At 61.0% G+C, this 57,671-nt stretch carries 54 protein-coding genes (2 of these 54 cut by a window edge); 17 read left to right on the top strand and 37 right to left on the bottom strand.

All coding sequences use genetic code 11. The annotated features are described in order from the left end of the window. The 16 genes from ACSSVY_RS16730 to ACSSVY_RS16805 all read right to left on the bottom strand — a co-directional run. A protein-coding gene (locus tag ACSSVY_RS16730) for a glycine cleavage T C-terminal barrel domain-containing protein (protein WP_454270708.1) crosses the window boundary here: on the bottom strand, positions 1–66 show its beginning. 1,077 nt of this gene lie to the left of the window's left edge; only the first 66 of its 1,143 coding nucleotides appear in the window; the start codon lies at positions 64–66; its stop codon lies off the left edge, out of view. A 161-nt stretch (positions 67–227) separates the two neighbouring features. Beyond that, positions 228–719 (bottom strand): Lrp/AsnC family transcriptional regulator, encoded by a 492-nt coding sequence (locus tag ACSSVY_RS16735; protein WP_454270709.1) that lies wholly within the window; start codon positions 717–719, stop codon positions 228–230. 151 nt (positions 720–870) lie between these two features. After that, the gene (locus ACSSVY_RS16740; protein ID WP_454270710.1) at positions 871–1,755 is read right to left on the bottom strand and encodes a polysaccharide deacetylase family protein; all 885 of its coding nucleotides are present in this window, start codon (positions 1,753–1,755) and stop codon (positions 871–873) included. 2 nt (positions 1,756–1,757) lie between these two features. Next, positions 1,758–2,183 (bottom strand): nuclear transport factor 2 family protein, encoded by a 426-nt coding sequence (locus tag ACSSVY_RS16745; RefSeq protein ID WP_297778042.1) that lies wholly within the window; start codon positions 2,181–2,183, stop codon positions 1,758–1,760. Between the two features lie 7 nt (positions 2,184–2,190). Beyond that, positions 2,191–3,669 carry an amidohydrolase family protein gene (locus tag ACSSVY_RS16750; protein WP_454270711.1) on the bottom strand — a complete coding sequence of 493 codons (1,479 nt, stop codon included), beginning with the start codon at positions 3,667–3,669 and terminating at the stop codon, positions 2,191–2,193. Between the two features lie 62 nt (positions 3,670–3,731). Next, entirely contained in the window at positions 3,732–4,760 is a 1,029-nt protein-coding gene (locus ACSSVY_RS16755; protein WP_454270712.1) for an ABC transporter substrate-binding protein, read from the bottom strand. 41 nt (positions 4,761–4,801) lie between these two features. After that, on the bottom strand, positions 4,802–5,575 hold the full coding sequence (locus ACSSVY_RS16760) for an ABC transporter permease (RefSeq protein ID WP_454270713.1): 774 nt from the start codon (positions 5,573–5,575) through the stop codon (positions 4,802–4,804). 27 nt (positions 5,576–5,602) lie between these two features. After that, positions 5,603–6,472, bottom strand: coding sequence for an ABC transporter ATP-binding protein (locus ACSSVY_RS16765; RefSeq protein ID WP_454270714.1), 870 nt, complete (start codon positions 6,470–6,472; stop codon positions 5,603–5,605). Positions 6,473–6,660: 188 nt separating this feature from the next. Further along, positions 6,661–7,410 (bottom strand): TetR/AcrR family transcriptional regulator, encoded by a 750-nt coding sequence (locus ACSSVY_RS16770; protein WP_454270715.1) that lies wholly within the window; start codon positions 7,408–7,410, stop codon positions 6,661–6,663. A gap of 104 nt (positions 7,411–7,514) precedes the next feature. Then, the gene (locus ACSSVY_RS16775; RefSeq protein ID WP_454270716.1) at positions 7,515–8,561 is read right to left on the bottom strand and encodes a tartrate dehydrogenase; all 1,047 of its coding nucleotides are present in this window, start codon (positions 8,559–8,561) and stop codon (positions 7,515–7,517) included. A gap of 18 nt (positions 8,562–8,579) precedes the next feature. Continuing rightward, entirely contained in the window at positions 8,580–9,299 is a 720-nt protein-coding gene (locus ACSSVY_RS16780; protein WP_454270717.1) for an aldehyde dehydrogenase family protein, read from the bottom strand. Positions 9,300–9,638: 339 nt separating this feature from the next. After that, positions 9,639–10,991 (bottom strand): FAD-dependent oxidoreductase, encoded by a 1,353-nt coding sequence (locus ACSSVY_RS16785; RefSeq protein WP_454270718.1) that lies wholly within the window; start codon positions 10,989–10,991, stop codon positions 9,639–9,641. Then, the gene (locus ACSSVY_RS16790; protein WP_454270719.1) at positions 10,988–11,308 is read right to left on the bottom strand and encodes a (2Fe-2S)-binding protein; all 321 of its coding nucleotides are present in this window, start codon (positions 11,306–11,308) and stop codon (positions 10,988–10,990) included. Before ACSSVY_RS16790 ends, ACSSVY_RS16785 begins: the two co-directional genes overlap by 4 nt. Then, the gene (locus ACSSVY_RS16795; RefSeq protein WP_454270720.1) at positions 11,305–13,293 is read right to left on the bottom strand and encodes a hydantoinase B/oxoprolinase family protein; all 1,989 of its coding nucleotides are present in this window, start codon (positions 13,291–13,293) and stop codon (positions 11,305–11,307) included. Before ACSSVY_RS16795 ends, ACSSVY_RS16790 begins: the two co-directional genes overlap by 4 nt. Next, positions 13,286–15,361: a hydantoinase/oxoprolinase family protein gene (locus ACSSVY_RS16800; RefSeq protein ID WP_454270721.1), complete on the bottom strand. Its 2,076-nt coding sequence runs from the start codon at positions 15,359–15,361 to the stop codon at positions 13,286–13,288. Before ACSSVY_RS16800 ends, ACSSVY_RS16795 begins: the two co-directional genes overlap by 8 nt. Before the next feature lie 100 nt (positions 15,362–15,461). Then, positions 15,462–16,346: a LysR family transcriptional regulator gene (locus ACSSVY_RS16805; protein ID WP_454270722.1), complete on the bottom strand. Its 885-nt coding sequence runs from the start codon at positions 16,344–16,346 to the stop codon at positions 15,462–15,464. A 109-nt stretch (positions 16,347–16,455) separates the two neighbouring features. On the opposite strand from ACSSVY_RS16805, the gene ACSSVY_RS16810 reads away from it, so the two are divergent. Beyond that, positions 16,456–17,562: an NAD(P)/FAD-dependent oxidoreductase gene (locus ACSSVY_RS16810; protein ID WP_454270723.1), complete on the top strand. Its 1,107-nt coding sequence runs from the start codon at positions 16,456–16,458 to the stop codon at positions 17,560–17,562. A gap of 2 nt (positions 17,563–17,564) precedes the next feature. Here ACSSVY_RS16810 and ACSSVY_RS16815 read toward each other — a convergent pair whose 3' ends face one another. After that, complete coding sequence (locus ACSSVY_RS16815; RefSeq protein WP_454270724.1) at positions 17,565–18,890, bottom strand: NAD(P)/FAD-dependent oxidoreductase; 1,326 nt, start codon at positions 18,888–18,890, stop codon at positions 17,565–17,567. A gap of 160 nt (positions 18,891–19,050) precedes the next feature. On the opposite strand from ACSSVY_RS16815, the gene ACSSVY_RS16820 reads away from it, so the two are divergent. Continuing rightward, the gene (locus ACSSVY_RS16820) at positions 19,051–19,545 is read left to right on the top strand and encodes an Lrp/AsnC family transcriptional regulator (protein ID WP_454270725.1); all 495 of its coding nucleotides are present in this window, start codon (positions 19,051–19,053) and stop codon (positions 19,543–19,545) included. Between the two features lie 9 nt (positions 19,546–19,554). On the opposite strand, the gene ACSSVY_RS16825 is transcribed toward ACSSVY_RS16820, so the two are convergent. The 9 genes from ACSSVY_RS16825 to ACSSVY_RS16865 form a co-directional block, all read right to left on the bottom strand. Continuing rightward, positions 19,555–21,222, bottom strand: coding sequence for an ABC transporter ATP-binding protein (locus tag ACSSVY_RS16825; RefSeq protein WP_454270726.1), 1,668 nt, complete (start codon positions 21,220–21,222; stop codon positions 19,555–19,557). Next, positions 21,222–22,082, bottom strand: a complete 861-nt coding sequence (locus ACSSVY_RS16830; protein WP_454270727.1) for an ABC transporter permease — start codon at positions 22,080–22,082, stop codon at positions 21,222–21,224. Before ACSSVY_RS16830 ends, ACSSVY_RS16825 begins: the two co-directional genes overlap by 1 nt. Continuing rightward, positions 22,079–23,023: an ABC transporter permease gene (locus tag ACSSVY_RS16835; RefSeq protein WP_454270728.1), complete on the bottom strand. Its 945-nt coding sequence runs from the start codon at positions 23,021–23,023 to the stop codon at positions 22,079–22,081. Before ACSSVY_RS16835 ends, ACSSVY_RS16830 begins: the two co-directional genes overlap by 4 nt. Before the next feature lie 90 nt (positions 23,024–23,113). Further along, positions 23,114–24,727, bottom strand: a complete 1,614-nt coding sequence (locus tag ACSSVY_RS16840) for an ABC transporter substrate-binding protein (protein WP_454270729.1) — start codon at positions 24,725–24,727, stop codon at positions 23,114–23,116. 68 nt (positions 24,728–24,795) lie between these two features. Beyond that, a complete protein-coding gene (locus ACSSVY_RS16845; protein WP_454270730.1) occupies positions 24,796–25,527 on the bottom strand; it encodes an HAD-IA family hydrolase in 732 nt (243 codons plus the stop codon). Positions 25,528–25,765: 238 nt separating this feature from the next. Beyond that, complete coding sequence (locus ACSSVY_RS16850; RefSeq protein ID WP_454270731.1) at positions 25,766–26,677, bottom strand: 2-hydroxyacid dehydrogenase; 912 nt, start codon at positions 26,675–26,677, stop codon at positions 25,766–25,768. Continuing rightward, on the bottom strand, positions 26,677–28,050 hold the full coding sequence (locus tag ACSSVY_RS16855) for an aminotransferase class III-fold pyridoxal phosphate-dependent enzyme (RefSeq protein WP_454270732.1): 1,374 nt from the start codon (positions 28,048–28,050) through the stop codon (positions 26,677–26,679). The genes ACSSVY_RS16850 and ACSSVY_RS16855 overlap by 1 nt, the downstream gene beginning before the upstream one ends. A 17-nt stretch (positions 28,051–28,067) precedes the next feature. Continuing rightward, positions 28,068–28,913, bottom strand: a complete 846-nt coding sequence (locus tag ACSSVY_RS16860; RefSeq protein WP_454270733.1) for a GNAT family N-acetyltransferase — start codon at positions 28,911–28,913, stop codon at positions 28,068–28,070. A 30-nt stretch (positions 28,914–28,943) separates the two neighbouring features. Continuing rightward, on the bottom strand, positions 28,944–29,180 hold the full coding sequence (locus tag ACSSVY_RS16865) for a hypothetical protein (protein WP_454270734.1): 237 nt from the start codon (positions 29,178–29,180) through the stop codon (positions 28,944–28,946). 220 nt (positions 29,181–29,400) lie between these two features. On the opposite strand from ACSSVY_RS16865, the gene ACSSVY_RS16870 reads away from it, so the two are divergent. Together ACSSVY_RS16870 and ACSSVY_RS16875 are read left to right on the top strand one after the other, a co-directional pair. Further along, positions 29,401–30,066, top strand: a complete 666-nt coding sequence (locus ACSSVY_RS16870; RefSeq protein ID WP_454270735.1) for a haloacid dehalogenase type II — start codon at positions 29,401–29,403, stop codon at positions 30,064–30,066. Between the two features lie 15 nt (positions 30,067–30,081). After that, on the top strand, positions 30,082–31,371 hold the full coding sequence (locus ACSSVY_RS16875) for an NAD(P)/FAD-dependent oxidoreductase (RefSeq protein WP_454270736.1): 1,290 nt from the start codon (positions 30,082–30,084) through the stop codon (positions 31,369–31,371). A gap of 32 nt (positions 31,372–31,403) precedes the next feature. Here ACSSVY_RS16875 and ACSSVY_RS16880 read toward each other — a convergent pair whose 3' ends face one another. The 3 genes from ACSSVY_RS16880 to ACSSVY_RS16890 form a co-directional block, all read right to left on the bottom strand. Then, the gene (locus ACSSVY_RS16880) at positions 31,404–32,372 is read right to left on the bottom strand and encodes a hypothetical protein (RefSeq protein WP_454270737.1); all 969 of its coding nucleotides are present in this window, start codon (positions 32,370–32,372) and stop codon (positions 31,404–31,406) included. Between the two features lie 115 nt (positions 32,373–32,487). Further along, entirely contained in the window at positions 32,488–33,237 is a 750-nt protein-coding gene (locus tag ACSSVY_RS16885) for a LysR substrate-binding domain-containing protein (protein WP_454270738.1), read from the bottom strand. A gap of 50 nt (positions 33,238–33,287) precedes the next feature. Next, positions 33,288–33,482 carry a helix-turn-helix domain-containing protein gene (locus ACSSVY_RS16890; protein WP_454270739.1) on the bottom strand — a complete coding sequence of 65 codons (195 nt, stop codon included), beginning with the start codon at positions 33,480–33,482 and terminating at the stop codon, positions 33,288–33,290. Positions 33,483–33,583: 101 nt separating this feature from the next. On the opposite strand from ACSSVY_RS16890, the gene ACSSVY_RS16895 reads away from it, so the two are divergent. The 9 genes from ACSSVY_RS16895 (at position 33,584) to ACSSVY_RS16935 (ending at position 44,285) form a co-directional block, all read left to right on the top strand. Beyond that, positions 33,584–35,566 (top strand): oxidoreductase, encoded by a 1,983-nt coding sequence (locus ACSSVY_RS16895; protein ID WP_454270740.1) that lies wholly within the window; start codon positions 33,584–33,586, stop codon positions 35,564–35,566. 145 nt (positions 35,567–35,711) lie between these two features. Continuing rightward, positions 35,712–37,361 (top strand): amidohydrolase, encoded by a 1,650-nt coding sequence (locus tag ACSSVY_RS16900; protein WP_454270741.1) that lies wholly within the window; start codon positions 35,712–35,714, stop codon positions 37,359–37,361. A gap of 76 nt (positions 37,362–37,437) precedes the next feature. Further along, positions 37,438–38,544, top strand: a complete 1,107-nt coding sequence (locus tag ACSSVY_RS16905) for an ABC transporter ATP-binding protein (protein ID WP_454270742.1) — start codon at positions 37,438–37,440, stop codon at positions 38,542–38,544. Between the two features lie 2 nt (positions 38,545–38,546). Beyond that, complete coding sequence (locus ACSSVY_RS16910; protein ID WP_454270743.1) at positions 38,547–39,449, top strand: ABC transporter permease; 903 nt, start codon at positions 38,547–38,549, stop codon at positions 39,447–39,449. After that, positions 39,436–40,239 carry an ABC transporter permease gene (locus ACSSVY_RS16915; protein ID WP_454270744.1) on the top strand — a complete coding sequence of 268 codons (804 nt, stop codon included), beginning with the start codon at positions 39,436–39,438 and terminating at the stop codon, positions 40,237–40,239. The genes ACSSVY_RS16910 and ACSSVY_RS16915 overlap by 14 nt, the downstream gene beginning before the upstream one ends. A 29-nt stretch (positions 40,240–40,268) precedes the next feature. After that, entirely contained in the window at positions 40,269–41,297 is a 1,029-nt protein-coding gene (locus ACSSVY_RS16920; protein ID WP_454270745.1) for an ABC transporter substrate-binding protein, read from the top strand. Between the two features lie 178 nt (positions 41,298–41,475). Next, on the top strand, positions 41,476–41,928 hold the full coding sequence (locus ACSSVY_RS16925; RefSeq protein WP_454270746.1) for an acyl-CoA thioesterase: 453 nt from the start codon (positions 41,476–41,478) through the stop codon (positions 41,926–41,928). Positions 41,929–41,973: 45 nt separating this feature from the next. Continuing rightward, positions 41,974–42,783 carry an HpcH/HpaI aldolase/citrate lyase family protein gene (locus tag ACSSVY_RS16930; protein ID WP_454270747.1) on the top strand — a complete coding sequence of 270 codons (810 nt, stop codon included), beginning with the start codon at positions 41,974–41,976 and terminating at the stop codon, positions 42,781–42,783. Further along, positions 42,780–44,285 (top strand): fumarate hydratase, encoded by a 1,506-nt coding sequence (locus tag ACSSVY_RS16935; protein ID WP_454270748.1) that lies wholly within the window; start codon positions 42,780–42,782, stop codon positions 44,283–44,285. Before ACSSVY_RS16930 ends, ACSSVY_RS16935 begins: the two co-directional genes overlap by 4 nt. A gap of 45 nt (positions 44,286–44,330) precedes the next feature. Here the strand turns inward: ACSSVY_RS16935 and ACSSVY_RS16940 are convergent, their stop codons facing one another. The 7 genes from ACSSVY_RS16940 to ACSSVY_RS16970 all read right to left on the bottom strand — a co-directional run bounded on the left by ACSSVY_RS16940 (position 44,331) and on the right by ACSSVY_RS16970 (position 51,333). Next, complete coding sequence (locus tag ACSSVY_RS16940; protein WP_296627447.1) at positions 44,331–45,080, bottom strand: SDR family oxidoreductase; 750 nt, start codon at positions 45,078–45,080, stop codon at positions 44,331–44,333. Positions 45,081–45,122: 42 nt separating this feature from the next. Beyond that, positions 45,123–46,589, bottom strand: a complete 1,467-nt coding sequence (locus ACSSVY_RS16945) for an aldehyde dehydrogenase family protein (protein WP_454270749.1) — start codon at positions 46,587–46,589, stop codon at positions 45,123–45,125. Continuing rightward, complete coding sequence (locus tag ACSSVY_RS16950; RefSeq protein WP_454270750.1) at positions 46,586–47,266, bottom strand: ABC transporter ATP-binding protein; 681 nt, start codon at positions 47,264–47,266, stop codon at positions 46,586–46,588. The genes ACSSVY_RS16945 and ACSSVY_RS16950 overlap by 4 nt, the downstream gene beginning before the upstream one ends. Then, on the bottom strand, positions 47,266–48,015 hold the full coding sequence (locus ACSSVY_RS16955) for an ABC transporter ATP-binding protein (RefSeq protein WP_454270751.1): 750 nt from the start codon (positions 48,013–48,015) through the stop codon (positions 47,266–47,268). Before ACSSVY_RS16955 ends, ACSSVY_RS16950 begins: the two co-directional genes overlap by 1 nt. After that, the gene (locus ACSSVY_RS16960; RefSeq protein ID WP_454270752.1) at positions 48,012–48,980 is read right to left on the bottom strand and encodes a branched-chain amino acid ABC transporter permease; all 969 of its coding nucleotides are present in this window, start codon (positions 48,978–48,980) and stop codon (positions 48,012–48,014) included. The genes ACSSVY_RS16955 and ACSSVY_RS16960 overlap by 4 nt, the downstream gene beginning before the upstream one ends. A 71-nt stretch (positions 48,981–49,051) precedes the next feature. After that, a complete protein-coding gene (locus tag ACSSVY_RS16965) occupies positions 49,052–49,957 on the bottom strand; it encodes a branched-chain amino acid ABC transporter permease (protein ID WP_454270753.1) in 906 nt (301 codons plus the stop codon). Between the two features lie 74 nt (positions 49,958–50,031). Beyond that, complete coding sequence (locus ACSSVY_RS16970; protein ID WP_454270754.1) at positions 50,032–51,333, bottom strand: ABC transporter substrate-binding protein; 1,302 nt, start codon at positions 51,331–51,333, stop codon at positions 50,032–50,034. 467 nt (positions 51,334–51,800) lie between these two features. Here ACSSVY_RS16970 and ACSSVY_RS16975 point away from each other — a divergent pair, with 467 nt between their 5' ends. After that, positions 51,801–52,925, top strand: a complete 1,125-nt coding sequence (locus ACSSVY_RS16975) for a zinc-dependent alcohol dehydrogenase family protein (RefSeq protein ID WP_454270755.1) — start codon at positions 51,801–51,803, stop codon at positions 52,923–52,925. 156 nt (positions 52,926–53,081) lie between these two features. On the opposite strand, the gene ACSSVY_RS16980 is transcribed toward ACSSVY_RS16975, so the two are convergent. Then, positions 53,082–54,224 carry an HPP family protein gene (locus tag ACSSVY_RS16980; protein ID WP_454270756.1) on the bottom strand — a complete coding sequence of 381 codons (1,143 nt, stop codon included), beginning with the start codon at positions 54,222–54,224 and terminating at the stop codon, positions 53,082–53,084. 157 nt (positions 54,225–54,381) lie between these two features. On the opposite strand from ACSSVY_RS16980, the gene ACSSVY_RS16985 reads away from it, so the two are divergent. The 3 genes from ACSSVY_RS16985 to ACSSVY_RS16995 all read left to right on the top strand — a co-directional run. Further along, positions 54,382–55,329: a DMT family transporter gene (locus ACSSVY_RS16985; protein ID WP_454270764.1), complete on the top strand. Its 948-nt coding sequence runs from the start codon at positions 54,382–54,384 to the stop codon at positions 55,327–55,329. A 346-nt stretch (positions 55,330–55,675) separates the two neighbouring features. Next, on the top strand, positions 55,676–57,127 hold the full coding sequence (locus ACSSVY_RS16990; protein ID WP_454270757.1) for a DUF3427 domain-containing protein: 1,452 nt from the start codon (positions 55,676–55,678) through the stop codon (positions 57,125–57,127). A 138-nt stretch (positions 57,128–57,265) separates the two neighbouring features. Further along, on the top strand, positions 57,266–57,671 hold the 5' portion of the coding sequence (locus tag ACSSVY_RS16995) for a hypothetical protein (protein WP_454270758.1). 116 nt of this gene lie beyond the right edge of the window; the window shows 406 of its 522 coding nt (coding positions 1–406); the start codon lies at positions 57,266–57,268; its stop codon lies beyond the right edge, outside the window.

Consider the following 57,671-nt stretch of genomic DNA (forward strand, 5'->3'; position numbering starts at 1 on the left):
GGTGGCGTCGAAATAGGGGGATTTGCGGATCTGAGTGCCGAAGCCGAAGTCGTCTGCTTGTGTCATGGTTTGCGCCCTTGTTTGCCCTCGGCCTTCCGGCTTTGGACTGTCTAATCCTGACGCCCTTCTAGGGGCGAACTTGGGGAGTTTGCGGTCTAAAAACATGCAAGACTCAGACCGATCAGACTATTTTGCGGGCCTCAAACAGACTGCTCAGGCGCAGAGTGTCACTTGCCGGTTCTGGCGGTCAAGTGCGAGAGGTTGGGCTGGCTGGATTTGACCCGGCGCGTGGCGATATAGGTCATATAGCGGTCAATCCCCAACTCAGCCGCCAGCATGGCCTCCATCAAGGTCTGGAAAGCCGTGAGATTGGCGCAAATAACGCGCATCACATAGTCCATGCCACCGCCTGTGGCGATACATTCGGTGATCTCGTCCTGCCCCCTGACAAAGCTCTCGAACCGGTCGAAATCCGATTTGCGATGATGGGTCAAAGAGGCCGTGACCACCACTTCGGTAAAGTCACAGATTTTATCCAGAACGAGATCGGCGTGATAGCCGCGGATGAATCCGGCAGCCTTGAGCCTGTCCAAACGCGCCCAGCAGGGTGTGGGCGAGATATTGGCAATCTCGGCCAGTCTGTTCTTGCTCAGTTGCCCATGCTTCTGAATCGCCGTGAGAATGCGAATATCCGTCGCATCAAGACCGAGCCTCTTCATCCGTCCGAAACTTTCATTGCCTCTCGCCACGACAGCGGGCAGGCCCGGACCTGCCCCGCCCTCAATCTAATGCCGCCCCCCTGTTGGCGTGATCTCTTTTGCGACCTCTTTTACAACACCCGCGTCGGCAGATCGGCGACGGTCGACAGTCTCAGGCAATGAGGTCGGGGATCTCATCACGGCAATAGCTGTGGATTGCACCAGCCTGAGTGAGCCAGATCTGGTCCCGATGGGCGGTGATATGGCGCAGGGCGCGCCGCAGGTGGCGCAGGCGATAGGGCTGACCGACAAGGTAGGGATGCAGGGCTACGCCCATGACAAGGGGCTGGGCGCGGGATTGCTCCAGCATCTCGTCGAAATTGTCGATGATCATATCCGCAAACGCCGCCGCGCCATCCTTGCGCGCGACAATCGACGGGATATCGTTGACCTCTTGCGGATAGGGGATCGAGAGAAGACGGCCGGCGCGGGTCCGCATCCAGATCGGTTGATCATCCATGCACCAATTCAGGGTGTAGCCATAACCCGCCTCTCGCAGCAGGTCGGGGGTGACGAGGCTCTCGGCGATCCACGGAGACAGCCAGCCTTGCGGGGCTTTGCCTTCGGCCTGCGTGATCGTGGCGGTGGCCTCGGCGATCAGGGTCGCCTCTGCGGTGGGGTCCATGACGCTCTGACGTTCGGAATTGGTGCGGCCATGGCCAAGCACCTCGTCGCCCCGCGCGCGAAAGGCGGCCATCAGGTCAGGCGCATAGGCATACATGGCGCTGTTTGCAAGCAGGCTGACGGGCATATCGAGCGCGTCAAAGAGATCGCGCATCCGCCACGCGCCAACCCGGTTGCCATAATCGCGCCATGCGTAATTGAGCACGTCGGGCTGTGGGCCGCCGGGCGCAAGTTCAGCACCCAGCCCCTCACCAAACGCAAAATGCTCAAGGTTGAGCCCGATATAGACCGCAAGGCGGGCGCCGCCCGGCCATGTATACGCGGCGCGCTCCGTGATCGGCACATAGTCGTAGCGGTTGTGATGCGCGACCATGGTCACAGCTCCGCCTCGGCCAGCCCAGCCTTGGCCAAAAGCATCTCGGCGCTGTCATTCCAGACATCGGTGCGGATCAGCTTGCCATCGCGCACGATGAATTTGTCCATGTATCGGTTGGTTTCAAAGGCGGTTCCGTCGTGCCATTCGCCGTAGAGATAGCCGGTGTTGTAGACATGCACATCGCCGGTGTCCGGGTCGAGGGCCGCGTCGGTGCGCAAAAAGCGTTTCTTGACCCACGCGTAGCGTTTGGCATTGAAGGCCGCACTCTGGGCCGGGCCGGAAAACCTGCGCCCGCCGGTAAACACCAGCTCGAACCCCTCGCTGAGATAGGCGGAGGCGGCGACGGGATCGGGGATCATCGACAGGTCAAGGTAGGATTCGACGAGGGCCTTGGCGGCGGTCAGAGGGTCAGGAGTCTGGGTCATGCGGTCCTCACAGGGGATGGGAATGGGGGTATCGGGCGCAGGCGCTGCGGCAGAAACTGCGCACGATCACGGCGGCGGCCTCTGCCATTTGTCTTGCATCGTGATTGGCGGCGTCAAGCCGCGTCGCCGCGCGACCGGCGCGCTCGGCAAGTCCCGCTTCATCAAGGGTCAACACGCGGTTGTCGGCAAAGACCAGAGCGCCCGCAATCATCACTTCGCGCAGGGCAGCCCCGGTTTCGGCAAAGACGATCTGTGACAGGGGATCCCGCAGCGGCACGTAATGGCAATAGCTCCGGTCGAGAAACAGCAGGTCGGCGGCCCAACCGGGCGCGATGCGTCCCACGCGGTCAAGACCCAGAATGCGCGCGCTGCCTTCGGTGGCCATGCGGAACGCCTCCGTTGGACCGATCCAATGCTCGGGTGGGGCCGACAAGGTCCGGCTGAGGGTTGTGGCCAGACGCAGCGCCTCGAACATGTTTTGCGCATCCGATGTGTTGGCGGCATCGGTGCCCACGCCCAGCGTGACGCCCGCAGACCTGAGCGCATGCAGCGGGGCGATACCAGAGCCAAGCCGCAGGTTGCTCAGCGGGTTGTGCACGATCCCAGCCCCATGAGTGGCCAGAAGCGCGGCCTCTTGAGGATCGAGCCAGACGCCATGCGCCCCGCTGAAGCGCGGTGAAATCAGGCCCAACCTGTCCAGATGCGCGGTCAGGCTGGTGCCATAGCGCTGATGGGCCGCGACCTGCTGCATCTGCGTTTCGGCCAGATGGGTCTGGAGGCAGAGATCCGAGACCTGCGCCGTGGCGGCACAGGCCGTCAGGAACGGATCTGAGCAATGCAGGGGGATGGCGGGGCCAAGTCCAGGTTTGACGCGGTCGAGCGGGACGGGCCAGCGGGCAAAGGCCTCTGCGCAAATCGCGAGGGTCTCTTGCCACGGTGGCAGGCTTATGGCGGCCAAGGCGGCGCGTTGCGATGGCGCAAAGGCGTCCAAAAGGCCGGGCAACGCCTGATAGATCGTACGGTCCGAGATCATCGGGGCCACCACGGCCCGCAAACCTGCGGTGTGATAGGCCTCAGCCACGGCGTGGATGCCTGCGACAGAAGGACCGGGCAATTCCACGCTGAGGTCGAAACAGGCGGTGCAGCCCTTGCGGATCATCTCGACCGCCGACAGCTCTGCGCTGAGGCGCAGATCGTCGCTGTGGCGGTTGCCGTTGAGCGCGGCCCCCCCCGCGAGAAAGGTCTCAAGCGTGGCGTCTTCCGGCACGCCGCCCCGGCCCAGCGCCCCGTGGGAATGGGTGTGACCATTGACCAGACCGGGAACGACGATACGCCCGGTGGCGTCAAGGATGGGCAGATCGTCGGGACCATCGCCGTCGATAACCGCAACGATGCGCCCCTCCTCGATCACCAGCGAGACCGGGGCGAACTGCGCGTTCTCGACCAGAACAAGGCCGCCGCGGATCAGCGTCTGAGTGGCGTGCATGGATCAATCCGGGCAGGCGAATGCGCGCCAGGGCGGGGATACCCACCCGGCGCGCGGGGCGATCAGTTCATGATCTCGACAACAAAGGCGCGCTCGTCCACAGGCGGCAGGAAAGAGCGGTCAAAGATCTCGGAGGCTTCCGGCAGGCGCTCGAGCCCATAGCCTTTGGCCACGATCTCGATCGAGCGGGTCAGGCGTTCGTCCACCAGATCCCCCATGCCGATACTGTCGGTTTCAGGGGCGTTCATCAGATTGGTCAGGGCAAAATTCAGCCGCGCGCGCTCGTTGTCCTGATCGACGAGGTTGTCAAAGGCCATCACCGCCTCCATCGCGGCATCCTGATCCTTGGCAATCTCGAGCGTGGCGCGGTTGACGGCGCGCACAAGCCCCGCAACCGCCTCGGGATTATCCGCAAGCAACGCGCGAGAGACCATCAGCCCGTTGGAATAGAGATCCATGCCGTAATCCTCGAACTTGAACCAGTTGTAATCGTTGGCCGGGTCCTGACGGTTGGCAATCAGGTTGAACCAACTGGTGATCGTGAACACAAAGGCCCCGTCGATATCGCCCCGGATCAACATCGGTTCCTGCAGGTTGGGGGCCATGTTTTCCTGAGCTACGCTGGCCAGATCAATGCCGTTCAGCTCTGCAAAGACCGGAAATAGCCGTGTCGTCGGCGTGCCTTGCGCCCCTCCCAGCTTGCGCCCGACGAAATCGGCGGGTGTCTCGATCCCGGATGTCTTGGGGGTCACGATGGCAAAGGGCGGGCGGTTCCAGAGTTGATAGACCATCACAGGCGCCTCACCGGGGCGTTGTGCCGCATTCTGGATGATCGCGTTGATATCGCCAAACCCGGCATCATAAGCACCGCCCATGATCCGGGTCACGGTGGCGGCAGAGCCTTCGCCCTGATCAATCGTCACATTCAGACCCTCCTCGGCGAAATACCCTTTGCTCAGGGCCAGCAGAAAGGGCGCATCCGAACCTTGGGTTTTCCAGCCTAGGGTAAAGCGGATATCAGTGGCCTCGGCCCATGCCGGGGACAGCCCGGTCAACAGCGCGAGGGCAGCAGAAAAGACGGCAATCTTCATTGGTTTGTTCCTTCTTTCGCAGGGTGTATGACAGGCGGTTTTCAGGTGACGGCAATGTCAGTGCCGCGCGTGGCCCAACCGGTGACCCGGCTTTCGAGAAAAGAGAAGAACGCATAGAGAGCGACCCCCATCAGGGCGAGAACGATCAGCCCGGCAAACACAAGCGACACCTGAAAATTCGAGGAGGCGGTCATCATCACGTTGCCGATGCCCCGGTTCGACGCGACGGTCTCGGACAACACCGCGCCCACAAAGGACAGGGTGATCGCGACCTTCAGCGAGGCAAAGAAATAGGGCATCGTGCGGGGCAATCCGACATTCCACAGGATTTCTCTCTTGGAGGCCCCCAGCGTCTTGAGCACGTCTTCCAGATCCGGCTCGGTGGTGGCGAGGCCGGTCGAGATATTGACCACGATGGGAAAGACGCAGATCACCATTGCCGTCAGAATGGCAGGGGTCGTGCCTGACCCGAACCACAGCACGAAAATCGGCACCACCGCGACCTTGGGGATGGACGAAAACCCGACCAAAAGCGGGTAGGCAACCCCGTACGCCACGCGAGACGTGCCAATCATCACCCCGATGGAGACCCCGATGATCACCCCCAGTGTAAATCCGGTCAGGGTCGAATACAGCGTCTGAAGAATATGCGGCCAGAGCACCGGAAACCGGGTCCACAAGGTCACGAGGATTTCGGAGGGTCGGGGCAGGATCAGGTCCGAGACATTCAGGAGGATGCAGAGACCCTCCCACATCACGAAGAACCCCACGATCAGGCTCAGGGACATCATCCGTATTCTGGTCGCTTCAGTCATGGCATGACCTCATTTCCACGCGCGGGTTCATTTGCGGATCTGGGCGATCAACGCCCGCAAACCTTGGGTCATCTCGACGAATTCGGGGCTGTAGATCACACCGATGTCGCGCGGCTGTGGCAAGGTCACCGGCTTGTCCGAGATGACCCTCCCGGGCCGCGCACTCATCACGCAGATGCGGCGGGCCAGAAACCCGGCCTCGCGCAGATCATGCGTCACCAGCAACACGGTTGGTTTGCGATCCAGATAGAGATCCTGAAGGATCTGCCACAATTCTTCGCGGGTGAATTGGTCGAGCGCGCCAAACGGCTCGTCCAGCAAGAGCAGATCGGGATCATGGATCAGCGCACGACACAGGTTCGCGCGTTGCAACATGCCGCCCGACAACTGCCATGGGAAATGCCCGGCAAAATCCTTGAGCCCCACCTGCGCCAAGAGCGCATGGACCCGCTCGCGATAGGCCCCCTTGCGATCCCGCTGAAAGCTGCGCTTGAACGGCTCAACGATCTTGAGCGGCAACATCACGTTTTTTTCGATGGTCAACCACGGCAGCATGGTCGGGTTCTGGAACGCCATGCCGATGCGCAATTCCTTGGCCGCCGCCTCGCGCCCGCCCAATAGCACATTGCCAGAAGACGGCTGGATGAGGCTGCTCGCGAGCCGCAGAATCGTGGATTTGCCACAGCCAGACGGACCGACGAGCGCCAGAAAATCGCCCCGGTCCATCCGCAATGTCGTGGGCGACAGCGCGGTCACGGCCTGCGGCCCACTGCCGAACACCACAGAGGCGTCCTGCAACTCGAGGGCGGGGCGCGCATGGACGGGGCCGCTCGTTGACGCCGGAGCCGTCGTGGAGAGGGGCATCGCCTTGGCGGATATATCTGAGGTCATGTTCATGGCCCCACGACATCGCTCGCGGTGACATCTGAGAAGATGGGTAAGTAAGTATTTTATGAATTAGCCTTGCAACGCCTAAACTTTCAGCACTCCCAAAGGCCCACGCAGCTAAAAATAGCGCAATTCGCACGCCCGCGCTCTGCTGAGTCGACGGATGCCCCGGGCCGGTTCGGGGCAAAATCGCCGCATCAACCCTGCTGCGATTCGCCACCCGTCAGCGCGTTGAGCACGAGCGACACGGCATGTGCCCGTCGCTCCGAACGCCATTCGCGGTTGAGCAAATCGACACCGAAAATCGCGGTCAACGTATGGCCGTTGTTGAGGTGATGCGCGCTGAGCGCGACGATGGTGATATAGATCTGGAGCGCGTCATAGCGATGCCGGAACACGCCCTGCGCCAGCCCCCGCGCAATGATCCGGCTGATCGCGTCAATCAGCGGCTGAGAGCTGATCCGCACCACCTCGGTCTCGACGATGAACCGCCCCTCCAACAGGTTCTCATTGCGGACCAACTTGACGAAGAGGGGATTGCTGTCGAAGAAATCATAGGTGAATTCGACCAAACGGCGCATCGCGGCCAAGGGCTCCAGCCGCGACAGCTCCAATTCCCGCTCCTGCGCCCGGATATCCTCAAAGATATACTCGATCACCGAGACATAGAGTTTTTCCTTGCTGCCAAAGTAGTGATACAGCAGCCGGGGGTTGCATCCCACCGACCGCGTGATCCGGTCCACGCGTGCGCCGTGAAACCCATGATCGGCAAACTCACGCATTGCCGACTCGGTCAGTTGCGCCTTGGTGCGCTCGGGGTCGCGGCTTCGCGGCTGTTTTTTGGACGCAGGACTCGTCATCTGCCCTTCTTCGCTGGCTTCACACAGGGGCAGCGGAGCCTGTCCATCACCGACAGAGGCGGATCCCGCCGCATTTCCATCACCCATCCGGCGTGCTGGCCCTGCATTTGGGTAAACATTCACATAAATCGCCCCCAGCGCCCTCAGAGTGCAAGCCTTTCTTTGATTTTTCTGTCAGGGCCGCGCCGATCTCAGACCACCAATGCGGCCATCACCGCTGTGGTGATCTCTTCCGTCGTGTTCTTGCCAGGACGCGTGCCGATCCCCTGCCCCGTTACAGCCTCGACAGCCGTCAGAACGGCCTGTGCCGCCGCCGCCTCGCCCAGATGCTCCAGCATCATCACCCCGGACCAGATCGCGGCAATCGGATTGGCGATGTTCTTGCCCGCGATATCCGGGGCAGAGCCGTGCACCGGCTCGAACATCGAAGGCGCGCTGCGGTCCGGGTTGATATTGGCCGAGGCCGCAAAGCCAAGCCCGCCCTGAATGGCCGCCCCCAGATCGGTCAGAATATCGCCAAAGAGGTTCGAGGCGACGACCACGTCAAGATCCTGCGGTGCCATCACCATCTTGGCCGCCATTGCGTCAATATGCATATGGCTGACCGTCACATCAGGATAATCAGCGGCCAGTTCGCGCGTCACCTCATCCCAGAACACCATCGAATATTTCTGCGCGTTGGATTTCGTCACCGAGGTCAGGTGCTTGCGCCGCGCCTGAGCCTGCTCGAATCCGAACCGCAGGATGCGCTCCACCCCGGCACGGGTAAAGACCGAGGTTTCGACCGCCACCTCATTCTGCATCCCGTGATGCACCCGTCCCCCGGCCCCGGCATATTCGCCTTCGGTGTTCTCGCGGATACACAGAATATCGAAGCCGTCCGTGCGCAACGGCCCCTCGACCCCCGCCAAGAGGCGGTGCGGTCGGATATTGGCATATTGGTTGAACGCCTTGCGGATGGGCAGCAACAGACCATGCAACGACACGGCATCGGGCACGCTCTGCGGCCAGCCAACCGCCCCCAGATAAATCGCATCGAAGCCGCGCAGATAGGCAATGCCATTCTCGGGCATCATCGCCCCGGTCTCGTGGTAATACGCACAGGACCACGGCAAGGTTTCGGTCTTGAGCTCAAAGCCAAAGCGCGCGCCCGCCGCCACCATGACCCGCATCGCGGCCTCGGTCACGTCAACGCCGATACCGTCACCGGGGATCAGGGCAAGATTATAGGTCGTCATGTCAGCCTCCTTGGCAGGTCACAGGTCGATCAGAACCGATTTCACTCGGCGATTGGCAAGATAGGCCTCGCGCCCCAGATCCTTGCCCAGACCCGAGGCCGTCCAGCCTCCGGTTGGCAGGATATGATCGCGCGAACGGCCATAGCGGTTGATCCAGACCGTCCTGGCCTCCGGTATCTGCCTCACGCGCATGGCCCGCGACAGATCCCGCGTGAACACCCCCGCACCCGGACCGTAAGTCGGGTGACGGGCAAGGTCCATCGTCTCTTCGTCGCTCTCAAAACTCTCGAACATGGCAACCGGACCAGAGATTTCCTCGGTCACAGCCGGATTGCTGCGCGCGACACCCGCAAGCAGCGTCGGCTGGTAAGAACGGCCCTCGTGGTCAAAGTGCTTGCCCCCGCAGAGGATCTCGGCCCCCTGCCCGACAGGCTCCCTCACAATTGCGTCGATCCGCGCCACGCGCCGCTCCGAGATGATCGGACAAGACCCCGGCACCTCGGTATGTGTCACTGCCGGGCAATGCTGCGCGAACCGCCCCATCAGCCGGGCCGCCAACGCGTCGGCGATCTCGCGCGCGCAGGAAACCATCTCGGCATCCGCGCAAGGAACAGCGCCAATCAGCGCTCCGTTCGACGGAGAGAGAACCTCGATCTCGTCTGCGGCCTGCCCATAGGCCCCATCGATGAAATGACCTTTGGAAAGCGACAGTTGACCGGGATCAAAGGCAAAGGACATGCAACACCTCTCTTGCGTGGTCTGGTAAAACTATCCACCGAGGTGCACGCACAAAGCTGCCGAAAGCCCATGCCTTGCAACAGAAAGCACTGCGCAACAGCCAAACAGAGGCAGAAGGTTGCGCCTCAGATGGAAAATGACAGATCGGTCTTCCTCTCCGCATGGATCGCCCAGCGACAGCCCGGTTCAAGGCCAAAGCGCGGAACAAAGGCGCGTAGCGCCGCCGCGCAGCGCCCGTCCGCCCCTCCGCGCGGCTCATCGCTTGGGGCCAGTGTCCCCTCAAGGCCAAAGTCACACCCTTCAAACCGAATTTAGCCATCGGAAACAAGGCCCCGGCCATCAGCCCTCCAAATAGGCACTGACTGGCGCGGGCCTGACCGGCGGCTGGCTGCGCAGGCGTCCAACCTCGGGCACGGGCAGACCGGAATGGCCCGCGATCACCTCTGCCGCCGCCAATTGGCAATAGCGCCCCTGACAGCGCCCCATACCGACCCGGCTCAGGGACTTGGCGCGGTTCGCCTCTGGTCCCGACAAATCGACCGCCGCCCGCAATGCCCCGGCTCTGATCCCTTCGCAACGACACAGTACGGTATCATCCGGCAGGGTTCGCAGCATCTCAGAAGGCCAAGGAAAGGCGCGTTGCAGGGATGTGGCAAACCGCGCCAACCGGCGCAGGCGGCGCAGGTCTGGTGCCGGATCATTCGCCGGGCGTCCCATATCCATCAAACAGGCCGCTGCCGCCACTCTCCCGGCACTCTCTGCCGCATCCGCCCCCAAGAGGCGTGCCCCATCTCCGGCAAGATAGACCGCCTTTGCCGCGCGCCCCATCTCGTCACTTTTCGGAAGCCATTGGGCATAGACCGCATTCCACTCGAACGAGACCCCGGCCAGATCCGCCAGATGGGTCTCGGCCCGCAAATGCCAGCCGAGCGCCACCGCGTCACAAGGGCTCGACCGCGCCACTCCTTTTGCGTTACGCCAGTGCAGGGCAATCGGACCCGTCGCATCCGTCTCGATCCGGTCAAGCTGCACCCCGGCATGATAGCGCCGCCCCAACCCCGCGCGCATCATCGCGCCGCGCAACGTCACCCAAGGCCGCGCAAGGGCCATGCCGAAGCCGCCCCGCACCTGCGCGCTCAAAGGCGCGGTATCCAGCACCGCCTCGACCCGGCCCCCGGCCTTGATCAGTTGTACCGCGACAAGTGTCAGCAGCGGCCCTGATCCCGCCAGCACGATCCGACGTCCCAGCGCCACGCCCTGCGACTTGAGCGCAATTTGCGCCGCCCCAAGGGTATAGACCCCCGCGCCCTGCCAGCCTGGCAGCGGCATGACCCGGTCCATGGCCCCGGTCGCAAGGATCAGACGGTCATATGCAAACGTTTTGGCGCCCGCTGGACCCAAGAGATAGGCCACCCCGTCTTGCAAGGCGATGACCGAGGTTTGACTGTGAAACCTCACGTGATCATCAGCCACCAAACGGTCAAACACCGCATGCACCGCGTCGGCCTTGTCGGCCTCTGCCCCATAGAGTGTTCTGGACGTACGCTCTGACCGCACAAACGTACGTCGATAGATCTGGCCACCGGCGCGCAGACCCTCATCAACCACCACCGGACGCAGCCCCGCCTGCACCAGAGTTTCTGCTGCCCGGACCCCCGCAGGCCCCGCACCAACGATCAAAACCCGGCTCATCGCGACCGCTCCAGATCGGGCCACCCCCCTGGGGCCGTCGACTTCAGGCGCATTCCGTCAATGATTTCAGTGGTGCAGGCCCGCAAACGCGGCCCGCTCTCCTGCCAGATCCAGCAATCCTGACACGCCCCCATGAGGCAAAACCCGGCACGATGCTCTGGCCCGCCGTCCGAAGGCCTGAGAGATCGCCCTGACATCAGGATCGCGGTTATGACCGTATCACCCTGTTTTGCAATCATAATTTCCCCGTCAAAGTGGATCTCTACCGACACCCGCCCCTGTTCGACCAGCCGCAGGAACCGCCCCACACCGCTCATTCCGCCGCCTCTGCGACCTCTAAGGGACGCGGCAAGTCTGGAAACCGCAGGCAGGTCTCGGAAAAGGCTTGCTCAACCCCCGCACGCCCGACCCGCCCCTCTGTCATGCGCCTAAAGATTTCCGTCTTGGTGAAAAACCGCCAATGAATCGGCAGACCCATCAGAATCCCGGTCAGCCGGTCATACGCCTCCGGCGTCCAACGACGCTCGTACCCCTCTCGCTCCGGCCCGAAATGAAACGCGGCGTCCGGGCGCGGCAGTCTCGCGCGCCTCGCGACCGTCGCATCCTCATCCACGCGCGCCCCGTCCATCACTACGCCATACTCATTATATGCAGCGTTAACAGATATATAGCCGCAGGTGACATCCCGCGCCACGCGCCACGGTTCGCGCTCTTGCGGCGCACCGCGCCCGCCGCCTCCGGCTGATCGGATCTGCAACACATCCCCCGGCTGCAGCACCGCCGTATCGACATTGCCCAACCGCCGCTCGTCCGCCGTGCCCGGATTGACCACCATGTCCGACAGGCCCGCCGCGCATCCCCCAAGAATACCCCAAGGGCGAAAGAGCGATCGGTCCCGATTGCGCGCCGTGATCCGTGTATCGGGGGCAAAAACCCGAAACGCCATCTCGGTCGCCAGCCCGCCCCGCCAACGCCCCGCCCCGCCGCTGTCCTTCGCCAGCCCATAGCGCAGAAATTCGACCGGCACTTCGATTTCAGTGATCTCGATGGGCGTATTCTTGAGATAGGCCGCATCCGCCCCAGATCCGTTGGTGCCATCGCGATGCGGCATTCCCCCGCCGCCACCGACCACCGGATTGACTGCCGCAATGACTGTCTTCTGGCTGCGTTCATCACGTGTCATCACGTTGATTATACAGTTATTTCCGGCTGGAGCCGCTGGCATTCGCTCTGGAATGGCTTGGGCAAAGGCGCCAAAAATCACCGACCGTAGTCGCGCACAGGTTAGGGACCGCATACCCACCGCCGCCGGGGCCACGGGGTTGAGAACCGTGCCTTCGGGGGCAATACAGGTAAAGGGCCGCGTGAGCCCAGTGTTGAGCAGGATGCGCGGATTGAGCGTGTAGAGCACATAATAAACCCCCACCAACAGGATCGTATGCCGTGGATCGCCCCCCGAAGGCACGTTGAGCGACGAGCCCAATTGCGGGTCCGATCCGGTAAAATCCAGTATGGCGCTATCGCCCTTGATCCGCAGGCCGAGCTTAAGCCGACAGGGGTTGGCATGATCGCTGTCCTCATCGGCATAATCAGCAAAGATATACTCGCCATCGGGAATCTCCGACAGGATTGCCCGCGCCTGCGCCTCGGCCTGATCCTTGAGAGCCGCCACACCATCGAGAAATCCTTGGCGGCCAAATCGGTCGATCATCGCGTGAACCTTGCGTTCCCCGGTGTTGAGCGCGCCGACCAAGGCCTTGATATCACCAATATTTAACGAAGGTTTGCGAACGTTCGTCTCCATGATCCGCAGGATCATATCGTCAAATTTGCCCTCTCGCACCAGCTTCATCGGCGGGAAACGTATGCCTTCCTGATGGATCTCGGTCAGAGAGCGCGACAGGGACGCAGGCACAGCCCCACCCATATCAGTGTTGTGGATATGACCGCCCGTCCAGGCGACGATTTCACCTCCGGCAAAAACCGGCTTCCACAGATGCGTATCGGGGGCATGGGTTGCAACATGACCGGAATAGGGATCGTTGGTAAAGGCCACATCGCCGGGCCGGTAATCGCCCACCATGTCGATCACCCGACCATAGGTCAGCCCCGGATACCATGTTGCGCCCAGCTCCATTGGTACGGCAAAGGTATCGCCCTGCCGGTCCATCAGCATGACGGTAAAGTCCTGTGTTTCCTTGACAAATGCCGAGTGCGCGGTTCGGTGCAGCGTATGGGCCATATTCTCGGCAGCGGCACGGGCGTGGTTGGCCAGCACCTGCAGGGTCATTCGGTCAAACATCGGCGCGCTCCGTCAGGCTGAGGTGAATATTCAGATGGTCGTCGACTCGGGCCTTGGTCCCGGCGGGGATGACAAAGGTGGTATCCTCCTGCGTCACAATGGCCGGGCCGTCGAATGTGCCCCCTTCCGCGAGCGATGCTCGCTCGAAAAGCGGCACCGCACGCCAACCGTCTTGAAACACCTGAACCTCTCGCGCAGGTGCAACCGGTTGACCAGTGCCCGGCACTGTAGGGAACTCGGGCTTAGGGCCCGCCCCTACCGCCGAGAGGCGCAGATTGACGATCTCGATCCGCGCGCCCGGATCCGCGAAATCATAGATGCGATGGTGCGTGTCGTGAAACGCCTCGACGATGCGCGCAGGTTCTGCCAGCCAGTCTGAATCCAGCATCACCTCAATCTCATAGCTCTGACCCGCATAGCGCATATCCGCCGACAGGATCAGGTCAGCCGCGCCCCGATGCCCCTGCGAGACCAGCCAAGCGCGCCCCTCTTGGCTCAGGTCCTGAAACACCTGTCTGAGCGCTCCAACAGTCTGTTCGTCCAGGTCGGCAAAGATGGTGCGGATGAAATCGCCCCGCAGATCCGCGACCAACCCGCCCAAAGCAGAGACGACACCGGGCCAACGAGGCGCCATGACGCGCGCCAGCCCAAGCTCTTGTGCCAGAAACGCGCCCAGCATCGGGCCACCACCGCCGAAGGGCATCAGAACAAAATCCCGCAGATCGACACCTGCGCGCGAGGACAGCTTTTCCACTTCGACGAACATCTCGGACACGGCGATATCGAGAATGGCCTGAGCGGTGTCCTCGATCTGCCGCCCCAGTTTCAGGGCCAACTCGCCCACAACCGCCCGGGCGCCCTCCACGTCCATCTGCAACTGTCCATAGGCCATGCCGGAATGACCCAACCAGCCACAGACCACCATCGCATCCGTCACAGTGGGGGCGGTGCCGCCGCGCCCGTAACAGGCAGGGCCCGGCAAGGAACCGGCAGATTCAGGCCCCACCCGCAGCACCCCCTGCGCGTCGACCGCGGCAATGGAACCGCCACCGATCCCTATAGAACTGACGGACACCGACGGGATATGCAGCGGAAACTCACCGATCTTCTCGTCAGAGCCGAATTGCACCGCGCCATCGACGATCAGGGCGAAGTCCGCCGATGTGCCGCCGATGTCGAGGGTCAGGACATGCCGTTCTCCGGCCTGCCGCGCCAGCCATGCCGCCCCCATCACCCCTGAGGCGCTGCCGGAGAGCAGCATCGAGACGCAATCGCGGCGACCTTCGCTGGCCGTCATCACGCCGCCATTCGACTTGGTCAACATGGCCCGCGCCGGAACATGTCTTAGCGTCAATCGCTCTTCAAGCGCGCCAAGGTAGCCTGCGACACGCGGATGCACATAGCCGTTAAGGATCGCCGTCGACGTCCGTTCATATTCACGGATGACGGGCCAGACCTCGGCTGAGGTGAAGACAAACAGCTCCGACGCCCATTTCTCGATCTCCGCCTTGATCGCCTGTTCCTGAGCTCCGTCCCGCCAACTGTGCAGCAGAGCGACGATGATCCCCACCGCCCCGACGGCCTGTGCAGCCTCAACCGCACGCCTGATTTCCGTGATATCTGGGGCAAAGGTCTCGGAACCGTCTGAACGCAAACGAGCGCCGATGCCAAAGATTCGGTCGCGCGGGATCAGCGGCTCTGGTCTATGGCAAAAAAGCGAATACATCTCGGGCATCCGCAAACGCGCCAGTTCGATCACATCCTCGAACCCGGCGTTCGTGATCAAAGCGAGCTTTGCTCCTTTGCGCTGAATGATCGTATTGATACCCACTGTGGTGCCATGCACGAACCGGGTGATCGCGGCGGGGTCCAGCCCCTCGCGCTCGGCCAAGAGGTCGAGTCCAGTCAAAAGTTCTGCACCCGGATTATCGGGCGTTGTCAGCACTTTGAGTGATGCGATCCGTCCCGAATGGGTTTCGAGGGCGCAGAAATCCATGAAGGTGCCGCCGATATCGACGCCGATCTTCCAATCTGTCTCGGCCGTCTGCGGGGGGCTCGTGCCATCCATGTCGGTCCTGCCTTTTTGCTAGGGTTATCCTTGGCCTCAATCGGACCAGAAAATCGCACAGCGGTCCAAGACGCATGGCTGACCCACGCATAAGCGCGGCTTATAGTATTTCCCGGCAGACGCTACGGATCTGCGCGCGCAACATATCTTCTGCTCGGGACAGCACCGTTCCGCGCAGGGTCAAGAGCGAGAGCGGCAGACTCGGAGATCCCGCCAGTGGGCGCACCATGATGCCCTCGAACTGCCCCCAAGGTAGCAACGCATCGACAACCGCCACACCAAGTCCCGCCTGCACAAATCCGACCGCCGTGATGGACACGTCTATCTCCAACTCGGGCAGGAAACGCACCTGCGCACGACGCGCGGCCTGATCCAACTCATCATAGGGGCGGGTGGCACCCCTATAAGAAATCACCATTTCCGCCTCGAGATCGGCAAAAGTTATCTGCTCTTTTTCAGCTAGCGGATTGTCCCGACGCATAAGACAGCAAAATCCGGTCGTCCCCATAGGTTCAACGTCAATGTCAGGCGGCAGATGATCGTCGAGTGCCAGCGCGAGCGCAGTATCGCCCGCCCTCAGCATCGCAACCAACGCAGCAATCGGTGCCACGTTAGAGCGCAAGAGGATATCGGGATGGTGTGTCCGAAACCGCGCCATTACCGTGGGCAGGATCGCCATGGCCGGAGGGGCCGAGGCCCCGACCCGCACCAGCCCAGCACGCCCCAGTCGCAAATCCTGCGTCTTGCGGCGCAGACCCTCGAGACCGGCAAAGAGCCGCTCTGCTTCGGGATAAAGCTCGATCGCCTCCGGGGTTGGCCGTAAGCGGCCTTTCTCGCGGTCAAACAGGCGAAACCCAAGTTCATCCTCGCAATGCAGCAAGATCTGGCTCAGCGCCGGTTGCGAGATGTGCAGCATCCGCGCCGCCTCGGTCACGGTTCCCGCCCGCATTACGGCAGTAAAGACTTCAAGCTGACGCGCGCGCATGGCACCTCCATAGGTTGGACTTATGGGCGCATTCCTTTCCCGTCTTTGACCGCGCGGCCTGAATTGGGGTCTTATAATCTCCACGGCGCGGATGGGACAGGAGAGCGGAATGGATGTGATCATTCTGGGTGGCGGCTTGATGGGATGCTCTGCCGCGTATTTCCTTGCGCGTCGCGGTATCCGCGCCCGTCTCATCGAACGCGGCCCAATTGGGGCCGGGGCGACAATCGCCTCGTTTGGCAATATCCGCAGGACAGGGCGCTATCTGCCGCAACTGCCACTTGCGCACAGGTCGCTTGCCCTCTGGCGGGATGCGGATCAGATGCTTGGACGCGATGTGGAGTTTCGTGCAACTGGCCATCTTCGGCTGATCTTTGAAGAGGACGGGCGCACGGAAATGCGCCGCTATGCGAAAGACGCACGATCTTGGGGGCTCGAGATCGAAGAATTGGACGCCAAAGACCTCCATCGGCGTTTTCCGGGCCTCGGGCAGGATGCCATCGGCGCATCGTTCTCGCCCGAGGATGGATCGGCCAACCCGCGCCTTGTCGCCCCTGCCTTTGCAGATGCCGCAGCACGACTTGGCGCAGAGGTCATGCCTCACACCCCCGTCACTTCTGTGCACGCGACCGATGCGGGATTCGCCGTTCAGACCAGCCGGGGCATGTTTGAGAGCGCTATCTTGCTCAATTGTGCCGGGGCATGGGGGGCGGGCATCGCCGCGCAATTCAGAGAGCCGGTGCCCCTTGCGTCCTATGGGCCGCAGATGGGCGTAACCGAACCCCTGCCGCACCGCATCCTGCCGGTGGTCGGCATGTGGTCGGGCGAACATGGCAGCTATCTGCGACAGGTCGAGCGCGGCAACATCGTCTTTGGTGGTGGGGTGCCGCGCATGCCCGTCGCGCTCGACCCCGGTCATGCGTTTGCTAATCCGGGCACTTTGGCGACGCAACTGCGCTCGGTGGTTCGCTTGCTGCCCGCACTCCGCGATGTAGCAATCATACGCCAATGGTCGGGCTGCGAGGGTTATGTCGACGATGGCTTGCCCGTCATTGGGCCCTCGGGCACCCAACCCGGCCTGTTTCATGCCTTTGGCTTTTGCGGTCATGGGTTTCAGCTGGGACCGGGTGTGGGCGATGCTCTGGCAGAACTGATCGCAACGGGGCGGTGCGAGACCCTGCTCGTCCCGTTCCATATCTCGCGTTTTGCCAAATGACTTCAGAATCCCGCCACCTTTCCCCATTGCCCCGCATTAAAGCGCGCCAGCCGATATTGCGCGGTTTCCGTGATGGGCGTGCGCCCAAGCAGCAGATCGGTCACCAGATGCCCAACTCCCGGTCCGATACCGAACCCATGCCCCGAGAGCCCGGCCGCAAGCGTCAGCCCGGCGATACCGATGTCTGCGTCAATCACTGGCACGCCGTCGGGCGTGCTGTCGATATAACCTGCCCATTTTGCCTGCACCGGCACATCCTGCAACGCGGGCAGCAAGGCGCGCGCTCGGCGCAGAGTTTCCCGGATCAGACGCTCCGAAGGGCGCGGATTGAGAATACGCACATCTTCCATTGGGGTTCGACGATCCAGCGCCCATTTGCGCCGCGTCTCAAACCCGGCCTGCCACGCCTGCGGCCCACCGGGCGACAGGGCGCGCCATCGGCTGGCGAACATTGGCAGAAACTGGCGCGCACCAAGGATTGCCCCCGGTGTGGGATCAAGGTTCGCGCGCCCCGATATGGCCAAAGTATGACCGCCATCGCAGCGCCGGGTGACCGATACGGAAGAGGTATGCAATGCCGCTGGCAGTCCCTCTGCACCCGGAGCCACCGACAGGATCGAACTGCGCACCGAAGCCTGAGGAAAACTGACTCCGCATTGATGCAGAAAACTCGCAGCCCATGCACCGCCGCTCAGCACGACATTCCTCGTCCGGATCACACCACGCTCTGTGATAACCGCCGAGACCGCGCCGCCCGATGTCTCGATGCCCCGCGCCGCACAGGATTGGAGCACGGTGCCGCCATGCCGCACGACACCTTTGGCGATCAACGGCGCAGCACGCGAGGGATCGGCGGTGCCATCGGTGGGCGACCACACACCGCCGACCCAAGGCTTACCCGTGGTATGCCCCCGGTCGGTGGCCTCCGCTGCGGTCAACATGCGGGTATCCACGCCTTCGCCCTGTGCAAAACGTCCCCATCTGGCCCAGCCTTCAATCTCTGCGGGATCATCCGAGAGATAGAGAAGGCCGCAGCGGCGAAATCCCAGATCCTCGCCAATATCCTTAGCCATCTCTTCCCAAAGCCGCAGACTGACCGTGGACAGCGGCAATTCGCGCGCGTCGCGATTTTGCTGACGGCACCACCCCCAATTGCGGCTGGATTGTTCCGCCCCAACACGGCCCTTTTCCAGAAGAACGACTCTTTGCCCGGCGCGTGCGAGCCAATAGGCCGCGCTGACACCGACAATACCTGCGCCAATCACAACGCAATCGGCATGATCTGGCAGCGTTGTGCCGGTGCTGATCTGGATCAGGGGGGCGTGCATTGAATCCTCCAGTTGTTTCCCAGAGCCTAAGCCAATGTGCTCAGATGCTTGTGCCGGATCACCAGTGCTTGGCGGCATTTCCTGTCGAATGTAGTTGACTTGATGATCCCGCTGGCTTTCACAGAAAGGAAACGGCCGTGCGACCTAAGAAGGTGACAGTATGACATCTGGCTACAAACTTGACCGGATCGACGTAAAGATCCTCGCCGAGTTGCAGCGCAATGGCCGGATCACGAATGTCGAACTGGCCGATCTGGTGCATTTATCACCGTCACCCTGCCTGATCCGCGTCAAGAAACTGCAGCAGGCGGGATACATCACCGGCTACACCGCCAAGATAGACGTGGCCAAATTGGGTGAGACCCTGACGGTCTTTACAGAGTTCACCCTCAAGAACCATCGCCAGATCGACTTTGCCCGCTTTCAAGAGGCGTTGGAGAAGATTGACAGTTGTGTTGAATGCCACCTCGTGTCGGGTGGCTATGATTATCTCGTGAAATTCGTGACCGCCAGCATCACCGATTATCAAGACATCATCGAAGCGCTGATTGATCGGGACGTGGGTATCGACAAGTATTTCAGCTTTGTCGTGATCAAGACGCCCTTTGTGAAAACCCAGATTCCCCTGACCCGCCTTTTTGCGGACAAGGTCTGAGGGAGCGCGTCACCGTTTGGCGAATTGAGCAACCAGTGCCGGGTCTTGCTCCAGCCCCGCGAGCCATCCGGTATCAAGTCGCGGCACCGACGAGATCAGCAAGCGCGAATAGGCATGGGTCGCCTGTTCGGACATATCGGCCGCGGGAAGCGCCTCGACCACCTCGCCCATCAGCATGACCAGAACATCGTCGCAAATCGCCTCGACCGTCGAAAGATCGTGGCTGATGAACAGATAGCTGAGGCCGAGACCCTGTTGCAATTCCTTGAGCAAATCGAGGATCGCTGCCGCGACCACGGTATCGAGCGCCGAAGTGATTTCGTCGCAGAGGATCAGCTCGGGTTCGGCGGCAAGCGCGCGGGCGAGATTGATCCGCTGCTTTTGCCCGCCTGACAATTCGCCCGGAAGACGATGACGCATGGTCGCGGGCAAATGCACCATGTCAAGCAGTTCGATCACCCGCGCCTCGCGCGCAGCCCCCTTTAGTCCGTGGTAAAAGGTCAGGGGGCGGCCGAGAATATTTCCTATGGAATGGGCCGGGTTGAGGGCTGTGTCGGCCAATTGGAACACGATCTGGGCGCGGCGCAATTCGTCCTTGGAGCGGCCCTTGAGCGCACCACGCATCTCTTGACCATCCAGCAGGATAGTCCCCCGATAGGGCGGCAAAATTCCCGCTATAGCGCGCGCCAAGGTCGATTTGCCGGACCCGGACTCGCCGATAACGCCCATATTGCGCCCGCGCTCCAGACGAAAATTGATGTTCTTGAGGATCTTGAACGTAGGTTCTCCGTTGTGAATGGCGCCATAACCCGCATGCAGATTGGTTACTTCTAGAATGGGCGGTTTAGCGGATACGCCCGTCTCTGCCGCAACGGACGCATGCGGCACAGGATCGAACGCGGCGACAAGTTGCTTGGTGTAGACATGGGTGGGCGACCGCAAAATTTGATCTGTGCGGCCTTCCTCTTGTATCTCGCCACCCCGCAGCACAATCACCCGATCCGCGATTTGCGCCACGACCGCGAGATCATGGCTGACATAAACCCCGGCAATTCCGCCCGCTTGCATAACCGACTTGAAGGCGCGCAAAACCTCGATTTGCGTGGTCACATCGAGCGCTGTTGTCGGCTCATCGAAAATAACAAGACTTGGCCCTCCAATCAGCGCCATCGCCGCCGAGAGGCGCTGTAACTGCCCGCCCGACACCTGATGTGGGTAACGCTCGCCAATTGTCTCGGGCTCTGGCAGTGCGAGGGCGCGAAAGAGTTCAACCGCCTTGGCCTCGGCCGCGCTGCGCGGCATCAGCCTGTGAATGGCGTTGATCTCGGTCACCTGATCCATGATCCGCTTTGACGGGTTGAATGCCGCTGCCGCCGATTGTGGGATATAGGACACTTTGGTGCCCCGCAGCCGCGCGCGTCCTCGCTCGGTCATAGCGGTAACGGTGTCCTCCCCGAGGGTGATCGTGCCGCCGGTGATGGCGCAGCCGCTCCGCGTATGTCCCATCAGCGACAAAGCAATGGTCGTCTTGCCAGAACCGGACTCGCCAATCAGCGCGACGATCTCACCCGGAGCTACATCAAAGCTCACGTCCTTGATGATTTCCACCTTTCGGCCTGAATCCGTGGTGGCTCCGATCCGCAAATCCCGGACTGTTACAAGTGGCGCATCGGTCATCATTCCCTCCTGTCACGTATTTTGTTGGGGAGGTTGTCGATCAGCATGTTGACCGAGATGGTCAGTGAGGCGATGGCAATCGACGGAAAGATCACTGCGGGTGCTCCAAGGCTCAGACCTTCGATATTCTCCCGCACCAATGCGCCCCAATCAGCATAAGGGGGCTGCACCCCAAGACCGAGAAAAGACAGCCCTGATAGCACCAGCACGATAAAGACAAAGCGAAGGCCAAGATCGGCCAACACCGGACCAAGAATGTTGGGAAATATCTCGCGCAGGATAAGATATCCGGTCTGTTCGCCGCGTGCCCGAGCCACGGTGACAAAATCCATCGTGTTGACATTGACCGCCAATGCCCGCGCAAACCGGTAGGAACCGGGCATGTAGATCGCCGCGAGCGTCAGCACCAGAACCGGAATCGACGATCCGACCGCAGCCACGACCACCAGGCCAAACAGGAGCGACGGGATGCCGTTGAACGCATCCAGAAGCCGGGACAGGATCATGTCGAACCAGCCGCCCATGACAGCCGCGATCATCCCCAGAAAGACACCCCCAGTACAGGCAAGCACTACGGCACAGATCGCAATGCCGACGGTATAGCGTGCGCCCATCAGAATCCGCGAGAATATGTCCCGGCCAAGATAATCCGTACCCATCCAGTATTTGCCGCTGACAGGGCCGAAATAGTCCCAATCCACGATTTCACCCGGCGAATAAGGCGCAAGCGAGGGTCCAATCAGAGCGACCAGCGCCCAGAAGAGGATGATCAAGAGGCCAATGCGTCCAACCCAGCTAAAGGTATAGCCGCGGGCATTTCGCTCAGGTTGCGATGCGGCGATCGGGTGTTCTCGCTTCATTGCCGCAACCTCGGATTTGACAGAATGGCGATCATGTCCGCCAAGGTGATCAAGCTCAGGTAGCTGACACAAAAGATCATGGCGCAGGACTGAATAAGGGGCAGATCACGGGTCGAAACCGCATCCACCATTAGTTTCGCCACACCGGGATAGTTGAAAATAGTCTCGACGATGATGACCCCGCCCACCAGATAACTGAGCGACAGCGCCACCGCATTGGCAATCGGGCCAAGCGCATTGGGCAAGGCATGACGCAGCACCATTCGGGATCGTGACGCCCCCTTGAGCAGAGCCATCTCGACATAGGGCGTGTTGATCGTGTCGATGACCGCAGCGCGGGTCATGCGGATCATCTGCGCTGACACGACAAAGGACAAGGTAATCACCGGCATGGCATAGGCCCTGAGCATCGCCGAGAGCGAGTCGACATTGGCACCAAAGCTGAGCGCGGGCAGCCACCCGAGCCAGACAGAAAAGATCAGAACTGCCAGCGTTGCCACCATGAATTCGGGTACAGAAATCACCGAAATCGTCATCACCGACACAACGCGATCAAAGAGCGAACCCCGCCACATCGCCGCCCCAATCCCGAGGCAGAGCGCAATCGGCACGGAAACGGCGGTCGTCACAGCGGCGAGCCGCAGGGAATTCACCAGCCGTCCGCCAACAAGTTCGGCAACCTCGATATTGTTCACGTAAGAGGTGCCCATGTCCCCCCGTGCCAGCCCGATCAGCCAGTCGAGAAACCGGGAAACCGCTGGCTCATCCAGCCCCATCGCAGCGCGCAACCCCGCCACGGCCTCGGGGGTGGCAGCCTGACCCAAGAGGATCTCAGCGACATCTCCTGGCAAAAGTTCAGTCGCAAAGAACACTGCAAACGACACGATGATCAGCGTCAGCACCGCAATGCCAAGCCGCTGAAGGACCAAGACCCATGGCAAGTTTGATAGTCGCAATCCGCACCTCATTGATGGATGTGGTCAGCCACAACTCCGCCCCTTTTGGGGGCGGGGCCAGTCCTGGTCTTGGGGTCAGGCGTCGAGCCAGACATATTCGGCAAAGGCATAGCCCATCATGCCGCCCAGCGGGTTCGCCTTCAATCCGCCCAACTTGGTCGACAGGGCATCGACGTTCGAGATATAGGCTGGGATGATCGTGCCCGCCTCATTGGCGATCATTTCCTGCATCTCCCAGTAGATAGCCGTGCGTTTATCTTCATCCAGCGCACCGCGCGCCTCGACCATCATGTTGTCGAACTTCTCGGACTTATACTGGCTCTCGTTCCAGGGCGCGTCCGAGGAATAGAGCAGCGAGAACAGGATGTCTGGCGTCGGGCGGGGATTGATGTTGCCGAAATGTACCGGTGCCTTGAGCCAGTAGTTCGACCAGTATCCGTCCGACGGCACCCGATCGACCGTCAGGTTCATGCCGATCTCTGCCCCGGCCTGTTGCACAACCGTTGCCATATCGACCGAAGACGAGGCCGCATCCGAGGCGACAATCGGGATTTCCACGCCCAGGAGGCCTGCCTTTTCAAAATGGAACTTGGCCTTCTCCGGGTCAAAATCACGTGGCTTGAGATTCGGGTTATGATAGCGGTTGGCAGAAGAAACCGGCTGGTCATTGCCGATCTGCGCCAGCCCGCGCAGCACGGATTTTTGGATCATTTCCCGGTTGATGAGATGTTTCATCCCCTCGATAAAATCGAGCTTGGCGCCCGGTTCAGTATCCAGGCGAATATTAAGATTGGTGTAGTTGCCGGAGGTGCTGATCGAGGTCTGCACGCCCTCTTGTCCTTCCAGCATTCGCATGGAGCGCGGGTTGACGGCTGCGGCAAGGTGGATGTCCCCCGACAAAAGCGCATTCACACGCGCGTTGTTGTCAGGAATGGCAAAGAACTCAAAACTGTCGAGATAGGCACCCTGCTCCTTGAAGTAATTGGGGTTTTTCACACCGACCGATCGCACGCCCGGCTCAAACACTTCGCTGACAAAGGCACCTGTGCCATTCGCAGTGCTGAAATCGGTGGTGCCATCAGCGACGATCATGAAGTGATGCAGCGACAGGATGGTCGGCAGGTCGGCATTGGGGGCCGAGAGCACGATCTTGACTGTCAGATCATCCAGCTTGGAAATCTCAATCATTTGTTTGGCGATCGAGTTGGCCTTGGAACCTACAGCCTCATCCAGATGACGCTTCATGGAATAGACGACATCATCTGCGCTCAGCGCCTTGCCATCATGGAAGGTGACGCCGGACTTGAGCTTGATCTCCCAGGTCTGCGCATCATCGGTCACGAACTCGTCCGCCAGTTCCATCTGTGCCGCGCCGGCCTCATCGAGAAAGGTCAGGCGGTTGTAATAGGCGCAGCAGCGAACATAATCGGTCGAGAGCGAGGCCTTGGCCGGATCAAGCGTATCGGCGGTTGAAGAGGACCAACCCGCCGCTTTGAGTGTCCCGCCGCTTACCGGGGTGGCGGCAAGAGCCTGAGAGGCGCGCAGCAGCAATGAACTGCCTGCCACCATACCAACGCCCGAGGCCATCAGCATCCGCAAGAGATCGCGGCGCGTTGCACCCCGACGGATCATATGTTCAACCATTGCGTCATCGCGATGGGTCCAGTTGGTTGTACTGTTCTTCGTCATGTTACAGTTCCCTGTTGAAGGTTGATGAACCTGCGCAGTCTTGTGTGCCGCGTCAGGTCCGCTCGGGTTCACACATCAAAGGCTTTGTCTGTCGCCTCGGCCAATTCGATCAATGCGTGAAAATGGTAATCCGGTTCAGTGTATTTCTTGGGCGCGATGGTGCCGCCATAGCCCTCTTGCCCATGGCGCCGCTGAATCCAGACATTGGTCATGCCCAATTTGCGGGAAATGCCGATGTCGTGATGCTGGCTCTGCGCGGTGTGCAGAATGCGATCTTTGCTGCCGCCGGTCTGTTCGACGACGGCAAAGACGTGGTGGAAATAGGCGGGGTCGGGCTTTTCCGTGCCGGTGTCATCGGTGGTGAACCCTTTCCAGAACGGATGGCCCAGCTTGGCCTCGTATTTCTCGAACGCCCAACGCTGTGCATTGGTCATGGCAATCAGTTTGTAATGCCGCCCCAGCCGTTTCAGCGCCTCGACACTGTCCGGAAAGGGCTTTGCCTCGCCGACTGCGTCAATCATCGATTGGCGGTACTCTAACGTATCCGGCAGGCCGAAGATTGCGGCGATGCGGGCATAACACCGCCCCAGATCGTCGGGAAAGAGACCGGCACTCGCCTCGTAGCGCGCATCCCGATAGACCGAGAGAGCCGCTTCGGCGTCCACATCTACGCCCTCAGCTTCAGCAATCATGGTCAGCGCATCTTTGATCGCGGCCTCAAAATCGATCAGCGTGCCAACCACATCAAAGGTCATATAGTCGAACCCGGTCAGCGGTTTCACAGCTGTCTCGATTGCCATGTCAGTACTCCCTTCCTAAATCCTGCCCGTGACGAACCGACCAAACTGCCGCGTAGATCAACGCTCCCGATTATTTGTCTCAAGGCCTCATGCAGATTGTGCATCGCTTTCGACTATGTCTTGTCTTCAGCATCTCCCCAAAATCCCTTGACGAAATGCCGAAACTGGTGGAGGCGGCGGCAGATTCTTCTATTTTATGCCTCTGCGCCGCATAACACGTCGCGCACCGCGTCCCACCTCAATACCCCCGCCGAGGATCGACCAAACCGGGAATTGCAAGGCCATTGCGTGTGGCGCGGATCACAGCCAACGCATGCTCCGCCCCTTCGGCATGATCGGTTTCCGATGCGACATGCGGCGTCACGATCACACGTGGATCGGCCCAGACCCAGTGATCCTGCGGAAGCGGCTCGGGGTCTGTGACATCCAGCATCGCCGCTGAAATCTGCCCTGCGTCCAGCGCGTGCCTAAGCGCGGTCATATTCAACTGAGCACCGCGCCCGGCATGGGCAAGCATCGCTCCGCGCGGCAGACGCGCCAAAAATCCGGTATCCATCAGGCCCTGCGTCTCACGCGTGAGCGGCAAGAGGCAGATCAAGAGATCCGTGCGCCCGAGAAACGCGCCAAGGTCAGCCCCACCAAAGACCTCGATCCCCTCGGCCGGAGCGCCAGAGCGGCTCCAGCCTGCAACTTGGAACCCAAGATCTGCCAATGTCCGCGCCGCCAGTTTACCGATCCGCCCGAGCCCCATGACGCCGACGCGAGTTGCACTTGTCTTGCGGGTCATATGCGCACGCCAGTCACCGCAAGCCGCCTGTTTCAGATAGGTGGGCATGTCCCGGTGCAACATGAGGGCCGCCATCACGACCCAATCGCGCACCATCTCTTCGATGCCCGTGGCGACAGTGCGTGACAATTGAACACCCTCGGGCAAGGCGGGCATCTGATCCACCCCCGCACCGCTGCTGATCAGAACCTTGAGGTTCGGATAGCGCGAAATATCCTTGGGCGGTTGCCAACACAGGATATGGGTGATTGCGGTCGGATCGCTGACCGCTGCCTCGCCAATCACCATCTCTTCGCCAGCCGCCTCGAAAATCGGTGCCCAGACCGCAGCCCGTTCAGACAAGGAGAGAAACAAAAGCGCCATCAACGCAACGCTTCGCGTACATCTGGGTCATCAAGCGTCTGGTCGAGTACGGCACGGGTGCGCTCGACGATGGCGTCGATTTCTGACGCCGTGCAGCACAGCGGCGGCGCGTAGCCGAAAATGCCTTGCGCAAAGCTCCGAACAATCAGTCCGTTGTCCCAAGCCCGGTCAAACAGCCGCGTGGCGGGTTGGACCGACGCGGGCAATGGGGTTTTCAGTTTTTTGTCTGTAACCAATTCGATTGCCGCCAGCATGCCACGCCCGCGCACATCGCCGACCAGCGGATGATCTTGCAGCGTGCCCAGCCCTTGCAAAAGTCGCGCACCCATTTTGCGGCCATTCTCCAACAGACCACCATCATAGAGCGCCAGAACCTCCAGCGCGACCGCCGCCGCGACCGGATGTGCCGAATACGTGAACCCATGGCCAATCGCCTTGGACCCGGCCCCATCAGCTATCGTCTCATAAACATGATCAGACATCAGAACCGCCCCCATCGGCACATAGCCCGAGGTCAACCCCTTGGCGATGGTCATGAGATCCGGCACGATTCCTTCATCCTCGCAAGCAAAGAGCGGTCCGGTACGGCCAAAGGCGGTGATAACCTCATCTGCGACAAAGAGAATGCCATACTCGGCACAAACCGCGCGCATCGCCTTGATCCATCCCGTGGGGGGCACCAGAACTCCGCCCGAGCCTTGGATCGGCTCAACATAGAAGGCGGCGACCCGGTCTTTGCCAATCTCCGCCACCTTTGCGCGCAACTCTGCCACAGAGGCATCAATAATCGCCTGCGGATCAGAGCCAACCGGGTTGCGATAGACATAATGCGACGAAATCTTGTGCTGCCATGAGAACGGCAGGCCAAATCCGTCGTGAAACACCGGCAGAGCCGTGAGGCCCGCCCCCTGCGAGCTTGATCCGTGATAACCTTGCTCGACCGAAATGAACTGGTCGCGGTCGGGCTGACCCAAGCTGTGCCAATAGTACCGGATGAACCGGATCGTACTATCGACAGCATCCGAGCCACCCAGCGTGAAGTAGACATGGTTCAGATCCCCCGGCGCGCGTTCCGCCAAGGCCGCCGCCAACCGGATCGGGGCCTCAGTCCCGAGGTCGAAATAGCCCGTAGCATAGGGCAATTGGCGCATCTGCGCGGCGGCTGCGGCAACGATGCTCTCTTGCCCGTATCCTGCATTCACACACCAAAGCCCGGCGAAGCCGTCGATCAGGTCGCGCCCCTCGCCATCCGTCACAATCGCACCCTTGCCCGATTTCAACAGGCGCACGCCTCGCGCCTCATGACCCCGAAAGGAGGATACCGGATGGATCAGGTGCTGGCGATCCAGCTCTGCAATGGAATTGGTCAGCATTCTGCTCTCCGTTAAGCTCAGCCAAGTGCTTGCGAGACGAGGCCATAGGTTGTGAAGTTTCTTTGATTTTGCGTTCGTGCCGAACAAACCATTGCGGTTCCGCCACCCACATGGGTCAGTCCCAGATCCTCAACAAAGCCTGATAGGCCGACCTCCTCGGGCAGATCAATCCGCAGAAACGTTCCCGCACAGCGCGTGGCGGCCTCAGCGATCAGCGCTCGCGCACCCGCCGCATCCCGCGCCACCACCGGGCCCAGAACGCGACCCCGCCCGAAGTCCCGCAAGAGAGCAAAGCCGCCTTCGGTCCTCAATAACTGCGCCCGCTCAATGATCTGGGCGATCAAGGCCGCGCGCGACATGCCCGAGGCCTCCATGTCCATGGCGGCCAATGCGGCACACTCTTCCGCGCGCCCGTCTGACACTGACTGGCAAGGCGTGGCAGCTCTCGCCGTGCCCTGATGTTGCACAATTCGTCCCGTCTCGACGAAACCGAGCTTGGCATAGAGCGGCAGGCCCTCTACCGTCGCCACAAGTCGTAATTCCCGCGCACCCGCGCACGCAATAATCCACGCCATCAACCGCGCGCCGAGCCCCCGGCCCCGCATGCGGGCATCAACGATGATCATGTTGAGCGCGGCCACATCGCCAAAATTGGTGCAGAGCGCGGTGCCCATGACCTCGTCACCAATTAACGCGACGACCCCCTCGGACACGGCCAGATTGAGGGCCCAATCTTGGGCGCGGTGCGGCCAGCCCGCCTCTGCCGACAGGCGCAGCGCTCCGGGCAAGTATTCTTTGGCAAAGGGCACAAGCTCGAGTGCCTGCATCGCTTGATCCGGAATTGAAGGTGTCGTCACTGTCATCGTCTAAGGTCCGTTATTGTTCGCCTCAGCCTAGGCGCGTGAGCACAGCATATATGCCCTAAACCGCGCCTTGGGCGGCAATATGCTCTGCAAGGCGCGGGCAAGCCCGCATGATCTGCCGTGTTCAGCGCGCCAGTCGCGCTCGGTTGCCGAGACCACATCGACATGACCCGAGAGGATATAGCCCGGCCTGGTAGCGTCGCCGATGGTGGGATAACCGATCAATGGGTCGAGCATCTCTACGGGGTTAAATATGGATCCGGTCACTCGAGTGCCTTCAGAGCTAGGAAGACTGCCCATGGCAGCCGCCAGCCCAGCCTGCCTGAGGAAGCACCGCAAACCGAAGCAAACTTGGGTGTAGAGCGGCAGAGCATGCCGAACATCGGCGCAGATACGACATTTCCTGCTCTGAAACCGGAAAACGCGGCAAGCTCTGTTGCCGGAACCGGTCAAGGATAAACGGGACACTCAGACACCGGAGACCGCAATGACCTTTCGCCCCAAATTCATCACCTTTGATTGCCACGGCACCATGATTTATTACGATATGGCCGGGGCGGCGCGAGACCATTACGCGGATCACCTGTCACCCGAAAAGATGCAGAGCTTCATCGCGGATTTCTCTGCCTATCGGCTCGATGAGGTGTTGGGAGCGTGGAAACCCTATGCAGAGGTTGTACATAATTCCCTTGAACGCACCTGCAGGCGTCATGGCATCGCCTTTGACCCGGCGATTGCCGAGGAGATTTATCTTCGCGTGCCGACATGGGGGCCTAACGCCGATGTGCCCGCCGGATTGGCCAAGGTCGCCACAGAATTTCCGTTGGTGGCACTGACCAATGCGATGAATGATCAGATTCCGCACAATATCGCGAAACTTGGTGCCCCTATTGCACATGTCTTCACCGCTGAGAGCGCCGGGGCTTACAAACCGCAGATGCGTGCCTTCGAGTACATGCTGGATCAGCTCAATTGCGGGCCGCAGGACATTCTGCATGTCTCGTCCAGCTTTCGCTACGATCTGATGACCGCGCATGACATGGGCATTAAGCACAAGGTATGGGTCAATCGCGGTCATGAACCGGCGAACCCCTTTTATGGCTATACCGAGATTCCCGATATCTCGGGTCTGGCCGCCGTTGTGGGCCTTTGAGGTCAGGAGACCAGAATGAAATACCTCTCGTATTGGCATGACAGCGCGGCCCCCTTTGCCCAAGGCGAGGCCGGGCCAGTTGAGGGAAAGTTCGATGTGGCCGTGATCGGCGGCGGCTTTACCGGTCTCAACGCGGCACGCAAACTTGCCCGCGAAGGCGTGCAGGTTGCCCTTCTTGAGGCCACACATATCGGTGCTGGCGGATCGGGTCGCAACGGCGGCCATCTCAACAACGGCATCGCACATGGCTATGCCGACGCCAAGATGCATCTTGGCGCAGAGCGCGCGCACCGCCTCTACAAAGCCTATGACCGGTCCATCGACATGATCGAGGATTTGATTGCGGAAGAGGGCATATCCTGCAACTTTCGCCGCTCTGGCAAGTTGAAACTGGCCTCCAAACACTCGCATGTGGCGGCGCTACAGGCCAATTTTGAACTTATCCATAACGAGGTGGACTCTGATACCTCCTGGCTTGACCGCGACCAGCTCGGGTCTGAAATCCGGCCCGAGGCGTTTCACGGCGGCATGCTTTACGGCAAATCCGCAATGATGCACATGGGTCGCTATGTCAGCGGTCTGGCCGAAGCCGCCCATCGACATGGGGCGCGGATTTGGGAAAACGCTCCAGTGACGGCCCGTACACGCGCGGGCAGCGGATGGGACATCACGACCCCCCAAGGCACATTGCGGGCGGAGCGGGTGATCGTTGCCACCGGAGCCTATTCCGGCACAGTGCGCGGCGCCCCGCTCGCGTTCTTCCGGCGCCGGATCATTTCGGTGGGCTCATTTATCATCGCAACGCGGCCATTGACCGGGGCAGAGGTCGCCGCCACCCTGCCCGGCAACCGCACCTATGTGACCTCCCTCAATATTGGCAATTATTTCCGCCTCTCGCCGGACAATCGCCTGATCTTTGGAGGAAGGGCAAGGTTTTCAGCGGTGTCTGACCAGCGCTCCGACGCCAAATCCGGGGAAATTTTGCGGGCCGGACTAGCCGCGCTGTTTCCAAACCTCAAAGACGTCGAGATCGACTATTGCTGGGGCGGTCTCGTGGGTATGACCAAGGACCGCTTTCCGCGCGCAGGCGAGGTGGATGGGATGCTCTACGGCATGGGGTTTTCGGGCCACGGCGCACAAATGTCGACATTGATCGGGCAGGCGCTTGCCGATATGGCATTGGGACGCGAAGATACCAACCCGCTGGCCGGTCTCGATTGGCCAGCCATCCCGCTGCACAACGGCCGCCCCTGGTTCCTGCCTCTGGTTGGCCAATGGTATGCGCTCAAGGACCGCCTGTCTTGACGCAAACCGCTCTCTGAAGCCCTTTGGTCAACCTACCCCAGAGAATGCGACGCAAGACCGTATGTCAACGCACCGGTCTTTGAACGCCGCGAGGGCCCGATCCGCATCTCCGTCACCGTGTCATGCACGCCCATACCCGCCGCCGCTAGAAATGCCTTGAAATGCTCACTCTGTTGCGGCGTATCCAAGCGCGTAAAGATGCCCTCACAGCGTTGGATCAGCGGGGCCACCAGTTGCATCGCCATCGCGTCATCCTCTGCGACAACCGGACCGATGACCACGCCCTTGCCGAATTTGCGCATCAGCGCATAGCCCAGAATCTCACCAGCACGCTCCGCCACAAGACCCGACGAGGCCAGCACCAAACTATTCAGAATTCTGTCACGGTCCGCGCCATAGGCATGGGCGTCGAGAGTCTTGATCGGCACCAGATCATCCGCTTCAATGTCTCGCAGCACCAGTCCGGGCAAGGACTCCGGCAGGTGGAATGACCGCACGACACCTTGCTGCTGCCAGATTGTGGTCACAGGGGTAAACCCCGCCATTTCATAGAGCCGATACCCGGACCGCGTCGCGCTCAGCCGCAAATCCCGTCCCTCGCAATCGCGCATGATACGCCGCAATAGGCGCTGACCGGCCCCTAGGGCCTGCAACCGTGGCGTCGTGACCATCATTCCAAACATGGCAAAATCGCCCCCCATGTCGAAATACATGGCGGACCCCAAAGGGCGCCCAATCTCGTCCAACGCCAGATACCCTTGTCCGAGCGATAGAAACAGATCAAGATCATCAGCACGGTGCGGCCAGAAGACACTGACCGTCAGTTCATGCAGTTTTTGGCGTTTGCTGACATCAAGTGACTCAATTGTCGCCTCGTAGGTATCCAGCTTCAGACGAATGTCATCTATGGGAGACATCCGCGCCATGAACGCGGCGCGGCGCGCCTGCGCCTTTGACTCGGCCTGTGCGTCAATACTGTTTGGGTTCGGGGTCTGCGTCATGGGGCTGCCTTCGCCTTGCATTCAGCACCTTTCTGTTTCAATCCGCCAGATGCGTTCAAGGATGGGCCTCTCCCGCAATTTCGCTTTGCCCACACTATCGCGCGATTTCCGCAAATTATTCTACCGTATAAGAAAGCCCACCAACAGTTTGTGTCGCAGATTGGTCCATCATGTGATCTGGAACCAGCCCGTCACGTCCAAGAGCCGCTAGATCCTCGGCCATATGCGTACAGAGCCAGTTTGCGATCTCGCGCGCAACAGGCCGCTCTGGTCCCGCACGTGTCGAGACCAGCATGATGCAGCGTCCGGTGTTGATCGCCGCGCCCTGCCACGCAGGCACCAACCGCCCCGCGCGCAACGCACCTGCGACAACATTCACCCAGCCCAGCGCAATACCGGTGCCATCCACCGCCGCCTGCAAGATCGCCGCGTAATCAGAGAACGCATACCATGTTCCCGGTTGGTCTGCTCCTCGAACGCTCAGGCGCAACATCGGCTCCCAAATCACGCGGGGATGATCGGAGAGGTGCAAAAACGCATGTCCCGCCCCGTCGGCCCCAATAGGCAATGTTCCATGCTGCGCCAGATAGGCCGGGCTGCAGACCGGGATAATTACCTCCGGCGCCAGAACCGGATCGTTTCCGGTTTCATCACGGATGCAGCTCACAAGGTCCACGTCCTCGGGCAGCCCGACACGCGTGCCCGGCAGCAACTCGAACCGCAGCGCTACATCAGGAAAACTCGCGACGAACTCCGCAAACCGTGGCCCAAGCCAGTTCGTGACAAACGCGTTGGAGAGCGACAGCACCACTTCGCGGTCGGCCCTGTCCTGCTGGCCCTGCAACTGGGTTATGACCTCGGACATCCGTCCGAACCCGTCGCTTACGGCCAAAAAGAGGGCTTTTCCCGCCTCGGTCAGCGCCGCCCCTTGGCCCCCCTGACAAAGAGCACTTGTCCAATATCCGCCTCCAACTGCGCGATATTGCGGCTGGCGGAGGGTTGCGAAATGTTGAACACCTGCGCCGCCTTGCTGAAACTGCTCAGCCGCGCGGCGGCTTCAAAAACCAACAACGACTTGGGAGAGGACACGAGGCGATGCAGGCTTGTCATACGCTGAGCGTATAAGTGACACGTTTTTTTTCAAGCTGTTTTTCCCACCTCTGCCGCGCGAGACTTGCCAGCATCCGACGTGCCAACATGAGAGGTGTCCCTTGTCCCTGCCCCGCCGCAATGATCCGCTTCTCACCCCTTTCTCCTTGAGCAAGTTGACCCTGCGCAATCGTATCATCAGCACCAGCCACGCCTCGATGTTCGATGACGGCGGCATGCCAACCGAGCGGTATCAAGCCTATCACGAAGAAAAGGCCCGCGGTGGAATCGCCATGACCATGATTGGCGGCAGTGCGATGGTCTCGAGGGACTCAAGCTGGGGCGGCGGTCAGTTGGACATGAGCTCCGACCGCATCATCCCGCATTTGCAACGCCTGTCCGAGCGCATCCATGCGCATGGTTCGGCCGTGATGACACAAATCTCTCACCTTGGCAGACGCGCCAATGCACTGCATGGCGACTGGCACCCGGCCATCGCACCTTCCCGCATCCGTGAAATTCGGGGGCGCAGCATTCCCCGTGAGATGGATCGCAATGACATCGACCGCGTGATCGCCGATTACGCTAGCGCCGCCCGACGTGCGCTTGAGGGTGGTCTTGATGGCATCGAGACACTCTGTGGCGGGCATCTCATCGGTCAGTTCATGTCGCCCCTGACAAACCACCGCACCGATAGCTTTGGTGGCAGCCTCGAGAACCGTGCCCGCTTTGGCCTGATGGTGCATGAAGCTCTTCGCAAGGCGGTGGATGACCGGCTGGTGATCGGCATCCGGCTGGTGATTGACGAAGGCGTCGCGGGCGGGCTGACCGCAGCGGACGGCATGGCCCTTGCCCAGATGTTCGAGCGTGAAGGGCAGGTTGATTTCTTCAACGCGATCTATGGCCGGATGGATAGTGACCTCGTGCTATCTGAGGATAACATGCCAGGCCTCTTTCAACCCTCAGCCCCCTATCTGGAGAGCGTCCGAACCTTTCGCGCGGAAACAACCCTTCCGCTAATCCACGCCGGAGGCATCCGCGACACCGCCACCGCACGCCATGTGATTGCAGAGGGTATCGCCGATCTCGTCGGCATGACTCGCGCCCATATCGCGGACCCGCATATTGTGCGCCGGATCGAGGCAGGAGAAGAAGACCGCATCCGCCCGTGCGTCGGCTCATCTTATTGCCTCTACAAGAAAGCAACCTGTGTACATAACGCCGCGACAGGCAATGAATTGTCTATCGCGCATGATGTCAGCCTCGCCGATACCAAGCGCCGGGTTGTCGTGGTTGGCGGCGGCATTGCCGGACTCGAGGCCGCGCGTGTTGCCGCCCTGCGTGGCCATCACGTTACGCTTTTTGAGGCGGCATCACAGCTTGGCGGGCAGATGCTCCTTGCAACCCGCGCGCCCTATCGCACTCCGTTGATCGGCATTATCGACTGGCGAGTTCAAGAACTCGACCGGCTCGGCGTCAGGATTCAAACCGACACGCTGGCCACATGCGACGACGTCCTCGCCTTGTCCCCAGATGCCGTGCTCATCGCTACAGGCGGCATCCCCGATCTGGAGTGGCTTCCGGGCGCGGTTCACTGCGTCAGCACTTGGGACATCCTGTCTGGTGCTGTGCCATTGGGGTTCGATATCCTGATTTATGACGGGACGGGTCGCCAACCAGCCCCCTCTAGCGCACTCGCGACGGCCGGCATGGGGCGTAAAACCACTCTGGTCACGCGTGACAGCCATGTCGGACAGGAAATGCCGTATCAGGACAGCACGGGGTTTCGCAAAAATCTGGGACTGCAAGGGGTCCACTGCCTGACAGATCTGGAGTTGATTGACGTAACCCAAAGTGGAAATCGACTGCATGCAAGGTTTGTGCACACATTCACCGGCGAGCATCACTGTAGGGACGTTGATCAGGTCGTGATCGAGGCGGGAACCACGCCGGTTCTTGATCTTCATGACGATTTGCGCGCATCCTTGAACCAGCCGAAGTCAGCAATGATGGAGGGGGGTGTCCATCTCATTGGTGACGCCGTTGCCTCGCGTGACATTCATGCCGCCATACGCGAGGCCCATCTCGCGGCGCGGATACTCTGAGGGTTGCCCGAGACGACACATCGCTTTGCCCGAACCAAGACAGATGCGGCGAATTATGGGGCCTTGAGCGCCTCGATTGATCAAAGAAATGGACCGGCAAACGGCGCCCTGCTACCGTCGACGCGGAACAAGATTTTGGTGCCAGATGAATATAACCCTCTTGATCATCAACGCGCGCGGCCTGACCATGGACCCGGACGGCCCCGAAACCAACGCAGTGGCTCTTGCGGGCGACAGGATTGCCGCCCTTGGCAGCACAGCCATCGAAATGGCAGGAATAGACTGTCCTGTGATTGACGCGAAGGGGGCGACAGTGCTTCCGGGCTTTATTGAGAGCCATCTGCATCTGTTCATGGGCGGCTCTGAATTGGCGCATCTACAGCTACTTGGGGTGAAGGGGCCGGAGGCGTTGGCCGAGGCAATCCGGGCCTATGCCGCGGCCAATCCGGACCGCAAGGTGATCGTCGGTCAAGGCTGCGATTACGGCATTTATGATCGCGCGCTGACGCGGCATGATCTTGATGCGATCCTGCCGGATCGCCCGGTCTGTCTCTTGGCGGCGGATCATCATACGGCATGGGCTAATACGATGGCGCTGAAGGAGGCCGGTATACTCTATGGGGCCGCTGTGGGGCCGGGCAATGAGATCGTGATGGAAAACGGCGTGGCCACGGGCGAATTGCGCGAGTTCGAGGCCAAGGCGCCGGTGCTGCGGCTGGCCGGGGAGAACCGTATCATGGCAGGGATCGCCACCGGGGCCGATCCGGTGCCAAAACCGACCCATGAGGACATGCTGGCGGATTTACCGGCGATGGAGCGCGGTTTGCGCCATTGTGCGCGCCACGGATTTACCAGCCTCGTCAATATGGATGGCAACCGCTACACGCTCGAGGTGCTGGACCACTTGCGGGGTGAGGGCAAGCTGACGGCGCGGGTGCGGGTGCCTTATCATTATCGCAACGATCACAAGATCACCGATCTTGCCAAGGCGAGTGCCATGAGTGCCGATTACAACGATGACTGGCTGTCGTCGGGGTTCGTCAAGATGTTCATGGATGGGGTCGTGGACAGTGGCACGGCGGTGATGCTCAACGATTATCCCGATCAGCCCGGCTGGCGCGGTGAACCCTTGCATGAGGCGGACCGCTTTGCCGAGATCTGCATCGAGGCGGACCAGCGCGGGCTTCAGATTGCGGTGCATGCCATCGGGGACGGGGCGGTGCGTCGGGTGCTGGATGGCTATGAGGCCGCGCGCGCGGCCAATGGTCCGCGGGACGCGAGGCATCGGATCGAACATATCGAATTGATCGACCGGAGCGATATTCCGCGGTTTGCCGACATGGGCATCGTGGCCTCGGTTCAGCCGTCGCATCCGCCGGGGTCCCTCGATTTCCCGCTGTTTCCAACCCTCGACAAGATCGGGCGCGACCGGTGGCGCGATGCTTATCTCACACGCACGCTGCGCGATGCCGGGGCGCGGATCGTGTTCGCGTCTGACTGGCCGGTGGCCGATGTGAACCCGCTCCGCTCGATACAGGCGGCGGTGACGCGGCAGCCCTATGAGGGCGCTCAGGACGAGCGCGTGACGCTGCGCGAGGCCTTGGCCGCCTTTACCATCGGCGGGGCCTATGCTGAACATACCGAGGACCGCAAAGGCATGCTGCGCCCCGGCTATCTTGCGGATCTGGTGATTCTGTCCGGCGACATTGAGGCGGTGCCCGCAGATCAGATCGCCGGTCTGCGTGTTGAAAAAACCATCTGTGGCGGTCGGATCGTTTGGGATGCGACCCTCTAATCCGGCCTGAGAGGCGGAAATGTCTTGAACGACTCGGCGACACGCGCTCGACTATGAGGAAAAAGGGGACGCCATAGTGGCCGACGGTGCGCAACAGAGCGGCAACGAGATAGAAATAAAAGCGGTCAGCAAGGTCTTTGGCCTCGGTGCGGCTGCGTTTCACGCCCTGACCGAGATTGACCTGACCATCCGCACCGGAGAGTTTTTCACCCTGCTGGGCCCTTCGGGCTGTGGCAAGACCACGCTTTTGCGGGTGATCGCCGGATTTGAGCATCCCAGCAGCGGACAGCTCCGGATCAAGGGGCAGGATGTTGTGGGACAGGCCCCGAACCGGCGTCTGGTGAACACTGTATTTCAGAATTACGCGCTATTCCCGCATATGACCGTGGCGCAGAACATCGGTTTTGGCCTCAAGATGCTGGGCCGCCCCCGGTCCGAGATTGACGCCACCACATCCGAGATGCTGCATCTGGTCAAGATGGAGGCCATGGCCATGCGCAAGCCCGCCGAATTGTCCGGCGGACAGCAGCAACGGGTGGCACTGGCCCGCGCCCTGGCCCCAAGGCCGCGCGTTCTCTTGCTTGACGAACCGCTGAGCGCGCTGGACCTCAAGCTGCGCAAGGAAATGCAAACCGAGTTGAAGCGTCTTCAGGTGGAGACCGGCATCACCTTTGTCTTTGTGACCCATGATCAGGAAGAGGCGCTGACCATGTCGGACCGCCTTGCGGTGATGAACAAGGGCCGAATTCTGCAACTTGGCAGTCCGCATGACATCTACCACGCCCCGAAAGAGCGGTTCGTGGCGGATTTCATCGGCGAGACGAATTTCCTGTCGTTGACGGTTATCGCGGTCGCGGGGGGCTGCGCCGAGCTTGTCCTGCCCGGTGGCCGGACGGTTTCGGCGCGGATTGCGGAAGGGGTGGTGCCCGCGAAGGGCGAGACCGTTTCCGCCGTGATCCGCCCGGAACAGGCGCAACTGGTCGAGGCGGGCACGGGTGATCTGTCGGCGACGGTCGATGGCTCGGTGTTCTTTGGCACCGACACGCATATCCATCTGACGCTTGAGGATGGTCAGAGCTTTACGGTGCGGCGTCAGAACACCGTCGGTCAGGCGGACCCGGCGCGCGGCGCGCGGGTGTGCTTGGCCTTGATGCCCGGCGCGCTGCAAGTTCTGCGGGGATAGCGATGAAACGCGACTCGCACCGCTGGAAGTGGATCCTCGTGAGCCCGGCGCTTGTGGTGCTGATCCTTGCGGCCTCTGGTCCACTCTTGATCGTGGCCGTCTACTCTGTCCTCAGCCCCGGCAATATGGGGGGCGTGGCGTGGGATTTCTCGACCGAGGCGTGGTTTCGGGTGTTCTTCAAGCGCGATATTTTCGACCCCGAGACTGTCACGCTCAATGCGGATCATCTGGCGGTGTTCAAACGCACCTTGTGGCTGTCGTTTCAGACAACGCTGATCTGCGCGGCCTTGGGCTTTCCAACGGCGTGGTTCATTGCCACGCGCCCTGTCAACCGGCGGATGGTGTGGTTGTTCCTGATCACCGTTCCCTTCTGGACCAACCTCTTGATCCGCACCTTCGCGATACAAGAGTTGATCCGCAACACCGGCACGGTGAACACGGTGCTGGTCTGGCTGGGCCTGATCCGCGAACCTGTGGACCTGATGTATACCGATTTCGCCGTGCTGCTGGGCATGAGCTATGTCTTTTTGCCCTTGATGGTGCTGCCGCTCTATGCCGCGATGGACAAGCTGGATTTCCGGCTGGTCGAGGCGGGGTATGATCTCTACGCCAGTCGCTTCCAGGTCTTGTGGCATGTGATCCTGCCGCTGGTGAAACCGGGGTTCATTGCGGGGTCCATTCTGGTGTTCATCCCGTCCATCGGGGCCTATGTCACGCCGCGGGTGCTGGGCGGTGGTCGGTCGATGATGATGGGCAATCTGATCGGCCTGCAATTCGGTCAGGGGCGCAACTGGCCGCTTGGGTCGGCCTTGGCGATGGTGCTGCTGGTGATCGTCGTGGTTGCGCTGATTTTCTACCTGCGCATCACCACCCGCGAGACAGGAGGGCGCGATGACCGGCACTAGGTTCGATGTGCGCGCCCTGCCCGGCTTTGGCCTCGTTGCCATTGTCACGCTGGTGATGCTCTACCTACCCATCATCATTCTGGTGATCTTTTCGTTCAACGAGTCGCAATCGCAGGCGGTTTGGAGTGGATTCTCGCTGAAATGGTATGAGGCGGCGTTCAACAACAGGCAGGTGGTCGATGTGTCGATCCGCTCGCTCTGGCTGGCGCTTGTCGCGGCGGGGATAGCGACGGTGCTGGCAACCCTCGCGGCATTGGCCACGACGCGGGTGGGCCGGTTTCCCGGCCAGACCCTGATTTATGCGCTGATCAACCAGCCTCTGATGGTGCCTGAAATCGTGACCGGCATCGCGCTCTTGATCTTTGTGGCCTTTCTCAAGGTGCAGACGGGATATTCGGGCATGGGCTATATGGTGGCGGCGCATACCGCCTTTTGCATCCCCTTTGCCTATCTGCCCATTCGCGCACGCCTCGAAACCATGGATCTGACCTTGGAAACAGCCGCAGCCGATCTCTATGCAACCCCGGTGCAAACCTTTACATATGTCACCCTGCCCCTTTTGGTGCCCGGTATCGTGGCAGGCTTCATGCTTGGGTTCGTGGTATCGCTCGACACCGTTGTGATCACTGAATTCGTGAAGTCTGCCGGGCAGGACACGCTGCCCACATACATGCTCGGTCAGTTGCGCCGCAGCGTCACCCCCGAAATGAATGCCATCGCCACGCTGTTTCTGGCGCTGTCGCTTGTAGTGGTCAGTGTGTTTTTCCTGATCACGCGAAAAAGGGGATAACTGCAACCATAACCACAGGGAGAAGACCAATGAAGAAACTGATAATGAGCGGCTTGACCGCACTTTTGGCGACCACCAGCATCGCGAGCGCGGAAGGTGTGGTGAACCTCTACAACTGGGGCAATTATACCAACCCCGAGTTGCTGAGCAAGTTCGAGGCAGAGACCGGCATCAAGGTCAATGTGACGGACTATGACAGCAATGACACGGCTCTTGCCCGTATCCGTCAGGGGGGCCATGGATTTGATATTGTGGTGCCCTCGAACTCTTACATGCAGACGTGGATTTCCGAGGGGCTTATAGTTCCGCTCGACAAATCCATCGTCACCAACCACGGCAATATCGCGCCCGAGTGGGTAGATGTCGATTTCGACCCCGGTCGCGAATATTCGGTTCCGTGGCAATGGGGCACGACCGGTGTGATCGTGAATACAAGCGTCTATGATGGTGACATCAACGATGCGGGTCTTATCTTTAGCCCGCCGGACGCGCTCAAGGGCAAGATCAACGTCATCCCCGAAATGTCCGATGTGATGGCCATTGCCATTTACTATGCCGGAGGAGAATCTTGCACCACCGACATGGACGTCATGCGCAAGGTGCGGGATACGCTGGTCGAGGCCAAGACGCATTGGAAGGCGCTGGATTATGGCACGGTGGATGCCCATGTCGCCGGCGATTTTTCGGCCGGGATCTACTGGAACGGGGCGACGATGCGGGCGCGGCTGCAAAACGCGGACCTTGCCTATGGCTATCCCAAAACCGGCTATCCGATCTGGATGGATAGTGCGACCGTGCTGGCCGATGCCCAGAACCCGGACAACGCGATGAAGTTCATCAATTTCATTCTGGAGCCGGAGAATGCCGCGATGATCTCGAACTTTGCGCGCTACGCCAATGGTGTGACCGGGTCGGAGGAATTCATGGATGAGGTCATGCGTGAAGCCCCCGAAATCGTCGTGGCCCCGGAACTGGCGGCGGCGGGCAAGTTCAGCCCCGCCTGCTCGCAAGAGGTGAACGATCTGCAATCGCAGATCTGGACTGAGGTGCTGCAGTAATCAAGATAGGGCGCATCCCGTTCTCCTGATGGGGTGCGCCCGACGGCCAGAGCGCCAGTTGAGGTCGGCCATAGGGGAAGCTGATAGGTTCCCGACTGGACAGAGGGCGCGTTCCGTGGTGGTCTGTATCTGAGTCCGCGAGCCAAAGCGGCGAGAGTATAGACAATCGGACCCAAGCATGAGCAATCGCCCCGTTCCACAACCCCGCGTCGCCTATGTGCATTTCTGCCCGATCAGCACCCGCTGGATGGACAATGACGCCTATCTGCATGTCAATAACGTGGCCTACTATTCGTTCTTCGACACGGCGGTGAACGAATACCTGATCCGGGGTGGCGTTCTGGATATCCGACGCAGCACCGTGACCGGCTTGGTGGCGCATAGCGAGTGCCATTATTTCAGCCCGATTGCCTTTCCCGAGGCCATAGAGGTTGGATTGCGCGTGGCGCGGCTTGGCACGAGCAGCGTCACCTATGAGTTGGCGATTTTTCAGTCCGGGGCAGAGCTTGCGGCGGCGCAGGGGCGTTTCGTGCATGTCTATGTCGACCGCGAGACGAGCCGCCCTGTGCCCATCCCCGAAAACATGCGTGCGCTGCTCGACCCATTGGTGGTGCCGAACGCCGACGGCTGACCGCCCCCCCTCTTTCATTGCCCAAGCCTTGCGCAAGGACCAGATATGCCGCTCAGTCAGATCGCTCTTCCACTTTTCCTGCCCGCCACCCGGTTGGATCGCCTTGCCAAGGCGCAGGCCGCGGGTGCGGATGCCATTCTGCTCGACCTCGAAGATGCGGTCGCCGAAGAGGACAAGGCAAGCGCACGTGCGGCTTTGCGCGCGCTTCCTGACCGTCAACCCGGCGCTGTGCCGGTGCTGGTGCGCCTCAATGCCGCCGACAGCGCGTTTTACGCCGAGGATGTGGCGGCTCTTGGCGGGCTGCCGATAGATGGGCTGATCCTGCCCAAGGCCGAGGATGCGGAGATCTGCGCCGCCCTCGCCGCCCAAACCGGCCTGCCGGTGATCGGCCTCATCGAAACCGCCCTCGGGCTGCGCCGTGCCGAGAGCGTGGCGCGCGCCTGTGTCCGGCTGGCCTTTGGCTCGATTGATTATGCCGCTGATCTGGGGATCGCGCATACCCGCGAGGCCTTGTTGCAGGCGCGCGCGGAACTGGTGCTGGCCTCGCGCCTCGCCCAACGCCCGGCCCCTTGGGATGGCGTCACTCAAAGCATCACGGACGAGCCCATGATCGTCAGCGATTGCCAGCACAGCGTCGAGATGGGGTTTGGCGGCAAGCTGATCATTCATCCCGCGCAGATTCCCCCGGCGCGGCGCGGGTTTGCCCCCAGTGAGCCGGAGCTGGACTGGGCGCGGCGCGTTGTGGCCTCGGCGTCGGAAACTGGGGCGGCGATCAAACTGGACGGCCAGATGATTGACGCGCCGGTGGTCAAACGCGCGCAACAAATCATTGCACGCGCGGGAGGTGTGGCATGAGCGGCAAGATTACCGAGGCGGATCTGATCGAAAGTGTCGCAGAGGCGCTGCAATATATCTCGTATTACCACACCCCGGATTTCATCACCGCGATGGCCCGCGCCTATGAGGCCGAAGAGAGCCAATCCGCCCGCAATGCGATCCGGCAAATTCTGGTCAACTCGCGCATGTCCGCGATGGACAAGCGGCCGCTCTGTCAGGACACCGGCAGCGTCAATGTCCTGCTCGAAGTGGGGGTTGAGGCGCCAATCGACTGGCATCGCGCGCCGCAAGAGATGATCGACGAGGCGACACGGCGCGCCTATGCCTTTGCCGCCAACCCGCTGCGCGCCTCGATTGTCGCGGACCCGCTGGGGGCGCGGCGCAACACGCGCGACAACACGCCAGCGATGATCCAGACCGAATTGGTGGCGGGGAACACGGTTTCTGTCACGGTGTCGGCCAAGGGCGGCGGGTCTGAGAACAAGACCAAGTTCACCGTGCTCAACCCGTCGGATTCGGTGGCGGATTGGGTGGTGGATACGGTGGCCAAGCTGGGGGCGGGATGGTGCCCGCCGGGGTTGATTGGCCTTGGCGTGGGCGGCAGCGTCGACAAGGCGATGGCGATGGCCAAGCAAGCGCTGAACGATCCCATCGACATCACCGAATTGCGGGCGCGCGGTGCGCAAACCGCCGAAGAGGCGCTGCGGCTGGAGCTCTACGCGCGGATCAACGCTCTTGGGCTTGGGGCGCAGGGGTTGGGCGGTCTGATCACGGTGCTGGATGTCAAGCTGCGGAGTTTTCCGACCCATGCCGCGTCATTGCCCGTGGCGTTGATCCCCAATTGCGCCGCAACCCGCCATGTGCATTTCACGTTGGATGGCAGCGGCGCGGCGGAGTTTACCCCGCCTGATCTGTCACTTTGGCCGGATCTTGAGGACGGGGGCGTCACGGGGCGCCGGATTGATCTTGATGCGCTGGACGATGCCGTTCTGGCCTCTCTCAGCCCCGGCGATACGCTGCTTTTGTCTGGCCGGCTCTATACGGGGCGGGACGCCGCGCATCGCCGGATGCTCGAAGAGCTGGATCAGGGCAAGCCGCTGCCGGTCGATCTGAAGGGGCGCGCGATTTATTATGTGGGCCCCGTGGATGCCGTGCGCGATGAGGTGATCGGACCGGCGGGTCCGACAACTTCGACCCGGATGGACAAGTTCACCGGGCCGCTGCTTGCGGCCTCGGGGCTCAAGGTGATGATCGGCAAGGCCGAGCGGGGACCTGCGGCGATTGAGGCCATCCGCCAGCATGGGGCGGTCTATCTGATTGCCGTGGGGGGGGCGGCCTATCTTGTCTCCAAGGCGATCAAGCGTGCGCAGCCTGTCGCCTATCAGGATCTCGGGATGGAGGCGATCTATGAGATCGAGGTCAAGGACATGCCCGTGACGGTGGCGGTCGATACCAAGGGGGCGTCGATTCACAATAGCGGGCCGAAGCAATGGGCGCGGGTGCCGCAACTGGTGAAGTGAAAAGAGGGCCAGGTTTCCCCGGCCCTCAACTGTCGTGAAACTGCTTTAGATCGTACGCCCACCGTCAACTTCAAGCACGACGCCGGTGATAAAATCCGCCTCATCCGAGGCGAGGTAGAGGGCTGCATTGGCGATGTCGCGGGCTTCGGAGAGGCGGCCCATGGGGATCGTGGAGATGAAGCGCGCGCGGTTCTCGGGCGTGTCGGGCATGCCCATGAACTGTTCGAGCAGGCCTGTCGCCCCCATCACCGGGGCGATGCAGCAGACGCGGATCTTGTCGGGGGCGAGCTCCACGGCGAGCGAGCGCGTCATCAGGTTCACGGCCCCCTTGGACGAGTTATACCAGGTCAGACCGGGGCGCGGGCGGATGCCCGCAGTCGAGCCGATGTTGAGCATCACCCCGCCCCCGGCGGCGCGCCAGAGCGGCACGCAGGTCTTGGTCATGTGAAAAATGGACAGCACGTTGATGTCGTAAATCTTGCGAAAGGTCGCCTCGTCGGTGTCCATCAGGGGGCTGTTGGGATTGGTCCAACCGGCATTGTTGACCACGATGTCGAGCCCGCCAAAGGCGGCAACCGTGGCATCGACGGCGGCCTGAACCTGATCGCCCTTGGACACATCGCAGGTCACGGCAATGGCGTTCTCGCCCAGCGCCTCGGCCACGGCGCGCGCGCCGGCCTCGTTCATATCGACCACCGCCACCTTGGCACCTTCGCGGATATAGGCCTCGGCTATCCCTTTGCCAAAGCCCGAAGCGGCCCCGGTCACGAGGGTTCGTTTTCCTTGCAGTCTCATCTTGCGTTCCTTTGGTCTGGTCGTTGCCGCCCGCAGCAGGGCCTAGCCGTGATTGTTGATGATCGTCTTGATATGCGAGAACTCGAGCAGGGCGGCGAAGCCCTTTTCGCGGCCATGCCCGGACTTGCGGATACCGCCAAAGGGCAATTCCACACCGCCGCCCGCGCCATAGCCGTTGATGAACACCTGACCGCAGCGCATCGCCTTGGCCACCCGCTGTTGGCGGCCGCCTTCGCGGGTCCAGACCGAGGCGACAAGGCCGTATTCGGTGCCATTGGCAATCGAGATCGCCTCGGCCTCATCCTCGAACGGGATGATGCAGAGCACGGGGCCGAACACCTCCTCTTGCGCAATCCGCGCCTTGGGATCGCAGGGGCCGAACACGGCGGGGGCCACATAGTAGCCGCCTTCGGGGGCATCGGGACGGATGCTGCCACGGGCCATCAGGGGCGCGTCGGCCTCGGCGATATAGGTCTCGACCCGCTTTTTCTGTTTGGCGGAAATCAGCGGCCCAAGCACCGCATCCTCGCCGGAATCCGAGGCGGCGACGGCGCTGAACCGGGCGGTCAGCTCGGCCACGGCGCGGTCGTAGATGCCGCGCTGCAAGAGCACGCGGGTGCCCGCCGAACAGGTCTGCCCGCCGTTCTGGATCACGGCGTTGACGAGGAATGGCATGGCCGCGTCAAGATCAGCATCGTCGAACACGATCTGCGGGGATTTGCCCCCCAGTTCCAGCGTGCAGCCGATGAAATTCCGGGCCGCGGCGGTCTGGATGATCACGCCCACCTCGGGGGAACCGGTGAAGGAGATAAAGTCGATGCCCTTGTGATCGGCCAGCGCCTGACCGGCCACAGCCCCGCGTCCGGTGACGATATTGATGGCACCGGGGGGAAAGCCCACGTCGAGCGCCAGTTCCGCGATCCGCAGCGCGCTGAGGCAGGCGTCTTCGGCGGGTTTCAGGACCGTGGCATTGCCCATGGCGAGCGCCGGGGCGACCGAACGGCCGAACATTTGCGCGGGGTAATTCCACGGGATGATATGGCCGGTCACGCCGTGGGGTTCGCGATGAACCTCGACATTATAGCCGTTGAGAAAGGGCACGATTTCACCATGCACCTTGTCCGCCGCCCCGCCGTAAAACTCGAAATAGCGCGCGGTAACTTTCATGTCGGCGCGGGCTTGCGCAATCGGCTTGCCGTTGTCGCGCCGCTCGAGTTGCGCCAGAGGCTCGACGTTTTCAAGGATACGCTCGGAGAGGCGGATCATCAGGCGGCCGCGCTCTGCGGCGGTCAGCTTGGACCACGCGCCACCGTCAAAGGCCGCGCGCGCCGCCGCGACCGCCGCGTCGATATCGGCGGCGTCGCTGTCGGCGATCTGGGCAAAGGGCAGTCCGTCTATCGGCGACAGCACGTCCATCACCTTGCCCGAGAGTGCGGGAACCCACGCGTTGCCAATCAGGTTCAGAGGCTGCGGAATGACCAGCTTGGCCATCAGATCAGTGTCTTTCATGTCTTGGTTCCTTCCGGTTCAAGAGAGCCCTCGGCGACCTCGCCCCGCTCGATCACGAGCGTCCGATCGGCAAAGCCGCGCAGCAAGGAGGGGTTGGATTCGGTGATGATAAGCGTGATGGAACGATCCGTATCACGCAAGGTCCGCAATGCTTCGGCATAGCGTTGTGCCAGCGCCGGAGCGAGACCCTGAAACGGCTCGTCGAGCATGATGAGCTTGGTTCCCAGCATCAGGGCGCGCGCCAGCGCCACCATCTTGCCTTGGCCGCCCGATACGGTGCCGCCGGGGCGCGTGGCCAGATCCCGCAATTCGGGCAGGACGGTATAGGCGCGGTCGAGGCGGCGCTTGGTCTCGGCCTTGTCCAGCCGCGCGGCCTGAGCGGGCAAGAGGATATTTTCCTCGATGGTGAAGGCAGAGAAGAGCCGCCGGTCCTCGGGGGCGTAGCCGATCCCGAGGCCGGGACGCTTGGGCGGGTGCAGAGCGGTGATGGGCTGGCCCTCGAACAGGATCTCGCCGCTGGCGGTGGTAAAGCCCATGATGGTGCGCAGGAGCGTTGTCTTGCCCGCCCCATTGCGCCCGATCAAGGCCACCGTTTCGGCGGCACCGATGCGAAAGTTCAGATTGCGCAGGATCGGGATGATCCCGATGGACGCGTTGACTTGGCGCAGTTCCAGCATCAGACCACCTCTCCGATCACGTCGCGGATCACGTCGGGATGTTCCAGAATCTCGGCGGGCGTGCCGCGCAACTGGACATTGCCACTGTTCCAGACGGCCACTTCATCGGCGTATTTCTCGACGATGCCCATGTCATGCTCGACAAAGACCGAGGTGACATTCGCCTCTTTCAACGCGCCGATCAGGATTTCCATGATCGCATGTTTCTCGGAGGAGGCCACGCCAGAGGTCGGTTCGTCCATCAAGAGCAGGCGGGGTTTGAGCGCCAAGGCCACGGCAATGTCGATCAGCTTGCGCTGACCCTCGGGCAGTTCCACCACCAGCACATCGGCGACATCGGCACAGCCAACCATATCGAGCAGGTGCACCATTTCGGCGCGCTCGGGGATGGCGTGCATATTGACCAGCGGATTGCGCAATTTCTGGCGCGCAGAAACGGCGATGAGCAGGTTTTCCAGCGCTGTGTGTTCGGTGAAGAGTTGCGGGATCTGAAAGGCGCGCGCGACGCCACGGTCCACGATCTTGCGCGGGGGAAGAGGCGTGATGTCCTGTTCCTCGAACAGGACCTGCCCGCGTTGCGGCTTGAGCCAGCCGGTGCAGATGTTGAGAAACGTCGTCTTGCCCGCGCCATTGGGGCCGATGATCGCCAGATTTTTTCCGGCATGGATTGTCAGAGAAACATTATCCGCCGCCGTGACCCCGCCGAACTTGATCGTCAGGTTGCGGGTTTCCAGAAGAACCTTGCTCATATGCGGTCTCCTGTCTTGGGGGATTTGTCAGGCTTTCGCTTGAAGGCCGCACCGAGGATGCCGATCAGGCCACCGGGGGCAAAGAGGATGATGATGAGCAAGAAGCTCCCGAGGATCATTTGCCAGACATCACCGGCATAGACCGAGGCATAGGTGCGCACCACCTCGTAGATCAGAGCGCCGAGAAACGCCCCCTGGACCGATCCGGCCCCGCCGAGAACGGCGATGAACACCATTTCCGCCGAGCGCACCCACCAGACATATTCCGGCGTCACGACCCCTTGGGCCATGCCCATCATCACCCCGCCAACGCCGCAGAGTGCTGCTGACAGGAGATAGCCGGACAGGAGCGCGCGTTTGGGGGAAATGCCCAAGTATTCGAGGCGGGTCTCATTGGTCTTGATGGTTTGAAAGAGTTGTCCGACCGGCGAGGCGAACCAACGATGCGTGAACCAGCCCAGCGCCACCACAAGCACCAGAACCGAGTAATAGAGCACCATATTGAACTGGACGTGATCCAGCGCCTGACCAAACACCGTCGGGCGGGTGAAGCGCAGGCCATCGGCCCCACCGGTCAGGTGATAGAATTTCTCGAGGATCGACCAGAAAATCATCGAGAACGCCAGATTGAGCATGCCAAAGAAAATGCCGCGATAGCGCACCACGAAAAGGCCGACAAAGAGCCCCGCCACGATGGCCCCCAACACCCCGACAATCAGAATGACAAAGAAATCCGTTGCGGGCATCGACGTCACCAGGAACGCCCCGGCATAAGCCGCAATGCCGAAATAGAGCGCATGGCCAAAGGACACCTGCCCGGCCCGCAAGAGAACCGTCACACCCAGCACCGCAAGCCCCTTGGCCATCGCGAAATTGACCAGAAGTTGCATCGACGGCATCATGAAGGGCACAACGGCAATCGCCGCAACGCCGATGATCCAGAGCCATGAAAGGGGGGATGTCATACGGGCCTTCACCTTGTTCTTGTGCGTGGTTACCGGATTGGATGCCTGTGCTTCGGAGGGCATCACGGGCCTCAGATCTTGCGCGCGGCGGGGCTACCAAAGAGCCCCTCAGGCCGCACGAGAAGAACCAGAACCATGATGAGATAGGGCACAAGCACCGAGATTTCCGGATAGAGATAGACGGCAAAGGACCGACCCAGGCCAATCATCAGGGCGGTGAGGGCCGCGCCCTCGATCTGCCCCAGCCCGGCGGTGGCCACCACGGCAAAGGAGAGCACGATCATGTCCGCGCCCATGCCCGGCAGGATCGACGTGGTCGGAGAGGCCAGCGCGCCGCCCAGCCCCGCCAGAACCGCACCGATCACGAAGGTGAAGAGAAACACCCGGTCTGCGTCGATCCCGATGGACTGTGCCGCCTCGCGGTCTTCGGTGGTGGCGGTGATCAGCTTGCCCGTGATCGTATGGCGCAGGAAAAAGCGCATGCCGAGCAACAGAACCACGGCAATCAGCGGCAACAGGATGAGCTGATAGGCGGTATAGGTCACGCCAAACACGCTGACATTGCCCAAGGCCTGCAAGGCGGAGGAGTTGAAATAGGGCTGCGTGCCCCAGACCAGACGCTGCACGTCCTCGAGGATCATGAACACCGCGAAGGTCACGAGGAGTTGGAGCACTTCGGATTTGTCATAAATGCGGCGCAGGAGGAAATATTCCAGCGGCGCGCCGATCACGATGCCCACGAGGATTGCCGAGACGATCATCAGCGGAAAGGCAAAGGCCGGAGCAAAACCGAGGGCCAGAAAATATCCCACCAACGAGACTGTTGTATAGGCGCCGATCGCATAGAGCGAACCATGCGCGACGTTCAGGATACGCATGACGCCAAAGATCAGAGTGAGACCGAGCGCCACGATGAACACAAGCGCGGCATAGGCGACACCGTCGAACAGGGCGAGAAGGAAGATCGCGAGATTCATGGGCAAGTCCCGGCTGGTTCAAGGACACGGAGAGGGCAATCGCTTGCCCTCTCCGCAATGGTGACAGGCTTGGGTCAGTTCTCGAAGGTATCGACCGTCACGCTGTCGACAAAACCTGCATCAAGCGCGCCGACCCATTCGATCGAGTTCTGCCCGACCGGCGTGGTCAGTTCGTCACCGTCAAAGATCATGATGTTCTGCATCGTGGCAAAGGGATAATTGCCGGTTTGCACGCTGGTTCCCATCAATTGATCTTCGACACCCTGATTGTCTTCGCGCAGAGTGACTGGACGCCCCAGACCCTGAAAGGTCAGACCTTCAAGCGCCGCTAGCAACTGATCCTCGCTGGGCCAATCAACGCTGTTGTCGGCGATGGCCTTTTCATAGGCAGCCTTGAGCGCGGCGATGGCCTGACTGGCGTGGAACACGGGATAGACGGACACGTCGCCGGTCTTTTCCTCGTATTGCGTCATGAAGGCCTTGAAGTCTTCGTCATTGCGGCGCTCGGGGTGGAGGAAATAGTGATCCCCGCGCGCACCGATGATATGGCCGTCGGGGAGCGCCGCCCCAAGCCGCTCGAGCGAGGATTCAGCCAGCGGCAGAACAAAGGTCGAGGTGTTCATCAGCCCGCGCTGCGACGCCTGCTGGACAAAGGTGTCAAGGTCGCCGCCCCAGGAGGTGGACAGGATCACGTCGGGCTGCAAGGCCTGAAGCCGCGAGATTTCGGTGGAAAAGTCAGGCGAGCCGAACTTGGGGAAGAACTCGGCCACGACCTCGACATCCGGCTTCATTGCTTTGAGCGCGGTGATGAAGATATCCCAGCTGTCACGCCCCCAAGCGTAGTCCTGATTGACCACTGCGATGGTCTTGAAATCGGGCTTGGTCTTGAGCAGGTAGAGCACGGTCGCCAGCATTTCCGGTGTTGCGTTGGCCTGTGTGCGGAAGACGTATTTGTAATCGTTCTCTTCAAAGATGCGCTGCGTGCCGCAGTCCCACATCAGATTAGGCACTTGCAAATCCTCAGCGAGTGGTGCGAGCGTCTGGCAATTGCCCGACGAAATTGCCGCCAGCATCACCTCGGCGCCCCCCGATTCCACCATGCGGCGATATTCCGACGTCAGCGCCTCGGCGCCGGCCCCTTCGTCGATGAACGAGATGTCGACCGGGACACCGTTGATGCCACCAGCCGCATTGATATTCTCAATGAGAATCTCGGCCGCATCGCGTGCCGGCACGCCAAAAACCGACGCGGGGCCGGTCAGAAATGCGGTCATCCCGATCTTGAGGCTTTCGGGTTTATCTGTTGCGGCTGCCGCAAGAGGCAATGCAGCGGCCACCATGGCGGCGGCAGCGCGTGTCACGAATAGGTTTTTCATATGTAGTCCTCCCTTTTCAGTTTAGCCAATCAGCGTATTGCGATTGGTGTGATGAACATCTGACGATGCCCGCTAGACTGGCATGTTCCCCATTGTGAGCGGGGCGCAACACTCTTCGACGGGCTGCGCGCCGGGGAGGCAAAAATCCTGTCGGAAGCACCAACGCCCTCCATCAGGCAGCAACCGTCCATGATGACAAAGGATATCATTGATTGGCGCATCATTCGAAGGCCCTCCCATGTGGCCTATCCAAGATGGTAGACCGAGAGCCGAAGGCTCGGCCAATACCTTGACGCTATTCCGGCCATAGGTTCTTACTATCACGGTACAAACCACGACGACAGCGCCTTATAACGCAGATAGGATGGCCGCGGCATGCCGCACGAGCGACCCGCGCCCATGAAGGCCCGCGCCTCAGCTATCAGATCTATACAGGTTCGAAGAGCAATTTACGGGAGAATGACACCATGAAAATACAGGCAGCGGTTCTTGAACGCGATAACATCCAGAGCGATTTCGAGGCGAACAAGGCACTGACCGTGCGCGACGTCAATCTCGAGGGACCCGGACGTGATGAGGTTCTGATCCGCATTGCTGCCGCAGGTGTCTGTCACTCTGACCTCTCGGTGATCAATGGAACCCGTCCCCGCCCCCTGCCAATGGTGCTTGGCCATGAGGCCTCGGGAATTGTTGAAGAGGTTGGGCCGGGCGTCGACGATCTCGCGCCCGGCGATCACGTTGTCTGTATCTTTGCGCCCGGTTGCGGCACCTGCCAGCCCTGTGCCGAAGGTCGTCCGGCGCTCTGCACTCGGGCAGCCAAACATCACGGGGTCGGGGAATTGATGACCGGCCATCGCCACTTGTCGATGGACGGAAAGCCGGTCAATCACCATGTCGGCGTCTCGGCCTTTGCCAGCCATGCTGTTCTCGCTCGCCGCTCTCTGGTCAAGGTCGAGGCCGACATTCCCACGCATATCTCGGCCCTTTTCTCTTGTGCGATGCTGACCGGTGCGGGGGCCGTTTTCAACACCGCCAAGGTCATGCCGGGCAGCAAGGTGGCCGTGTTGGGATTGGGCGGTGTCGGGCTTTCGGCGGTGTTGGGGGCCTTGGCCGCAGGCGCGGCACAGATCGTGGTGATTGATCCCTTTCAATCCAAACTCGATGCAGCACTCAGCATGGGGGCCACCCATGCCGTGACATCAGACGCGCATACCGCGCAGGCCGTGCGTGACATCACCGGTGGCGGGGTCGATTATGCCATCGAATTGGCAGGCTCGGTCAAGGCGCTGGAAACCGCCTATGATTGCACCTGCCGGGGCGGCATGACCGTAACCGCAGGCCTGCCGCATCCCGATGCGCGCATGCCGCTCAACGCGCTCAAGCTGGTCGCCGAAGAACGCAGCCTCAAAGGCAGCTACATCGGCTCGTGCGTGCCGCAACGCGACTTGCCGCGTATGTTCTCGCTGCACCAACAAGGCAAACTGCCGGTGGAAAAGATGCTCACCCACCGCTTGCGCCTCGATCAGATCAACCTAGCGATGGATCAGTTGGACAATGGCACGGCAATCCGACAGGTGATCGAATTCGGTTGAGAGCGGACCGCGAGAGATCATGCGTCGACGCGTTTGCCGGGACACGGGACGGTGAGCGACGCGGACCTCCCTAGCGGTATTCTGCGGCAAAGGTATGGATGACGCGCTTGGTGGATGGTGATCCATCGAGGCACAAGTACCGTGTCAGCTTGTGTGTCAGGATCGCGCCGCTCGCCGGGCAAGTGCGGCGATAAGGTCGGTTCGCGTGACAATGCCGACGATTTTTCCATACTCGACAACGGGTACGGCATCGGTCTCGCCGTCCGCCATCATTGGCAGTAGCGCTCCGATCGGAGTGTTTGTCGTGACGCGGGGAACTGCGACGCTCATGATGTCGCTCGCGGTCATAGGTTTCTCACGATCTCGATCCAATAACCGTCTCAAGGCGGGCAGGTAGCCGCGATGCAGACGCAGCGCGTCTTCTCGGGCTTGGCTGATGAGATGTATCTGAAAGATGACGCCCAAGAACTTGGTATCGGACCCTACGATCGGCAGCGACGTGAACCGATGTTTTCTGAAGATGTCCGCAATCTCGCCAAGCGTTGTATCCGGGAGAGCCGTGACAAGATTACGGGACATGATGTCCTGAGCGGTCAGCGGTCCGGTCGATTGCGCGGCCGCCTGCAGTTCCGCAGCACCTATCAACCGGGCCAGATCCTCGACCCCGAGGTTGAACGATTGGCTATAGCGTTCGAGAATACCTGTCAGTTCGTCTTCCGAAAGGCCGAGACGCTCCGTCGGATTTCGGTCTTCCGTTCTGTGCTTGCTCGGGTCATCGAATTGACGGAACGGGTAATGTCGCCCAGTCAGCCGCGCGTAGCCGGTCGCGAGCAAGACAAGGGCCGTCGTTCCTATGGCAATGGGGGCGAGGGCGAACCAGAAACCTAAGTGTGCGACGGCATCCGGAGACATGGCGGCGGTCATTGCGACGGCACCGGCAGGGGGGTGGAGCGCACGACACAGGATTGTGGCGGTGATCGCAAGACCCACAGCCAGGGCGACCCGCAGGGCGACGTCTCCGACAATTAGGCATACGGCCACCCCGACAAGTGCTCCAACGGTATTGCCGACAATCGCGGACCATGGCTGCGCAAGCGGGCTGTTCGGGACGGCGAAGAGCAGGACAGCCGACGCACCAAAGGGCGCGACAAGGTATAAACCCAACGCCAGATCAATGTTTGGCGACAAAAGGAACAGCCCCGTCAGCCCCAATCCGATCAGCGCCCCAAGGCCCGCCCGCAGGGCTTCGATCCCAGAAACCCTAGGGACAGCGGGACCAAGTGATCTCAGAATATGCAAATTCGCGGCTCCCCTACCAGATCCGCGCAGACTTTCACCAGTTTGCGAAATGTTCAATCAATCGACACTGATTGGCACCGATTGTTTGACCTCTTTGGCAAGATCAAGGGTCGTGAAAAGGATAGACGCGCCCGAGGTGAAACCCTATGCGGGGTTCATGACAAGCACGACCTCCGTCCCCCCGCCCACCGACCGCATCCTTGCAGGTGTCGCTCTGATGCTGGGGTTTTGCGTGACCGCCCCCCTCTTGGATGTGGCGGCCAAGCTCGCGTCCACCAGCGTGCCCGTAGGACAGATCACCGCCGCGCGGTTTATCGTGCAATGCGCACTTATGGCGCCGTTTGTCTGGATCATGGGGCTGTCGTTGCGCGTGCCACGGGAGCAATGGCTAGCACTCCTGTCTCGCGCGGTGCTGCTCTTTGGCGCGACCTTTTGCTTCATCGCCGCAATCCGGGTGATGCCGCTGGCCGATGCGCTGGCAATTGTCTTTGTCGCCCCGTTCATCGTGCTGTTGGTGGGCAAGTTCTATTTGGATGAAGATGTCGGCCCGCGCCGCGTGGGTGCCGCGATGGTGGGCTTTGTTGGCGTCCTCTTCGTGATCCAGCCCAGTTTCGCGGCCTTTGGCGCCGTGGCACTGTTTCCGCTGGGCACGGCGGTCGGATTCGCCTTCTATATCCTCGTGACACGCGGCCTATCGCGACGGGTGCATCCCGTGACCCTGCAATTTCACACCGGCCTCATTGCCAGCCTGCTTTGCCTGCCGGTGATGATCTTGGCCGAGGGCACGGGGATTGAGATGCTTGATCCGGTCTGGCCCGAAGGAGTTGCATGGGTCTGGTTGCTCGGGGTCGGGTTTTTCGCGACGCTAAGCCATATGATGATGACCTATGCGCTCTCGCTCGCCCCTTCAGCCACACTTGCGCCTCTGCAATATCTGGAACTGCCAGTGGCGACATTGCTCGGCTATCTGGTGTTCCGCGATTTCCCCAACGCGCTCACGCTCACGGGCATCGCCATCATCATCGGCGCGGGGCTCTATATGATCCACCGCGAGCGAGTCACGGCCCGCCAATTGATGACCGAACGCGCCGCGCCACCGATCTGAGGTGGCATGGCTCTGAGTGAGTGGCAGAGCATGCCTGCCGCACCTCTTGGTATGTTAGGACGACGTATCACCGGCTGGTTCGACAGGAGCAAACTGCTTGGCCGCATCAAGACGTCAGGCATGCCTCGATCATTCTCACCCACTCTGCGGCTGTCTGGTAGCCATGCTTCGCGCCAGTGCGAGGAACGCCGCGACGCCAGCAGAAGGGTTGCGACGCCCGGGATAATATAAGCAGAAGCCGGCGCGGGGAGTGGTGCGCGTATAAACGGGTGAAAAGCTTGAGCATGAAGTTCCCGAACTTCGCGGGGTCGACTCGGGTCACCTTGCGCCGTTTCACTACTTCGGCGTGCACGACGATGTGGATTACGCGCAGATCCCCTGGCGATCCGGTCAGTTCGATCCGACTGCGCTGGACGCAGCCTTAGCAACCGAAGCGCGGGCGCTGAACGCGCTGGAGCAATACCGTAATCGCGCAAGGGGCGCCGCAATCGGCTTCTGCTGCTCCATGCGCCACGCCGACTTTATGGCGGACTATTTCCGCGCCGCCGGGCAGAAAGCCGTTTCAGTCCATTCGGGCCAAAGCTCAGCACCGCGGGCGAGTTCCTTGGCAGCGCTCGGTCGCGGCGAGATCGATATCCTCTTCGCGGTCGACATGTTCAACGAAGGCGTGGACGTGCCGGAAATTGGTACCATTCTGATGCTGCGCCCAACTGAAAGCGCGATCATCTGGCTGCAGCAACTCGGCCGTGGCCTGCGCCGCGTCGAAGGTAAGGTTCTGCAGGTCATCGACTACATCGGCAATCACCGCAGCTTCCTGACCAAGGTCGCGACCCTTTTGCAGGCGGGCGCAGGGGATCGCTCGATCTCGACCAAGCTGGAGGCGCTTCAAGCCGGCGAATTCCAGATGCCCCAAGGCTGCGAGATTACCCACGAGCTCGAGGTCATCGACATCCTGCGCAATCTCCTCCGCCCGAAAGAGGGCGCGGCTAAGCTCGAAGCCTTCTATCTCGACTTCCGGGACCGGAACGGCATCCGTCCCACCGCGGTCGAAGTTTTCCGTAACGGTTTCGATCCCCGCGCTTCCGACCACGGCGGCTGGCTCGACTTCGTACGGGACATGGGAGACCCATTGCCCGAACGTCCCTTCGCCACCCACGGGCGCTTGTTACGCGAGATGGAACGGACCAAGGGTTTGTCCCGCGCCGCCTTGACCGGCTTGCGCGACGTGGTAGCCGGACGGCAGCCGAGCGAAGGAGCGTCAGAGCTGGCGTTCAACCCGCACCTGGCGCAGGGCAGCGACAGCTTAGGGCTGGCGCGACCTGACGCCTCCGGCGAATTGGAACCGCTTGTGCGCGAGTTGGTCGAATGGCGCTTGGCGGAAACGCCCATCGTGCGCGAGGCCGCCGAGGCGTCCGCGACCTTTGTCGCCAAGCCACAGGCTCTGGAGCTTTGGCAGCGCTCTTACGTGCCTGAGATCGCCGAGTTCTTTGGTGAAGAGTACAAGCAAAACGTCTGGCGCACCGGGATGAAGGCGCTGCCCGAAAAGAAGACCATGATCCTTCTCGCCAATGTCTCGACCCAGGACCTGACCTACGAAAATGCATTCCTCAGCCCGTCACGGCTGAAATGGTTCAGCCAGAACCAGACGCGGCAGGACAGCAAACACGGCAGGATTATCAGTGGTGAGGAAGGTCATGAAGTGCATTTAATCATCCGGCGCGGTAATAAGGTGAATGGAAAGGTCAATCCGTTTATCTATTGCGGACAGCCTGAGTTTATCAGTTGGGAAGGTGAATAACCGATTGAGGTGCGATGGGATTTGACTTCGCCAGCGCCGCGAGAGTTTTGGGTCGAGCTCGGAATTCCAAATCAGGATTAATTGCCTAGAAGAAGCCAATTTTAGCGTTGCCACTTAGGCACAGGAAGACATCGGCATATGACAACCACGGAGCGGCAAGGACTGATTTCGCGTTTTCTCTCCCGTACCGGCGATGCCGATCGAGAAGAGAAGACGTCCGAAGCGCCGTCCCCGCACGACCATGAAGCCTGGGGTGACAATGCAACCCGCTCTGTCAATGGCCTGGTCAAGTCCGTCCTAGAGGAACCGCGCTGCCTAATCGTGACGGGTTATCAGGACTTCCTATCCTCTCTGACCATCTTGCTCGAAAGGGTCGATGACCTTGGTAAACGACCAGAGGGCAGCATTCGCATTGTCTTTGGTTCCAAAGCTGAAACACGACAAGTTTTAGGTGGCGGCGGCCGGTCCGTGGCCGAAGAAGCACGCCAGCATTTTCTGGGCGCAAGGGGCTTTTCGCTTGTTGATTTGGCAGACCTGCGCGCGG

The sequence above is a fragment of the Roseovarius sp. MBR-51 genome (assembly GCF_053628575.1).

Coding starts and splice junctions, on each gene's coding strand:
- ACSSVY_RS16785 (WP_454270718.1), bottom strand. CDS start 10,991: ATGAGCCGGGTTTTGATCGTTGGTGCGGGGCCTGCGGGGGTCCGGGCA.
- ACSSVY_RS16860 (WP_454270733.1), bottom strand. CDS start 28,913: ATGACAGTGACGACACCTTCAATTCCGGATCAAGCGATGCAGGCACTC.
- ACSSVY_RS16900 (WP_454270741.1), top strand. CDS start 35,712: ATGAATATAACCCTCTTGATCATCAACGCGCGCGGCCTGACCATGGAC.
- ACSSVY_RS16805 (WP_454270722.1), bottom strand. CDS start 16,346: ATGCGCGCGCGTCAGCTTGAAGTCTTTACTGCCGTAATGCGGGCGGGA.
- ACSSVY_RS16880 (WP_454270737.1), bottom strand. CDS start 32,372: ATGACGCAGACCCCGAACCCAAACAGTATTGACGCACAGGCCGAGTCA.
- ACSSVY_RS16935 (WP_454270748.1), top strand. CDS start 42,780: ATGAGCGGCAAGATTACCGAGGCGGATCTGATCGAAAGTGTCGCAGAG.
- ACSSVY_RS16925 (WP_454270746.1), top strand. CDS start 41,476: ATGAGCAATCGCCCCGTTCCACAACCCCGCGTCGCCTATGTGCATTTC.
- ACSSVY_RS16790 (WP_454270719.1), bottom strand. CDS start 11,308: ATGAGCGGTGTGGGGCGGTTCCTGCGGCTGGTCGAACAGGGGCGGGTG.
- ACSSVY_RS16930 (WP_454270747.1), top strand. CDS start 41,974: ATGCCGCTCAGTCAGATCGCTCTTCCACTTTTCCTGCCCGCCACCCGG.
- ACSSVY_RS16945 (WP_454270749.1), bottom strand. CDS start 46,589: ATGAAAGACACTGATCTGATGGCCAAGCTGGTCATTCCGCAGCCTCTG.
- ACSSVY_RS16950 (WP_454270750.1), bottom strand. CDS start 47,266: ATGCTGGAACTGCGCCAAGTCAACGCGTCCATCGGGATCATCCCGATC.
- ACSSVY_RS16745 (WP_297778042.1), bottom strand. CDS start 2,183: ATGACCCAGACTCCTGACCCTCTGACCGCCGCCAAGGCCCTCGTCGAA.
- ACSSVY_RS16825 (WP_454270726.1), bottom strand. CDS start 21,222: ATGACCGATGCGCCACTTGTAACAGTCCGGGATTTGCGGATCGGAGCC.
- ACSSVY_RS16850 (WP_454270731.1), bottom strand. CDS start 26,677: ATGGCGCTTTTGTTTCTCTCCTTGTCTGAACGGGCTGCGGTCTGGGCA.
- ACSSVY_RS16975 (WP_454270755.1), top strand. CDS start 51,801: ATGAAAATACAGGCAGCGGTTCTTGAACGCGATAACATCCAGAGCGAT.
- ACSSVY_RS16885 (WP_454270738.1), bottom strand. CDS start 33,237: ATGTCCGAGGTCATAACCCAGTTGCAGGGCCAGCAGGACAGGGCCGAC.
- ACSSVY_RS16915 (WP_454270744.1), top strand. CDS start 39,436: ATGACCGGCACTAGGTTCGATGTGCGCGCCCTGCCCGGCTTTGGCCTC.
- ACSSVY_RS16955 (WP_454270751.1), bottom strand. CDS start 48,015: ATGAGCAAGGTTCTTCTGGAAACCCGCAACCTGACGATCAAGTTCGGC.
- ACSSVY_RS16965 (WP_454270753.1), bottom strand. CDS start 49,957: ATGAATCTCGCGATCTTCCTTCTCGCCCTGTTCGACGGTGTCGCCTAT.
- ACSSVY_RS16820 (WP_454270725.1), top strand. CDS start 19,051: ATGACATCTGGCTACAAACTTGACCGGATCGACGTAAAGATCCTCGCC.
- ACSSVY_RS16810 (WP_454270723.1), top strand. CDS start 16,456: ATGGATGTGATCATTCTGGGTGGCGGCTTGATGGGATGCTCTGCCGCG.
- ACSSVY_RS16740 (WP_454270710.1), bottom strand. CDS start 1,755: ATGGTCGCGCATCACAACCGCTACGACTATGTGCCGATCACGGAGCGC.
- ACSSVY_RS16760 (WP_454270713.1), bottom strand. CDS start 5,575: ATGACTGAAGCGACCAGAATACGGATGATGTCCCTGAGCCTGATCGTG.
- ACSSVY_RS16845 (WP_454270730.1), bottom strand. CDS start 25,527: ATGGCAATCGAGACAGCTGTGAAACCGCTGACCGGGTTCGACTATATG.
- ACSSVY_RS16940 (WP_296627447.1), bottom strand. CDS start 45,080: ATGAGACTGCAAGGAAAACGAACCCTCGTGACCGGGGCCGCTTCGGGC.
- ACSSVY_RS16970 (WP_454270754.1), bottom strand. CDS start 51,333: ATGAAAAACCTATTCGTGACACGCGCTGCCGCCGCCATGGTGGCCGCT.
- ACSSVY_RS16985 (WP_454270764.1), top strand. CDS start 54,382: ATGACAAGCACGACCTCCGTCCCCCCGCCCACCGACCGCATCCTTGCA.
- ACSSVY_RS16855 (WP_454270732.1), bottom strand. CDS start 28,050: ATGCTGACCAATTCCATTGCAGAGCTGGATCGCCAGCACCTGATCCAT.
- ACSSVY_RS16910 (WP_454270743.1), top strand. CDS start 38,547: ATGAAACGCGACTCGCACCGCTGGAAGTGGATCCTCGTGAGCCCGGCG.
- ACSSVY_RS16830 (WP_454270727.1), bottom strand. CDS start 22,082: ATGAAGCGAGAACACCCGATCGCCGCATCGCAACCTGAGCGAAATGCC.
- ACSSVY_RS16735 (WP_454270709.1), bottom strand. CDS start 719: ATGAAGAGGCTCGGTCTTGATGCGACGGATATTCGCATTCTCACGGCG.
- ACSSVY_RS16870 (WP_454270735.1), top strand. CDS start 29,401: ATGACCTTTCGCCCCAAATTCATCACCTTTGATTGCCACGGCACCATG.
- ACSSVY_RS16890 (WP_454270739.1), bottom strand. CDS start 33,482: ATGACAAGCCTGCATCGCCTCGTGTCCTCTCCCAAGTCGTTGTTGGTT.
- ACSSVY_RS16800 (WP_454270721.1), bottom strand. CDS start 15,361: ATGGATGGCACGAGCCCCCCGCAGACGGCCGAGACAGATTGGAAGATC.
- ACSSVY_RS16920 (WP_454270745.1), top strand. CDS start 40,269: ATGAAGAAACTGATAATGAGCGGCTTGACCGCACTTTTGGCGACCACC.
- ACSSVY_RS16770 (WP_454270715.1), bottom strand. CDS start 7,410: ATGGGTGATGGAAATGCGGCGGGATCCGCCTCTGTCGGTGATGGACAG.
- ACSSVY_RS16775 (WP_454270716.1), bottom strand. CDS start 8,561: ATGACGACCTATAATCTTGCCCTGATCCCCGGTGACGGTATCGGCGTT.
- ACSSVY_RS16795 (WP_454270720.1), bottom strand. CDS start 13,293: ATGTTTGACCGAATGACCCTGCAGGTGCTGGCCAACCACGCCCGTGCC.
- ACSSVY_RS16815 (WP_454270724.1), bottom strand. CDS start 18,890: ATGCACGCCCCCCTGATCCAGATCAGCACCGGCACAACGCTGCCAGAT.
- ACSSVY_RS16840 (WP_454270729.1), bottom strand. CDS start 24,727: ATGACGAAGAACAGTACAACCAACTGGACCCATCGCGATGACGCAATG.
- ACSSVY_RS16765 (WP_454270714.1), bottom strand. CDS start 6,472: ATGAACATGACCTCAGATATATCCGCCAAGGCGATGCCCCTCTCCACG.
- ACSSVY_RS16960 (WP_454270752.1), bottom strand. CDS start 48,980: ATGACATCCCCCCTTTCATGGCTCTGGATCATCGGCGTTGCGGCGATT.
- ACSSVY_RS16875 (WP_454270736.1), top strand. CDS start 30,082: ATGAAATACCTCTCGTATTGGCATGACAGCGCGGCCCCCTTTGCCCAA.
- ACSSVY_RS16755 (WP_454270712.1), bottom strand. CDS start 4,760: ATGAAGATTGCCGTCTTTTCTGCTGCCCTCGCGCTGTTGACCGGGCTG.
- ACSSVY_RS16750 (WP_454270711.1), bottom strand. CDS start 3,669: ATGCACGCCACTCAGACGCTGATCCGCGGCGGCCTTGTTCTGGTCGAG.
- ACSSVY_RS16780 (WP_454270717.1), bottom strand. CDS start 9,299: ATGTCCTTTGCCTTTGATCCCGGTCAACTGTCGCTTTCCAAAGGTCAT.